58 protein-coding genes, 1 tRNA gene, 1 pseudogene and 1 CRISPR repeat array (2 of these 61 cut by a window edge) are annotated in these 57,671 nt (G+C 41.7%); of the genes and pseudogenes, 22 read left to right on the top strand and 38 right to left on the bottom strand.

Annotated features, from left to right (window positions below; genetic code table 11):
• The 5 genes from V7K41_RS20470 to V7K41_RS20450 all read right to left on the bottom strand — a co-directional run.
• On the bottom strand, positions 1 to 234 hold the 5' portion of the coding sequence (locus V7K41_RS20470) for a WecB/TagA/CpsF family glycosyltransferase (RefSeq protein ID WP_334851193.1). It extends 561 nt beyond the left edge of the window; only the first 234 of its 795 coding nucleotides appear in the window; its start codon is at positions 232 to 234; the stop codon falls past the left edge of the window.
• Between the two features lie 618 nt (positions 235 to 852).
• Complete coding sequence (locus V7K41_RS20465) at positions 853 to 1,107, bottom strand: hypothetical protein (protein WP_334851085.1); 255 nt, start codon at positions 1,105 to 1,107, stop codon at positions 853 to 855.
• 37 nt (positions 1,108 to 1,144) lie between these two features.
• A tRNA-Leu gene (locus V7K41_RS20460) sits at positions 1,145 to 1,228 on the bottom strand.
• A gap of 106 nt (positions 1,229 to 1,334) precedes the next feature.
• The gene (locus V7K41_RS20455; RefSeq protein WP_334851083.1) at positions 1,335 to 2,459 is read right to left on the bottom strand and encodes an alpha-hydroxy acid oxidase; all 1,125 of its coding nucleotides are present in this window, start codon (positions 2,457 to 2,459) and stop codon (positions 1,335 to 1,337) included.
• A gap of 491 nt (positions 2,460 to 2,950) precedes the next feature.
• Entirely contained in the window at positions 2,951 to 3,184 is a 234-nt protein-coding gene (locus V7K41_RS20450; RefSeq protein ID WP_334851081.1) for a hypothetical protein, read from the bottom strand.
• Positions 3,185 to 3,344: 160 nt separating this feature from the next.
• Here V7K41_RS20450 and V7K41_RS20445 point away from each other — a divergent pair, with 160 nt between their 5' ends.
• Entirely contained in the window at positions 3,345 to 5,543 is a 2,199-nt protein-coding gene (locus V7K41_RS20445; protein ID WP_334851079.1) for an NAD(P)/FAD-dependent oxidoreductase, read from the top strand.
• Positions 5,544 to 5,675: 132 nt separating this feature from the next.
• Here the strand turns inward: V7K41_RS20445 and V7K41_RS20440 are convergent, their stop codons facing one another.
• Positions 5,676 to 7,268 carry a hypothetical protein gene (locus V7K41_RS20440; protein ID WP_334851077.1) on the bottom strand — a complete coding sequence of 531 codons (1,593 nt, stop codon included), beginning with the start codon at positions 7,266 to 7,268 and terminating at the stop codon, positions 5,676 to 5,678.
• Positions 7,269 to 8,239: 971 nt separating this feature from the next.
• Between V7K41_RS20440 and V7K41_RS20435 the strand changes: the two genes are divergently transcribed.
• From V7K41_RS20435 to V7K41_RS20425, 3 genes are all read left to right on the top strand, one after another.
• Positions 8,240 to 9,694, top strand: a complete 1,455-nt coding sequence (locus V7K41_RS20435; RefSeq protein ID WP_334851075.1) for an aminotransferase class V-fold PLP-dependent enzyme — start codon at positions 8,240 to 8,242, stop codon at positions 9,692 to 9,694.
• A gap of 109 nt (positions 9,695 to 9,803) precedes the next feature.
• The gene (locus tag V7K41_RS20430) at positions 9,804 to 11,090 is read left to right on the top strand and encodes a sulfite oxidase (RefSeq protein WP_334851074.1); all 1,287 of its coding nucleotides are present in this window, start codon (positions 9,804 to 9,806) and stop codon (positions 11,088 to 11,090) included.
• 36 nt (positions 11,091 to 11,126) lie between these two features.
• On the top strand, positions 11,127 to 11,966 hold the full coding sequence (locus tag V7K41_RS20425; RefSeq protein WP_334851073.1) for a sulfite exporter TauE/SafE family protein: 840 nt from the start codon (positions 11,127 to 11,129) through the stop codon (positions 11,964 to 11,966).
• A gap of 22 nt (positions 11,967 to 11,988) precedes the next feature.
• On the opposite strand, the gene V7K41_RS20420 is transcribed toward V7K41_RS20425, so the two are convergent.
• The 7 genes from V7K41_RS20420 to V7K41_RS20390 form a co-directional block, all read right to left on the bottom strand.
• Positions 11,989 to 13,488 carry an Ig-like domain-containing protein gene (locus V7K41_RS20420; protein ID WP_334851072.1) on the bottom strand — a complete coding sequence of 500 codons (1,500 nt, stop codon included), beginning with the start codon at positions 13,486 to 13,488 and terminating at the stop codon, positions 11,989 to 11,991.
• A gap of 45 nt (positions 13,489 to 13,533) precedes the next feature.
• Positions 13,534 to 14,328 carry a TIGR03943 family putative permease subunit gene (locus V7K41_RS20415; RefSeq protein ID WP_442943236.1) on the bottom strand — a complete coding sequence of 265 codons (795 nt, stop codon included), beginning with the start codon at positions 14,326 to 14,328 and terminating at the stop codon, positions 13,534 to 13,536.
• Between the two features lie 64 nt (positions 14,329 to 14,392).
• Complete coding sequence (locus V7K41_RS20410; protein ID WP_334851070.1) at positions 14,393 to 15,445, bottom strand: permease; 1,053 nt, start codon at positions 15,443 to 15,445, stop codon at positions 14,393 to 14,395.
• 485 nt (positions 15,446 to 15,930) lie between these two features.
• Positions 15,931 to 16,053, bottom strand: a complete 123-nt coding sequence (locus tag V7K41_RS20405) for a hypothetical protein (RefSeq protein WP_334851069.1) — start codon at positions 16,051 to 16,053, stop codon at positions 15,931 to 15,933.
• Positions 16,054 to 16,127: 74 nt separating this feature from the next.
• Positions 16,128 to 17,135 carry a WD40 repeat domain-containing protein gene (locus V7K41_RS20400; protein WP_334851190.1) on the bottom strand — a complete coding sequence of 336 codons (1,008 nt, stop codon included), beginning with the start codon at positions 17,133 to 17,135 and terminating at the stop codon, positions 16,128 to 16,130.
• Between the two features lie 132 nt (positions 17,136 to 17,267).
• A complete protein-coding gene (locus tag V7K41_RS20395; protein ID WP_104907419.1) occupies positions 17,268 to 17,561 on the bottom strand; it encodes a hypothetical protein in 294 nt (97 codons plus the stop codon).
• Positions 17,562 to 17,928: 367 nt separating this feature from the next.
• Positions 17,929 to 18,099, bottom strand: coding sequence for a hypothetical protein (locus V7K41_RS20390; RefSeq protein ID WP_099099534.1), 171 nt, complete (start codon positions 18,097 to 18,099; stop codon positions 17,929 to 17,931).
• A gap of 582 nt (positions 18,100 to 18,681) precedes the next feature.
• Between V7K41_RS20390 and ald the strand changes: the two genes are divergently transcribed.
• A complete protein-coding gene (ald, locus tag V7K41_RS20385) occupies positions 18,682 to 19,773 on the top strand; it encodes an alanine dehydrogenase (RefSeq protein ID WP_334851067.1) in 1,092 nt (363 codons plus the stop codon).
• A gap of 299 nt (positions 19,774 to 20,072) precedes the next feature.
• A CRISPR array of direct repeats spans positions 20,073 to 22,053; the repeat unit is 37 nt; unit sequence ATTGCAATTCAATAAAATCCCTATTAGGGATTGAAAC.
• A 76-nt stretch (positions 22,054 to 22,129) separates the two neighbouring features.
• Here ald and V7K41_RS20380 read toward each other — a convergent pair.
• On the bottom strand, positions 22,130 to 22,684 hold the full coding sequence (locus V7K41_RS20380; protein WP_334851065.1) for a Uma2 family endonuclease: 555 nt from the start codon (positions 22,682 to 22,684) through the stop codon (positions 22,130 to 22,132).
• Positions 22,685 to 22,758: 74 nt separating this feature from the next.
• Positions 22,759 to 23,814 carry a tRNA dihydrouridine synthase DusB gene (gene dusB / locus V7K41_RS20375; RefSeq protein WP_334851064.1) on the bottom strand — a complete coding sequence of 352 codons (1,056 nt, stop codon included), beginning with the start codon at positions 23,812 to 23,814 and terminating at the stop codon, positions 22,759 to 22,761.
• Positions 23,815 to 23,907: 93 nt separating this feature from the next.
• Between dusB and V7K41_RS20370 the strand changes: the two genes are divergently transcribed.
• Entirely contained in the window at positions 23,908 to 24,036 is a 129-nt protein-coding gene (locus V7K41_RS20370) for a hypothetical protein (protein ID WP_334851062.1), read from the top strand.
• Between the two features lie 243 nt (positions 24,037 to 24,279).
• On the opposite strand, the gene V7K41_RS20365 is transcribed toward V7K41_RS20370, so the two are convergent.
• The 8 genes from V7K41_RS20365 to V7K41_RS20330 form a co-directional block, all read right to left on the bottom strand.
• Positions 24,280 to 24,840 (bottom strand): PepSY domain-containing protein, encoded by a 561-nt coding sequence (locus tag V7K41_RS20365; protein WP_334851060.1) that lies wholly within the window; start codon positions 24,838 to 24,840, stop codon positions 24,280 to 24,282.
• A complete protein-coding gene (locus V7K41_RS20360) occupies positions 24,837 to 25,529 on the bottom strand; it encodes an O-methyltransferase (protein ID WP_334851058.1) in 693 nt (230 codons plus the stop codon). The genes V7K41_RS20365 and V7K41_RS20360 overlap by 4 nt, the downstream gene beginning before the upstream one ends.
• Positions 25,530 to 25,559: 30 nt before the next feature.
• A complete protein-coding gene (locus V7K41_RS20355; protein ID WP_334851056.1) occupies positions 25,560 to 26,297 on the bottom strand; it encodes a hypothetical protein in 738 nt (245 codons plus the stop codon).
• A gap of 79 nt (positions 26,298 to 26,376) precedes the next feature.
• Positions 26,377 to 26,508 carry a hypothetical protein gene (locus V7K41_RS20350; RefSeq protein ID WP_334851054.1) on the bottom strand — a complete coding sequence of 44 codons (132 nt, stop codon included), beginning with the start codon at positions 26,506 to 26,508 and terminating at the stop codon, positions 26,377 to 26,379.
• Between the two features lie 80 nt (positions 26,509 to 26,588).
• Complete coding sequence (locus V7K41_RS20345; protein ID WP_334851052.1) at positions 26,589 to 26,714, bottom strand: hypothetical protein; 126 nt, start codon at positions 26,712 to 26,714, stop codon at positions 26,589 to 26,591.
• 133 nt (positions 26,715 to 26,847) lie between these two features.
• Positions 26,848 to 29,559 (bottom strand): TonB-dependent siderophore receptor, encoded by a 2,712-nt coding sequence (locus tag V7K41_RS20340; protein ID WP_334851051.1) that lies wholly within the window; start codon positions 29,557 to 29,559, stop codon positions 26,848 to 26,850.
• A gap of 310 nt (positions 29,560 to 29,869) precedes the next feature.
• The gene (locus tag V7K41_RS20335) at positions 29,870 to 30,130 is read right to left on the bottom strand and encodes a hypothetical protein (protein ID WP_334851049.1); all 261 of its coding nucleotides are present in this window, start codon (positions 30,128 to 30,130) and stop codon (positions 29,870 to 29,872) included.
• A 329-nt stretch (positions 30,131 to 30,459) separates the two neighbouring features.
• Positions 30,460 to 31,317 carry an acyl-CoA desaturase gene (locus tag V7K41_RS20330; protein ID WP_334851047.1) on the bottom strand — a complete coding sequence of 286 codons (858 nt, stop codon included), beginning with the start codon at positions 31,315 to 31,317 and terminating at the stop codon, positions 30,460 to 30,462.
• A 173-nt stretch (positions 31,318 to 31,490) separates the two neighbouring features.
• On the opposite strand from V7K41_RS20330, the gene V7K41_RS20325 reads away from it, so the two are divergent.
• Positions 31,491 to 32,720 carry a TetR family transcriptional regulator gene (locus tag V7K41_RS20325; RefSeq protein WP_334851045.1) on the top strand — a complete coding sequence of 410 codons (1,230 nt, stop codon included), beginning with the start codon at positions 31,491 to 31,493 and terminating at the stop codon, positions 32,718 to 32,720.
• 716 nt (positions 32,721 to 33,436) lie between these two features.
• Here V7K41_RS20325 and V7K41_RS32960 read toward each other — a convergent pair.
• Positions 33,437 to 33,550: pseudogene (locus V7K41_RS32960) on the bottom strand (ISH3 family transposase); the annotation flags it as partial.
• Between the two features lie 336 nt (positions 33,551 to 33,886).
• Between V7K41_RS32960 and V7K41_RS20315 the strand changes: the two are divergent.
• Both V7K41_RS20315 and V7K41_RS20310 read left to right on the top strand, forming a co-directional pair.
• Entirely contained in the window at positions 33,887 to 34,288 is a 402-nt protein-coding gene (locus tag V7K41_RS20315; protein ID WP_334851042.1) for a hypothetical protein, read from the top strand.
• Positions 34,289 to 34,675: 387 nt separating this feature from the next.
• Complete coding sequence (locus V7K41_RS20310) at positions 34,676 to 34,891, top strand: type II toxin-antitoxin system RelE/ParE family toxin (protein WP_334851040.1); 216 nt, start codon at positions 34,676 to 34,678, stop codon at positions 34,889 to 34,891.
• 68 nt (positions 34,892 to 34,959) lie between these two features.
• On the opposite strand, the gene V7K41_RS20305 is transcribed toward V7K41_RS20310, so the two are convergent.
• Entirely contained in the window at positions 34,960 to 35,196 is a 237-nt protein-coding gene (locus V7K41_RS20305) for a hypothetical protein (RefSeq protein ID WP_334851039.1), read from the bottom strand.
• Positions 35,197 to 35,201: 5 nt separating this feature from the next.
• Entirely contained in the window at positions 35,202 to 35,381 is a 180-nt protein-coding gene (locus V7K41_RS20300; protein WP_334851037.1) for a hypothetical protein, read from the bottom strand.
• Positions 35,382 to 35,655: 274 nt separating this feature from the next.
• Between V7K41_RS20300 and V7K41_RS20295 the strand changes: the two genes are divergently transcribed.
• The 7 genes from V7K41_RS20295 (at position 35,656) to V7K41_RS20265 (ending at position 41,674) form a co-directional block, all read left to right on the top strand.
• Positions 35,656 to 35,829: a hypothetical protein gene (locus V7K41_RS20295; RefSeq protein ID WP_334851036.1), complete on the top strand. Its 174-nt coding sequence runs from the start codon at positions 35,656 to 35,658 to the stop codon at positions 35,827 to 35,829.
• A gap of 270 nt (positions 35,830 to 36,099) precedes the next feature.
• Positions 36,100 to 37,272: a phosphotransferase family protein gene (locus tag V7K41_RS20290; RefSeq protein WP_334851035.1), complete on the top strand. Its 1,173-nt coding sequence runs from the start codon at positions 36,100 to 36,102 to the stop codon at positions 37,270 to 37,272.
• A gap of 15 nt (positions 37,273 to 37,287) precedes the next feature.
• Positions 37,288 to 38,409, top strand: a complete 1,122-nt coding sequence (locus V7K41_RS20285; protein WP_334851032.1) for a T3SS effector HopA1 family protein — start codon at positions 37,288 to 37,290, stop codon at positions 38,407 to 38,409.
• A gap of 215 nt (positions 38,410 to 38,624) precedes the next feature.
• A complete protein-coding gene (locus tag V7K41_RS20280; RefSeq protein ID WP_334851031.1) occupies positions 38,625 to 38,837 on the top strand; it encodes a hypothetical protein in 213 nt (70 codons plus the stop codon).
• A 161-nt stretch (positions 38,838 to 38,998) separates the two neighbouring features.
• Complete coding sequence (locus V7K41_RS20275; protein WP_334851030.1) at positions 38,999 to 40,144, top strand: hypothetical protein; 1,146 nt, start codon at positions 38,999 to 39,001, stop codon at positions 40,142 to 40,144.
• 57 nt (positions 40,145 to 40,201) lie between these two features.
• Complete coding sequence (locus V7K41_RS20270; protein WP_334851028.1) at positions 40,202 to 41,296, top strand: T3SS effector HopA1 family protein; 1,095 nt, start codon at positions 40,202 to 40,204, stop codon at positions 41,294 to 41,296.
• Positions 41,297 to 41,536: 240 nt separating this feature from the next.
• On the top strand, positions 41,537 to 41,674 hold the full coding sequence (locus tag V7K41_RS20265; protein ID WP_334851026.1) for a hypothetical protein: 138 nt from the start codon (positions 41,537 to 41,539) through the stop codon (positions 41,672 to 41,674).
• 142 nt (positions 41,675 to 41,816) lie between these two features.
• On the opposite strand, the gene V7K41_RS20260 is transcribed toward V7K41_RS20265, so the two are convergent.
• The 3 genes from V7K41_RS20260 to V7K41_RS20250 all read right to left on the bottom strand — a co-directional run bounded on the left by V7K41_RS20260 (position 41,817) and on the right by V7K41_RS20250 (position 44,653).
• Positions 41,817 to 42,218 (bottom strand): type II toxin-antitoxin system VapC family toxin, encoded by a 402-nt coding sequence (locus V7K41_RS20260; RefSeq protein ID WP_334851023.1) that lies wholly within the window; start codon positions 42,216 to 42,218, stop codon positions 41,817 to 41,819.
• Between the two features lie 10 nt (positions 42,219 to 42,228).
• Positions 42,229 to 42,522 (bottom strand): hypothetical protein, encoded by a 294-nt coding sequence (locus V7K41_RS20255; protein ID WP_334851022.1) that lies wholly within the window; start codon positions 42,520 to 42,522, stop codon positions 42,229 to 42,231.
• Between the two features lie 175 nt (positions 42,523 to 42,697).
• A complete protein-coding gene (locus V7K41_RS20250) occupies positions 42,698 to 44,653 on the bottom strand; it encodes a DUF1565 domain-containing protein (RefSeq protein ID WP_334851020.1) in 1,956 nt (651 codons plus the stop codon).
• A 735-nt stretch (positions 44,654 to 45,388) separates the two neighbouring features.
• Here V7K41_RS20250 and V7K41_RS20245 point away from each other — a divergent pair.
• From V7K41_RS20245 to V7K41_RS20230, 4 genes are all read left to right on the top strand, one after another.
• Positions 45,389 to 46,504, top strand: a complete 1,116-nt coding sequence (locus V7K41_RS20245; RefSeq protein WP_334851018.1) for a thiamine phosphate synthase — start codon at positions 45,389 to 45,391, stop codon at positions 46,502 to 46,504.
• Between the two features lie 77 nt (positions 46,505 to 46,581).
• Positions 46,582 to 46,794 (top strand): sulfur carrier protein ThiS, encoded by a 213-nt coding sequence (gene thiS / locus V7K41_RS20240; protein WP_094349580.1) that lies wholly within the window; start codon positions 46,582 to 46,584, stop codon positions 46,792 to 46,794.
• A 396-nt stretch (positions 46,795 to 47,190) separates the two neighbouring features.
• The gene (locus tag V7K41_RS20235; RefSeq protein WP_334851017.1) at positions 47,191 to 48,174 is read left to right on the top strand and encodes a DUF1517 domain-containing protein; all 984 of its coding nucleotides are present in this window, start codon (positions 47,191 to 47,193) and stop codon (positions 48,172 to 48,174) included.
• A gap of 326 nt (positions 48,175 to 48,500) precedes the next feature.
• The gene (locus V7K41_RS20230) at positions 48,501 to 48,881 is read left to right on the top strand and encodes a calcium-binding protein (RefSeq protein WP_334851188.1); all 381 of its coding nucleotides are present in this window, start codon (positions 48,501 to 48,503) and stop codon (positions 48,879 to 48,881) included.
• Between the two features lie 3 nt (positions 48,882 to 48,884).
• On the opposite strand, the gene V7K41_RS20225 is transcribed toward V7K41_RS20230, so the two are convergent.
• From V7K41_RS20225 to folB, 3 genes are all read right to left on the bottom strand, one after another.
• Positions 48,885 to 49,445 carry a sugar O-acetyltransferase gene (locus tag V7K41_RS20225; RefSeq protein WP_334851015.1) on the bottom strand — a complete coding sequence of 187 codons (561 nt, stop codon included), beginning with the start codon at positions 49,443 to 49,445 and terminating at the stop codon, positions 48,885 to 48,887.
• Positions 49,446 to 49,514: 69 nt separating this feature from the next.
• On the bottom strand, positions 49,515 to 50,798 hold the full coding sequence (locus V7K41_RS20220) for a GGDEF domain-containing response regulator (RefSeq protein ID WP_334851013.1): 1,284 nt from the start codon (positions 50,796 to 50,798) through the stop codon (positions 49,515 to 49,517).
• Positions 50,799 to 51,940: 1,142 nt separating this feature from the next.
• Entirely contained in the window at positions 51,941 to 52,309 is a 369-nt protein-coding gene (gene folB / locus V7K41_RS20215) for a dihydroneopterin aldolase (RefSeq protein ID WP_292863749.1), read from the bottom strand.
• A 167-nt stretch (positions 52,310 to 52,476) separates the two neighbouring features.
• Between folB and menD the strand changes: the two genes are divergently transcribed.
• Positions 52,477 to 54,231, top strand: a complete 1,755-nt coding sequence (gene menD / locus V7K41_RS20210; protein ID WP_334851010.1) for a 2-succinyl-5-enolpyruvyl-6-hydroxy-3-cyclohexene-1-carboxylic-acid synthase — start codon at positions 52,477 to 52,479, stop codon at positions 54,229 to 54,231.
• A 68-nt stretch (positions 54,232 to 54,299) separates the two neighbouring features.
• Here the strand turns inward: menD and V7K41_RS20205 are convergent, their stop codons facing one another.
• The 4 genes from V7K41_RS20205 to V7K41_RS20190 form a co-directional block, all read right to left on the bottom strand.
• Positions 54,300 to 54,548 carry a CopG family antitoxin gene (locus V7K41_RS20205; RefSeq protein ID WP_334851008.1) on the bottom strand — a complete coding sequence of 83 codons (249 nt, stop codon included), beginning with the start codon at positions 54,546 to 54,548 and terminating at the stop codon, positions 54,300 to 54,302.
• The gene (locus V7K41_RS20200; RefSeq protein WP_334851007.1) at positions 54,529 to 54,657 is read right to left on the bottom strand and encodes a hypothetical protein; all 129 of its coding nucleotides are present in this window, start codon (positions 54,655 to 54,657) and stop codon (positions 54,529 to 54,531) included. The genes V7K41_RS20205 and V7K41_RS20200 overlap by 20 nt, the downstream gene beginning before the upstream one ends.
• Positions 54,645 to 54,770, bottom strand: coding sequence for a hypothetical protein (locus tag V7K41_RS20195; protein WP_334851005.1), 126 nt, complete (start codon positions 54,768 to 54,770; stop codon positions 54,645 to 54,647). The genes V7K41_RS20200 and V7K41_RS20195 overlap by 13 nt, the downstream gene beginning before the upstream one ends.
• A gap of 92 nt (positions 54,771 to 54,862) precedes the next feature.
• Positions 54,863 to 55,687 (bottom strand): DUF2887 domain-containing protein, encoded by an 825-nt coding sequence (locus V7K41_RS20190; RefSeq protein ID WP_334851004.1) that lies wholly within the window; start codon positions 55,685 to 55,687, stop codon positions 54,863 to 54,865.
• A gap of 135 nt (positions 55,688 to 55,822) precedes the next feature.
• Here V7K41_RS20190 and menB point away from each other — a divergent pair, with 135 nt between their 5' ends.
• Positions 55,823 to 56,656, top strand: coding sequence for a 1,4-dihydroxy-2-naphthoyl-CoA synthase (gene menB / locus V7K41_RS20185; RefSeq protein ID WP_334851003.1), 834 nt, complete (start codon positions 55,823 to 55,825; stop codon positions 56,654 to 56,656).
• 130 nt (positions 56,657 to 56,786) lie between these two features.
• On the opposite strand, the gene V7K41_RS20180 is transcribed toward menB, so the two are convergent.
• Positions 56,787 to 57,101, bottom strand: a complete 315-nt coding sequence (locus V7K41_RS20180) for a hypothetical protein (protein ID WP_334851001.1) — start codon at positions 57,099 to 57,101, stop codon at positions 56,787 to 56,789.
• Between the two features lie 426 nt (positions 57,102 to 57,527).
• A protein-coding gene (locus V7K41_RS20175; RefSeq protein WP_334850999.1) for a DUF721 domain-containing protein crosses the window boundary here: on the bottom strand, positions 57,528 to 57,671 show its 3' portion. The gene runs 411 nt beyond the window's last position; the window shows 144 of its 555 coding nt (coding positions 412-555); its start codon lies beyond the right edge, outside the window — the gene reads right to left on this strand; its stop codon occupies positions 57,528 to 57,530.

Below are 57,671 nucleotides of genomic sequence, written 5' to 3'. Positions count from 1 at the left end.
CATCCATACCAGAGGCATACCATCAGGAGTAACTATATCTGCATTTCGCAATACGGTGGCAAACTCTGGATTCCAATGGGCTTCAATGAGCATGTGTACATTGGCTACATATACAGTTTTGCTCTCACGCCTACTCGCCCACTTTAGTATTGTTTGTATCTGCTCGTCAAACCGTAAAGCAGTAATAGGAAAATCAAGCACTTTTTTAGTAGGTAGAAGCACTCTCGCCACCATCAATAACTCCTGTATCCAAGAAAACAATTCATAGATTACCTAGACCAATCCAAATTATTTAATATTTCGGATTGGATGACTCCTAACTTTTTGTCGGCTTGTGTCATTGTTGGAAGTTAACACATGGAGGTGCAATTGCCTTTTTAATATACTTTTGGCTTAATCGGTAATACTAGAATTATTTGCTGCTGTGTCTTAGCTTACTGTTTTATGTTAAGGATTTTAGGCACTGCTTGACAAAATTCATACTTCCTTCATAATTAATTTTTGGTTAGTTCATCCAAGCATTATAATTGCGAGAAATTCCCAGATAAATGCTGTATATCAAGTAGTATATAGTACTTAACTCCTTAAGTAGGAAAGTAAAATGCTAGCCACTAAGTCTGCCAATTTTATATGTAAATATGCGCTTAAGAGGTTGAATGAAAATTAGTATATTTTAAAGAACAGCTAATAACTTTTGATTAAGTAGAACGGCGTAAATATTTATAGTTGGGATGAGGCAAGAAGCAGGAGGCAGAAGGCAGGAGAGAAGAGGTTTTAGTCTCATTTATCTTTATTAATATGGTTGTGTTTTTTCCCACCTACTTACTTATGATTTACAAATTTATTACAGATTTAATTTAGTCTCTGTATTGATGAAAAATCTCTATATTTTATTTTTTTCTGAAATAAAAGCCCAAAAAATAAGGGAAAGATAAATTTATCTTTCCCTACTCTCTGGTTTTTATTATTGTCTGACTTATTACTTTCTTTAAGTCTTTGGCGTAACATTTGCCTTTGTTTTTTCAGTTGACGCTTCCTAGCAGAACCGCCTTTACCTTTATCATTTCTGCCTTCTTTACGGGGAGATTCCCATCTTTTCAGGCGCATAAGTAGTTTTTAACCTCTTTAGCAACTTGTTTGGTAGTGGGCAGGAGGAGAATCGAACTCCTATGACCGTAAGGCCGCCACATTTTGAGTGTGGTGCGTCTACCAATTCCGCCACCCGCCCTTATATCTCACCTTAACTAGTATACTCTAAATTAAGAGATTTTGTAACAAGTCTGAAAATTATTTCTCAAAGTTTTGCTGGAATAACAGTTTTAAGAATCTCCAGCTTAAAGGCGTGGCAGGTTCAATAAACTAGGGTCAATATCCTGTATTTTGGCACAGCCGCTAAGGGCCATTCCTACATTTAACTCTTCTTGCAGCAGTGAGATAATATGAGATACGCCGATTTGTCCTGCTACCGCTAGTCCCCACAATATGGGTCGTCCGATCAGTACTGCTTTTGCTCCTAATGCCAGAGCTTTGAGAATGTCTGTGCCTCTACGAATGCCTCCATCCAACACCACTTCTACTTTACCATCCACTGCGGCTACTATTTCAGTGAGGGCATCTAAAGAAGCGATCGCACCATCGAGTTGTCTGCCACCATGATTGGAAACAACAATTGCTTTGGCTCCATGTTCTACAGCCCGCACAGCATCATCTGGGCGTAAAACTCCTTTGATGACTAAAGGTAGCCCAGATAAAGACTGCAACCATTCCAAATCGTCCCAAGTGACTGCTGGGTTTAGCTGTTGGGCAAAATAGGTAAATAACCCAGATTCACCTTTTTCATGGGAAATATCTAGCCCTGAGATGCTCGCAAGATTAGCCAGATGTAAGTCTTGGGGTAAGGCAAACTCATTACGTCTATCTCTCTCGCGCTGTCCGAGAACGGGTGCATCTACAGTTAGACAAAGTGCTTTGTAGCCTGCTTTATAAGCTTTTTCTACCAAAGCACGAGTTAATCCTCGGTCTTTATGGATGTAAAGCTGGAACCATCGTAGAGAATCTGGAAACTGATTACATGCAGTCGCCACTTCTTCAATGCTCTTTGTTGCCATTGTACTTAACACCATACCCACACCAGCTGATGCAGCAGCTAGGGCTGTGGCAACTTCTCCGTCTGGATGGGCTAGACATTGAAAAGCCATCGGTGCAATTAATAAAGGTAGTTGTAGGGGTTGTCCTAAAATAGAGGTACTGAGATTGCGATCGCTCACATCGACTAATATCCGAGGTCGCAGCTTGACTCGTTCAAAGGCAGCACGATTATCTCGCAATGTGATTTCGTCCCAAGCGCCACTGCTATAGTAATCAAGTGTCGTTTGAGACAGATATTCTTTTGCTAGCTCTTCGTACTCAAAAAGGTTGATGGGTTGAAAGCGATCGTCACTGGATAAGTAGGTAGACATAATTAAATCTAAGATAAAACTTTTGTTCGTAGTCAGCGATTTATCGCTCTGCATAAGATTTTAAATGGCTGCTTTGATTTAATCCGATTCTGTGATTGACAAATGCCCTGACTCTATTTACTTTTTGTCATATAGTTGTATTTATTTATACTCACTTAATTAGCGATCGCTCAACTGATTTATCTGCCCAGGCGTTCCTCAAGTAGTATCAACATTGCTCCCATAAAAAGACCTCTGGCGCAAAGCAGAGGTCTTTCTGTTTCAGAACATTGTAAAATTCATAAGCAACGTAAAACGCTGATATGGTTAATTTAGTGGCTTCTGTGCCATCAACGCAAAAATAACAACCCAATTGCAAATTTTCTACTGAGCCTTATTATTACTTCTATACTGAAAATGCTTAGGCGCAGCCCGCCGCAGGCATCGCCAACATTTAGATACAGACCTAGAAATCTAATCCTGCGATCAAAACTTCATCTTAATGCAAGGTTTTAGGAGAACTTTTCCCAGGATTGGGCAACTAATTGACTTAACCAGCGACGTTGTTCCCGATCCAACAGTGAATCGTCTGCTAACAACTGAGCGGTTAACTCTTCCAAAGATTGACCCTGAGCGCGGACAATTTTAATTACTCCAGCGATCGCACTGGCAACTAATTCTTCATCAATCGGCTGTTGTCGCAGGGCAAAAATTTCTTGGGGACTATCTGGAATGGGATAATTCATGGCGTGGGTTTACACTTTTACAAAATGAACAATAAATTTGACAAAATCTTAAAATTTCTTCACTGAATCTTTACGAAACTAATAGGGCGGAGTGTACCTTACTTTATGTCTTAAGAAAATCTGTCTTAGTAAGTAAATTGATGGGAAATGTCAGGAAAAAATGAAAGAAATACTTTATTTAGAAGTTCCAACTCCAGATATAGAAACTGTGCGTAGTTGGTTACAAACAGATTTTGAACCTGGAAATGGAGAAAAAGTGCTTACCTCCGAAGGCTTTCGTCTTAGAATAGCTAGTGCTACTACACCTGCTGGAGTGGCTCCTTCCGAAAACTTGCCTACAGAACTTTCGGTATTTGTCTGGTCGGTGCAACGAACGACCTATCTAAAAGTGTTTCGTTGGGCAGAACAACCCTTTCCCAGTGAAGGACAAATTCTGCAACGCTTGACCAAGGAAATCAGAAGCCGTTTTCCGCATCATTACCCAGAACCGCCAGCAATTGATTTATCCCAGCAATCAATATTTGCCGCACTAGGCTCTACTTACCCCCTTACCGTCAAGTATTTTCAGAAAATGCCCAACGGTGAATATGACCTAACTCGTGCTTATTGGTGGGAAAAACGGTGGCGCGAAGGGGTACGGAATCCGCAGCAGCCGCGTCAAGTCGTGTTTTCGCAGGGGAGCAGGGGAGCAGCACTTCGACTACGCTCAGTGACCGGGGAGCAGGGGAGCAGGGGAGAAGTTGCAGGAAGTCTTTCCCCTCTGCCCCTTTGCCCCTCTGCCCCTCTGCCTCTTGTGTCCCATGCCCAGTACGACATCATCTACATTGGTGGCGCATTAGGCGTAATCCATGCAGCACTAATGGCAAAACTCGGATATAAAGTCTTGCTGGTGGAACGAATGCCTTTTGGGCGGATGAACCGAGAATGGAATATTTCCCGCGACGAAATTCAAAGCTTGGTTAACTTGGGTTTAGTTACCCCCGCTGAGTTAGAAACCATCATTGCCAGGGAATACAAAGATGGATTCAATAAGTTTTTTGATGCTAATAATCCAGCCAAACTGCGATCGCCCGTCCTCCACACACCCACAGTCCTAAATTTAGGCTTGGATTCCGAAAAATGGCTCCAAATGTGTGGGCAAAAACTGCAAGCGGCAGGCGGTGAAATTTGGGATGAAACAGAGTTTATCCGTGCAGATATTGATATATCACAAGTAGTTTTGCAAGTCAAGCACTTGCCCAGTCAGATTGAGAAGCAAGTAAGTGGACGACTGCTAATAGATGCAATGGGAACCGCGTCACCCATAGCTTGGCAATTAAATGGTGGTCGTGCCTTTGATAGTGTCTGTCCGACAGTAGGAGCGGCAATTGAGAGCGGATTTGAGCCGGGAGTATGGGATTCCCAATATGGAGATGTTCTTTACAGTCATGGGGATATTTCGCGGGGAAGGCAGTTGATTTGGGAATTGTTTCCCGCAGCAGATGATGAACTGACGATTTATTTATTTCATTACCACGAAGTCAATGCTGAAAATCCTGGTTCCTTGCTGGAGATGTACGAGGACTTTTTCACAATTTTGCCAGAGTATCGCAGGTGTGATATGGACAAATTGGTGTGGAAGAAGCCGACATTTGGCTATATACCAGGGCATTTTAGTATGGGAAGTCGCGATCGCACAGTTGCCTTCGATCGATTGATTGCGATCGGTGATGCAGCATCACTCCAATCTCCCCTCGTTTTCACCGGTTTTGGTTCCCTAGTTCGCAACTTAGAGCGCTTAACAACGCTGTTGGATACTGCCCTCAAACATGACTTGTTAAGTTTCCGCCACTTGAACCAAATTCGCGCCTACCAAAGCAACGTTTCCGTGACTTGGCTCTTTTCCAAAGGCATGATGGTACCCACAGGGAAGTTTTTACCGCCGCAGCGGATTAACTCCATGCTCAACACCTTCTTTGGGCTGTTAGCAGACGAACCGCCAGAGGTGGCAGATAACTTCATCAAAGATCGGTGTGATTGGTTAACCTTTAACCGTTTAGCCCTGAAAGCAGCTAGGAAAAATCCTGCCTTGCTTTTATGGATTTGGGAACTTGCTGGGCCTAGAGATTTAGGGCGATGGCTTGGTAGTTATTTCAACTTCGGTCGTCATGCCCTAATTAGTGCTTTACTGAGTCCGTGGTTCTCGCACTTCTTGAACCGGGTAGGTTTTTGGCTAGAACCCCGGAATCCCGGCTTGTGGCTGTGGTTATTGGCGATTAATTATGCGATCGCCACAGGCAAACCGCGATCGCGCTCTCAGGTAGCAAAAACCAACCCAGAAGCCATAATTCCCAAGTCAGAAGCAAGGATTCTGAATTAGTTATTAGTTATTAGTCATTAGTCATTGGTCATTGGTCATTAGTCATTAGTCATTAGTCATTGGTTAATAGTTACAAGCAACAAAGGACAAAGGACAAAGGACAAAAGACAAATGACAAATGACAACGAACTCCTAACTCTTGGGGCGAAAATTCGGCAGTTCCACAGATGCCAATGACTTACGCCCCTTGGGTGGACGCTGGGGATAAACTACTGGTGAAGGTGAATTGTCATCATTGGTGTTATCACCTAATGACTCTGAGGACAAGTCAGTTGCTGACAATTCCAACTGTGTCAATTGTGAAACTTCTGACCAGTAATCTTCAGTTTCTCCAACAGGCGGCGTTTCGGTGTGAGGTGGAGTGGAGGAAACCAGTAAATTATTAGCTGGTGAAAGCACAGAATCCGTCGTCCAAGAAGTGGAGGTAGTTACAGGAGGATTAATTTCTGCTTCCAACTGCTCCTCCTGTGGATTTTCTGGTTCCTCATCGTCTTCTAAGATGGTTGCTAAAGTCTCCCAAATAGGGGCATTACTAACATCTGTTTTCGCAGCAGGTGGTGGTGATGCAGACGCAGGCTGGGAGGTGAAAAACATTTGGATTAAACTATCTAATTGCTGATCTAAATTTGATGAACCCGAAGGTGAAACTGCTTCAGATGTATCTGAAGAATCATCAACTTCTGGAGATGGCGCGGGTTGTGTTGGTGTTGGCGTGTCTTTCTTAACTTTCCAGTTCCAAGGAGATGATGACGTCGCAGGGGCTTCATTTCTTTGGAATGGGATTGGTGCTGAGGGTTCACCCCAAGAATTATCTAGATCGTTACTTAAGGATTCTTCTTCTGCTGACCAAGGTTGAATTGGCTGGGCGTTAGGAAACAAAGACCGAGCTTTTCTAGAGAATCTTCCTTGGCTACTAGTGATGTCTTTAGGATGTTTTGCAGCATCTTCTAAGGAGTCATAGCTAGGAACCGATGTATCTAGACATTTTTCCAAAGCTGCTTTGAATTGCAGCGTCTGGCGTTGTTGTCGCATCAGTCTAGTACGTAACTCCCGACAAACAGTTTCTGACTGCAATAGCTGCTGAGATTGTTCGTTGTTGTTAGTATGTAGCAACGTACATTCTCGCTCTAACTGGGCAAGGCGTTGCTGGCTAATTTGTAGCTGTGCTTTATAAGTATCAGTGAAAATTTCCTGGCGTTGAACAGTTTGTACAGCAGTTTCTAATTGTTGAAATAAAGACTTTATCTGTTCTTGAGCCGCAGCCAATTCCTGAGTGTGTTGGTTGAGCATCGACTCGCTAACGCTAGAACGCGTTTTCTGCCATTGCAAAACCTTTTCTGACTCAGCTAGGTTGTCTTTTAGCTGCTCCACTTGTTCATACAATTTATTGTTAGCCGCACGTAATTCTTCGTTCAATGCCAGCAGGTTCTGAAATTCCGAGTCAATAAGTGCTTGTTTGCCGCTTTCAGGCTCTGCAACCCAGTCCTGCTGGGTGGTATCTTGTGAAAATTGTGTATCTTCAGCTGGCATGAGGAGTGGCAGTTTTCTAACTGTCATATTGTCATTAGGCACAACTGAGTAAAAGGGACAACTCGCCTGCTCTGATTGTGGCGAATTAGCAGAATTTAGGGATTCCATCACAGCCCCCTTGTTTGAGGTGTCAGCTTCATTTATCACTACTTGACTCACCTGCTTAAAAATATTCAGCAGTGCTGGCATTAGCATTGCTTATCAACTGTGTCTAATCAGGGTTTGCTCTTGAAGCTAAGTTTAACTCTCTCCAAGCACCAGCAATTAATTATCAATTGGTGTTCCCCATTTTGTATCTAGACTGATGCCGTTATAACACTATGATGCTCTGCCCCGTCAAGAAGAGGCAAGCAGAAGGGGAACTCGATCCGCCTTTGAGGATAGGCAAAAGAGTGGAAAAACCCAATACGTTAAAAACTAAACTCTATTAGCTATTGGCTGATGAAGTTTTTCTAGATCAAAAAACTGCTTTAACATATACTTTCTTTATTATAACCGCATCTGTCTTAAGACATAAATACAAATATCTCCTCCAATACATTTTTCTACTGACTTATTTATTACTTAAGATAGATGCCCGTATAAGTATCTACTATTCGATGATAATTCTGTGCTCCTGGGCGATCGCTATTTAATGTCAGCAAACAACTAAGAGCTTCCGCCATAAATACAATGTTAAGAAATCCTGACTAATACGAATAAATACTTATAAAGCAATATTAAATAAGTAACAATATCCCTAATAAAATAATAAAACTTTTTTAAAGAGTAATCTCAACTTAGTGCGGGCTTTTTTCTCGGTAAATACACTATTAGTAAGCAATGTCAGGTTTTGTGAGTTATAAGCTTTTCTATTAACTTGTCTTCAATATATCAAGTTTATTTAATGATTAGAATAAAATTGTTTAAAGTATAGTTGACTACTTAATAACAATATTTACATAGTATAATATTTTGCATATAAAATTTTTAAATTAAGTATTAAAACGGATACAATTTTTATTATTTTATTAAAGAATAATTGAAAGTAACCGAGTTTTCTACTAGTAACAAAGTAATTATAAAGACCATAATTACTGGTGGTTGATATGATTGCGGCGCGAAACAAAGCGTTGTGGCAGTTAGGTTTCTCAAATAAATCAAAATTTAAAATAGGGGTGCTAAAGATGACCGACGTACTTGCAATGGGTGCAAATATCAAGCAAGAAGCTACCAAATTACCGCTGTTTGCAGAAAATTGTGACAGCTTTTGGGACAAAGAAATTAGACCGTTATTTACAGATGAGTCTCTATCTTTCAAGGTGAAAACTCTTAACGGAAACTATGTCAAGTACGTCAACTTGGATAATGGAGCTACAACCACACCCTTTGCAACTCTCAAGCAGCACGTGGATGAAATGCTTGACACCTATGGCAGTGTACATCGAGGTTCTGGGCAAAAGTCCATCATTACTACACGAGAATATGACGCTAGTCGGAACATTATTCGGGACTTTGTGGGATCATCTTCAGACAACTATGTAATTTTTGCCAAGAATACAACAGAAGCAATTAATGGAGCCGCCACACTTTGGGCAAAAAAACCTGGAAAAATCTTAGTTTCTGATATCGAGCATTCATCAAACTTGCTACCTTGGGTTACTAGAGACGAAGTTGTGCAGTACAGAACCCAGCCGGACGGAAGTGTAAGTGTTGCAGAAATTGAAGATATTTTCAAGGCACACCAAAATCTTCCTGAAGCCGAGCAAATTAAGTTAGTAACTATTACAGGTGCTTCGACAATTACAGGTTACAGACCCCCGATTTACGAAATTGCAGCTTTAGCACATCGGTATGGTGCTAAGATTTTCGCCGACGTGTGTCAGTTAATTCAGCATGAACGAGTCGATATGCGTGCAGATGATGACCCATGTCATTTAGATTTTGTGGCTTTCTCTGGACACAAGATGTATGCCCCTTATGGAACCGGCGTTTTGCTAGGGCCAAAGGAATTTTTTGATAGCTCCTACCCTTATCAAATCGGGGGTGGAAACCTGCCTTATATCACCAGAAACCTAGAGATTAAGCGTTTTTATACAGAACGGGCCCACGACCCTGGAACACCAAACGCAATGGGTGCGATCGCCATTGCCAAGGCGATTGAAATTATCGAAGCAGTAGGGCGCGATCGCATTGCTCAGTATGAACACTCTCTAGTTGAATTTACATATACACGGCTTAGGCTGATTCCTGGAGTTAAATTACATATCCCAGGAGATAATTTAGCCCATGTTATTCCCTTTGATATTGATGGCTTTGATGGACGCTTAGTAGCAGAAATTCTGGCACAAGAATACGGCATTGGAGTTCGGGCTGGGGCTTTCTGCACTTATGAATACATTCGCAAACTCAAGAATATTTCAGACGAGCAAGACTGTGAAATTGCTCAGGAAGTAGATAGAGGAATTACACGTAACATTCCTAGTATTATCCGAGCCAGCTTTGCTGTATATAATACATTAGAAGATTGCGATCGCTTTATAGATGCGATCGCTCAAATAGCTAAAAACGGATTGGCTCACTATTTGCCCAACTACACACAAAATCAGATAACTGGTGTTTGGACAGCGATAGACAGCTAGTTTTTTCAGAACATAGGGAAGAGGCAGGGAGCAGAGGAAAGAAATTTTCTGGCTGCTCCGACTCCCTCATCTATGTGCCTTAAATTACGAATTAAAAGGGGGTAATAGCTTGAGCGATGAAAACCTCTTTGACGAAGAGGATTATTTACAGGCACGGGTTGAACAGTGCATCTGGCAAAAAAGTACAGATACAGGTATTTCGCGCCAGCGCTTTCTGAAAATACTAACTACTATGGTTGGCGCCACAGCCATCGGGGGATTAGCTAAACCTGCGCCTGCTCACAGTCAGATAGCTGTTAAAACTAAAGGCAGCAAAATACTTAAGCCATTGCCACCAGGGTATATTTCTCATAGCAAAGGCACATTAGAGATGAACTGGGAAGCGATGTATGGGCGTGGCTATTTAGTACCAAATGACTGGTTCTATGTTCATAATCGCCATACACCTCCCCCTTTTGACCCGTCTACATGGCGTTTGCAAATTCATGGAACTGGCGTTTCTGCACCTTGCGAGTTTACTTACGATGAAATCATCGCCATGCCATCCATCTCAGTCACTTGTGCCATTGAGTGTGCTGCTAATGGTCGGCGCTTTTTTGAAGAGGCTTACAACACACCACTCCCTGAAACCCGGTGGAGGCTTGGGGCTATTGGTGTGGCTGAGTGGACTGGTGTACCACTTGGTATGTTATTAGAGCGGGCTGGATTGAAATCCACAGCGAAAGACGTACTCGTTGAGGGTGCAGATGTGGATTCGCTAGACTCTAAGGAGACAAATAAATCCAAGTTCAGCAGTGTAGTTCCAATTAGTAAAGCATTAGCAGATAACTCGCTCGTCGTCTATGCCATGAACGGAGAACCATTACCTCCAGATCATGGTCAGCCGTGTCGTGTGTTATTCCCTGGTTGGGGAGGAAACGCCAACGTTAAATGGATTGAGCGGATTGAGGTTTCTGAAACACCGATATATACGCAGTGGGTAACGGAACAGATGGTGCTGGTTGGTGCAGACTACCCAGCGATCGCACCATATAAAGGTAAGCTGATTACCTATCAAAATGTTAAGAGCGCTTTCGAGTTGGCTTGGCCCGCTAAACTTTCGGCTCGAACCCATTTACTACGTGGACGTTCTTGGTCTGGGAAAGGAAAAATTATCCGTGTAGAAGTCAGTCTAGATGGCGGTAAAACTTGGCAATTTGCACGACTGAGAGAACCAAATTTTCCATTTGCGTGGGTACGCTGGGACATTGAATGGAACCCACTTCCTGGGGAATATTTTCTCCAGGCTCGTGCTACTGACAATTTAGGTAATACACAACCGAGTACAGTTCCCTGGAACGATTCTGGATTGCTTTACGGAGGTGTTGTTAGCCATCCGGTGACAGTACAAGGTTAATTACACCCAGTCAGTTCTCTAGAAAAAGAATTATTTATGATCGATTTTAGTTGGTTGATTTTAGTGAGTGGGGGTTTTATATCTGGAGTCATAGCTGGACTTTTAGGAATAGGTGGCGGTATTATCACAATTCCTCTTTTAGTCACACTAGGTTATACTCCCGTTCAGGCGATCGCTACTAGTAGCCTTGCTATTGTGATTACTTCAATTTCTGGAAGTTTGCAAAATTGGTGGATGGGCTACTTTGACTTTAAACGAGTAATTTATTTAGGAATTCCAGCTTTTTTAACTACTGGAATAGGTGTCTATTTCGCCAATAAAATTCCATCTTATATAATACTCTTTACATTTGGCATCATACTACTTGCTAATATCTATCTGATTGAGCTTCGCAAGCAACTGTCCTTCCAAGAAAAAGAAGATATAGCCCCAGTATTCAACCCATTAATTTCTAAAATTGGCACTGGGGGAGCAGCAGGAATTTTAGCAGGTTTATTCGGCTTAGGTGGCGGTACGATTATGGTGCCACTACAAATGTTGCTACTAGGAGAAGAAATTAAAGTAGCAATTCAAACTAGTTTGGGTGTGATTGTCATCACTGCTTTAGCTGCTTGCACAGGACACACATTAGAAGGAAATATTCTGTTTGTTCAAGGTATAGTTTTGGGATGCGGCGGTCTTTTAGGTGTTCAAATGAGTACTCGTACATTGCCAAAACTACCAGATTATACTGTGAGTTTAGGACTTCGTATTTTCTTAGGAATACTATCAATTTATATTTTTTGGGAAGCTTGGACAAATTATCAATTCATAGTTTCAAATCCAATAAGTGAGAAATTGTCAGCTTGGTATCAACAAGATTCCCAACTTCTCTAATAAGTCGGGAATCTAAGCTTTTTCAAGGTAGCCATCGGGGATGAAACCCGGCTAAGGGGAGTTGTTCTGGTCTAATTTCAACAGTCGCAGCATCAGCAATGGGCAACAGAGGCATTAACCACAGGCTACTCGTAGCGATCGTATCTCCGTCATCAGTTTTCAAAGTGTTTGCGGGTAATGATGCTGAAGGATTTGTCTGCGGTACTACTTGGTCAAATAACAAGCCCAAACCGTCAGCAGATAAACTCATTTGCACATTCCGTTGAGCGGGAGGCAGTACTAACAGTGGTTTCTGTTGCCCAGTTTTCAAATCAATTGCCACCACATAGGGCTGTTCTATGTATTGCTCCTTGGATACTAATTGTGTTAGCAAGCAGTAGAGTGTGGGTGAGGCGATGTCAAATTGGCAACTGAGAATTGAACCTGTTGTTTTTAATAGCTGTTTCTGTACACCTTGATTTGTCACCAAAAATAAATCCCGCGTGTAATCTGTATTAAACTTTACCATCGCTGCTTGAGAGCCATCCTTAGAGAAAGCCTGTACCAAACCAAACTGCGGCAGAAAATCTAGGGGTTTACTGGCATCACCTTGCAGTGGTAAAATTGCTGCTCCCTGTCCTTGAGCAACTGCTACGGCTTTACTATCTGGTGTCACCATAAAGTCTCCCCCCGGTTGGCTTTTTAGGCGTTTCGGGGTGGGTTTTTCTGCTGAACCATCACTGGTTGCTGGCATAAACCATAGTCCAAAATCACCAGGATTAGTTTTATTTCCCCGCTGGATGACAATAGTTTGCCCATCAGGTGATAAGTCAAATTTCAGGTTTTGATAATCTTTACTATCTAAAGTCAGGTCAACTTTGCCTTCTGGTTCTGCTTTTTGTCCAGATTTAGCAGAAACGCCTGTTGTCACTGTATACAGTTGGGCTGAAAGTAAGTCTTGATTGTTTGCGGCGCGAGCAGAAAATAAAATTTTCTCCCCATCAGGAAATGACTCAAAGTCGATTACTATCAGGTCTTTGGGAGTCAGTATCCTTTTTTGCTCTTGAGTCAAGTTATAAAGAACTAACCGTCCCTGTTCTTCTTGCTCGGTTCCGATGTAAAGGATAACGCGATCGCGTGTCCGAAAGCTACCTGTAAAGGGCTGTATGACCCGATTTTTGCCTTCTTGCTCCGCAAACTTATCTTTAGCTTTCTGTAACTGCACTTTATAATTTGTGCCATAAGGTGCTGGTGTCACCAGTGTATAAACCATCCGCCGCCCTGCCCAACTGAATTTACCTGCTAGGGGTGGCTCGATTTTCAAGTTATCCTCGACGCTTTTTGCTTCCATTGGGCGGCTGAAGGTGAGGGTAAAGGAATTATCTTCTGCCCCAATTTGTTGATTTTGCCAGGTAAATTCCCGGACACGAGCAGTTACCACATCACCTTGCAAGATGATTAACCCAATTAGCACACTTAGCAGTAGCATCAGCGCGATCGCTATGCGATCCAGTGGTTGGATTAATGCTTTAGATTTTGTCATTTGTCATTTGTCATTTGTCATTTGTTATTAGTCATCAATAAATGACTAATAACTATAAGGATTTTGGGGTTGAGGAATTTTTTTGAGAGAGGTAGCGGCAATAGTAAGTTGGCGTTTACCTGCCAAATTTTCTGTCACCATTTGTCCTTCTACTTCCAGCCAGGTATCAGCTGAGTAAGGCTCTTGATTATTTTGTAGTTTGACGGGCAATCCCACAGGGTAAGCATCTGCTGCACAGCAAGTTAAGACAAATCGTGCTAGAAACAAATATTCTTTTCCTATATCCGGTGGGTGGATGACAAATCCCTGCACCTTGACTTTTTGTCCTGTATATGTATCTGGTTCTGGATAGACATTGACGGTGCGTACCCAATCTACAAGCGATCGCTCCTCTGGACGAACAGTAGCTCGAAAGGCTTGAGGTTTGACACGTGTGCTTCCCAATAAATCAGCCGTCACCCCCCTTTGGAGGGCTTTGTCACTAGCAAAAACTTGCGGTGTAATCATAAAACCTAGAATTGCTGTAGTCAACAACAAAGTACTGCCCCAACCAGGGGGAAATAAACTAATATGCTGGGTGTTTGGCGTCACATCATGGCGACGTCGTTGCCAAAGTTCCTGCATCTTGAACAAACCAATAATAATGAAGCTGATACCAGTCACAATTACTAACCAAAAGTAATTTGGATGAATCAACAAGTTCAACTTATTAGTTAGCCAATATCTCAACATCAAAATGCCCCAAGCAGTAATTGCTAAAGCATCCAGCCAAGGGAGTAACAGATTTGGGATTTTAAATTTGGGATTTTTGTTAGCCATGAGTGATGAGTCATTAGTCATTGGTCATTAGTCATTGGTCATTAAACAAAGGACAAAGGACAGATGACTAATGACAAATAGTTTTTTAAAAGACGTGCAAGTTCAGGAAAAGAGTGAAGAAAAATGTCAATTGCGCTGCTAAAGCAAATAAGTAAAAGATGGTCTTGGGTTTAAAAATAGATAACATCAAACCAACACTTTTGATGTCAATCATTGGCCCAAAGACCAGAAATGCCAACAATGAACCGCTGCTAAAGGTTGAGGCAAAAGATAGGGCGAAGAAAGAATCGACTGTAGAACAAATTGACACCACTACAGCTAATATCAGCATGACCACAATTGAGGTAATGGGCCCAGCACCCAAACTAAGAATTAATTCACGGGGAGCTAGGACTTGAATAGCAGCAGCGATCGCACTTCCTAAAATCATCACTCCGCCTAATTCCCGCAATTCTTGGATGCTATTATCCACAACTAGGCGCAGTTTCGCTGCCAGGGGTTTATCAGCAGTAGAGACTGAGGTAGGCAGTACTAAATTAGGATCTATCCGTAGAGGTATACCTGCTTTTCCTCCTAAGATATAAGTCCCGGATTGCAACAGATTCGGTACTGTTTCTTCCTGTTGTTCTTGGTAGCGCTTACCACGGCGTTTGGTTTCAGGCTGCGCGGGTAGATTAAACTTCATATAACGAGCGATCGCAGGTTGGACTATGGGATTTAAGTCCTTTTGAAAACTAAAAACAAACCCGATAATTGTGGCAATTGTTAGGGAAAATACGACTCGTAAAACCACTATTTCTGGCTGATCTCGAAATGCTGTCCAAGTGGCCCAAATTACAACTGGGTTAATTGTTGGTGCTGCTAACAAAAAACCAATTGCGACTGGTGTGGGTACTCCTTGAATCAGGAATCGCCGCGCTACCGGTACATTCCCGCACTCACACACCGGAAACAAAAAGCCGATCGCGCTGCCAACTAAAGCACCCAACAGCGGATTTTTGGGCATTTTTTCTACTAGTTTGCGCTCATCAACAAAAAACAGCAGCAAACTGGAGAATAAAACCCCAAGAAGCAAAAAAGGCATCGCCTCGACTAGCAGACTTAAAAATAGCGTAAAACCATTGTTCAGTTGATTCATGAGCTCGCAGTCAAAAGCGGTTTTTAGTTTTAGGGTTCTGCCTAGTCATTCTATCGAAATGGGGATCAAAAGCAGTTCGGGAAAATTAAACATTATTTAAGTAGCAAGTTATCCTACTTCAAAATAGCGGTTAAGCGCTACAAACTTTGGCTTAAAACGAGTTCGTGACTTTTAACTGAGTGCATTTACTGACGATGACCATTTTTAAGATTGTCTAAGTTCAGAAATTGTTCCGAGCTAGAGGGCAAGTAACTGCACAGATGATTTGAAATTACCTATGTTTATACTTACAGTAATTTGCTGGATAAGATATTAGTTCGGCTGTATTTTCATCAAGTATTCACAGTTATTCAAAATTTGGGGTAGGCGTAGCCCGTCGTAGACATCGCTATTGGTTGCTACCATGATTAATTTTGACTAGTTATAGCAAAATTTGATCTGAGCTTTGGTTGATTTTCTACTACAAAAACTCTAAAAAGGCAAGATCAAAGTTTAGCAGATACAGGAAATGATTGGGGGAATCTTTCGGCGTTAGCGATCGCCTGACTTTCTACATTAAGTGAAAAGTTGAGCGATGGCGAGTCACTCAGCCTTGAAAGGAGCGTCAAAATGATATCCCCAATTTCTTTTCAGAAGTCGGGGATATAATCTACTCTTTGACGATTATTTTGTCCAATCGCTGTTAATTACGTTTTGTTGGAATGCCCCAAATCTTGATTTGTCGATCGAATCCACCACTGGCAAGAATTTTACCATTTGGACTAAAAGCGATCGCACTTACCCAATCTGTATGTCCATTCAGTGTATTTATTAACTCGCCTGTAGTTAAATCCCACAATTTAATTCCATCTCTACCAGCACTAGCAAGGGTTTGTCCATCGGGATTAAGGGCGATCGCATTTACCCAATTATTATGTCCTGTAAGGGTGCGGACTAATTCTCCAGTATTAATATTCCACAGTTTTATAGTGCGATCGTGGCTAGCACTGACTAATGTTTGTCCATCTGGTGTAAAGATAACACCGCTAACAGCACTAGAATGAGCTACCAATTCACTGATTAATTTACCAGTACTCAAATTCCACAGCTTGATTACACCCTTATTATCACCACTAGCTAAGGTCTGTCCATCAGGACTAATAGCTAGGGTATAAATCAAATTATCAAAGCGTACTATAGTCCCTAGAGGACGCTGCTGTAGCAAATCCCAGAGACGAATCCCATCTAAAGCTCCACTGACAAGAACTTTACTATCAGGAGACACCGCTAAAGATAATACGTTACTGGTATGTCCGACGAAAGAGCGGCTAAATTTTAAATTTTTCAGACTCCAGAGGTTAATCGTATTGTCATCACTACAGCTAGCGAGGGTTTGTCCATCTGGCGAAATCACTAAAGATTCTACGGCTGCTTTGTGTGCTTTGTTAATAGTCGCCAACTTTTTGCCGTTTGCTAAATTCCACAGCCGAATGACACCCTCGTTTTCTGCACCTCCACTCACAAGAATTCTGCTATCTGGAGTGAAAGCGAGGGATTTAATAGTTCCGTTATGTCCTATGAGTGTGTAGAGCAGTTGAGCATTAGCAAAGTTGGTATTAGCTGGGAAGCTTGGCGTTACTTCAATGGCAGCATGAGCTTGATGAATATAAAACCCTTCCCAGGTAATCACTGGAAGGGCCACAGCTGCCATAAATGCCAGGATAATATCCGGGCGCAGAAATTTACCGCCACCTCTTCCCTCACTACTCACTCTTTTTCCTCACTTTTTATATACAAACAAACCACCTAGAATTATGAATTACCAACTCATAACTCAGCACTCTCAAAGAGGTGGTTTTTTCTTAGAAACGCTTAACATTGGTAAAGGCGCACTAGAAGAACGAGAGGGCAAATAATGTTGCACTACAGGCTCCTCTGGTAAAGAACGACGCTGCTGAAAACGCCACAACTTAAAGCCTAGCGCTATCCCTGCCGTTCCCAAACCAAAAGCAAACAACGACCAGCTATCATTCAATCCGCCAATCAGGGCATCCATAACACCCATTGTCATCAATACACTGATTAGTGGCTCTTTTCGGTAGGTTGACTTCAAAAAACGAGGTAATACAGCATTCATCACAGCTTGGTTGGTTCCAGTTCACCTTTTGTGTATATTTACCAAGAATACCTCACCCATAATTTGCCTTTCTCATTCAAGGCAGACACTAAATTTATAATTTTTTTAGTAGGGGGAGGAAATTTACTCATTAATCGCCTTGCATATACTAGTTGCAAGTCTATGATATTTCAATCGCTAATAGGTATTTCGATTCTTCTCTTGCTTACATTCTAGGGCAGTTATTTATGAATTAAGTATAATTAATCTATCTAGGGCGAAGTACTGCGCTATCAATTATTGAAGTCAAAACCAACTGGTTGTTCCAGCTGGTTGAAACTTTTTTAATTACTAGCTTACAACTTCAAGATTGTGCTTCTTGATCGCACTACTTCAGACCAAGCCATGATAGCACCCCTTGATTGGTGACGTATTCAATCACCAGCATCAAACCAAAGCCAATCATTGCAGCTCGACCATTCAAGCGTTCGGCATATTCGTTAAAGCCAAACTTAGGCTCTTCTAGTTTAGGTGTAATTGTTGGTTGTGTTTGTGTCATGTTTTTAAGAAACCTTTTTTGGCAAACGGGACTTGATATCAGACTTCTGGTAGAAGTCAGGGAATGTAGGTATAATCGCTACTTACTTTTCATGGTATCTGGAAAACTTCTCTCTAAATCTCTCTCCTAAAAAGAGAGAGACTTTGAATTTTTACAGATGACGTGAAAAGTCAAGATAGCTTAAAAGCTAATTGCAGTGCTTGAATGCCAAGATGACTTGATAAATTCAGCAAGAGCTTCCCACTAATCCACCACATCAGCTTTGGTGGATGAATAAGTTCGTAGTAAGGACTTTAGTCCTTAGCTTAAAGGCTAAAGCCTCGCTACGAACTCCGCAAAGTTGGCTTAATAAACTACTAGTAGGGAGCTATACAATCGCTTTTTTAATAAATTGTTACTATTCTTTATATATTGTATAAATACTGGGGCAATAGTCAAGGGTAAGAGTTTGGGCTACTCAGATTGAATTGAGAAAGTTAGAACAGAAGTTAGATATCTCTAATCCAGCTATTTCTAATACGGAACTAGCAAGCTTGAAATTGGAAGGCTACAGTTAAACAAAAAAATTATCTGAGGCGATATATGGAAATCGGCGTTCCCAAGGAAAATAAGGATCAAGAGTTTCGGGTAGGGTTAAGTCCTTCTAGCGTGCGGGTGCTGCGAGAAAATGGTCATAGCATCTTCGTCGAGACGCAAGCAGGTAATGGTGCTGGATTCTCCGATGATGACTACAGAAGTGCTGGAGCCGAAATTGTCCCTACATTAGAAACGGCTTGGAATCGGGAATTGGTTGTTAAAGTCAAAGAGCCTTTGACATCTGAGTATAAATTTTTGCAAAAAGGGCAGATATTATTTACTTATTTACATTTAGCAGCCGATCGCAAATTGACAGAGCACTTAATTGATTGTGGCACAACTGCGATCGCTTACGAAACTGTAGAACAACCTGGGGCAAACAGACTACCCTTGCTCACCCCCATGAGCGTGATTGCCGGTCGGCTAGCAGTACAATTTGGGGCCAGATTCTTAGAACGTCAACAAGGTGGTAGAGGTGTGCTTTTGGGTGGTGTCCCTGGAGTCCAACCAGGCAAAGTAGTAATTTTAGGGGGCGGCGTTGTCGGCACAGAAGCAGCTAAAATTGCTGTGGGCATGGGTGCTAGCGTCAAGATTTTAGATGTGAGTGTCGAGCGCTTATCTTATTTAGAAACACTCTTTGGATCTAGAGTGGAATTGCTTTATAGCAACTCTGCTTATATTGAAGCCGCAGTCATTGAAGCCGACTTGCTCATCGGTGCAGTTTTAGTACTGGGACGTAGAGCGCCAATACTAGTATCTCGCGAATTGGTCAAACAAATGCGTCCTGGTTCGGTAATAGTTGATGTAGCCGTTGACCAAGGCGGTTGCATAGAAACCTTACACCCCACATCTCACACAAATCCGGTATACATTGAAGAGGGTGTCGTGCATTATGGCGTTCCTAATATGCCAGGAGCAGTACCTTGGACAGCGACTCAGGCACTTAATAATAGTACATTACCTTATGTTGTCCAGTTGGCGAATTTGGGAATTTTGGCACTGGAAGTTAACCCAGCATTAGCTAAGGGTGTGAATGTGCAGAATCATCGCTTAGTGCATCCTGCTGTACAACAGGTATTTCCTGATTTGGTAAATTAAGGTATTGAGTGTCAGGCGATCGCTTATTTTGATAAAGGTAGCGATCGCCAATCAGACTAATTTTCTTGCCTTATGCGCGGATGGGTAGGTGTACAAAATGAGAAGGGGCAAAAAAGGCTGTACGCTCCATCTCTACAAGACTTTGAGGGCAATGGTACTTTTAAACCATCCGCGCACCCTATGGGGACTGGTTTACAGCCTTTTGCATCTTGTAATATCACTATTCCCTGTGTTATGATTCGTTCATTCGCGCAACTGAACCTTGAAAACCAAATACAGCAGCGCTTTCAGAAGCCAGCATTGCAATTCAATAAAATCCCTATTAGGGATTGAAACAGATAAATATGTCCCTCACGCTCTTTTGCATAAGATTGCAATTCAATAAAATCCCTATTAGGGATTGAAACTGATGGCATCTGCTGCACGAGCCGGAATAAATGGTAATTGCAATTCAATAAAATCCCTATTAGGGATTGAAACATAATAAATACATGAAAGACAAAAACACTACGCTATTGCAATTCAATAAAATCCCTATTAGGGATTGAAACAATGAAATGGAGTATGCCCGCCCCATCCTAGAAATATTGCAATTCAATAAAATCCCTATTAGGGATTGAAACGCCTGTTTTTCATACCCTTTGGTGTCTATCTCTTGGATTGCAATTCAATAAAATCCCTATTAGGGATTGAAACCTGGATTCAAAGCTACCATCACCTCAGACGATCCAAGATTGCAATTCAATAAAATCCCTATTAGGGATTGAAACCCGACTAGTGCGGGAGAGGGGAGAGGAAGACCGCAATTGCAATTCAATAAAATCCCTATTAGGGATTGAAACTTATGGTAGATATTTTCAAAGAGCCATGAATTATATTGCAATTCAATAAAATCCCTATTAGGGATTGAAACGCCCAGCGCGGAGTACTCCGGTTTCGTCGTCTTATTGCAATTCAATAAAATCCCTATTAGGGATTGAAACCCGGCAATTCGCTGTACTCCGGTTAAGGCGGTCGCATTGCAATTCAATAAAATCCCTATTAGGGATTGAAACCAGAAATTGATAATTTTGTACTAATCGAAGATTATTGCAATTCAATAAAATCCCTATTAGGGATTGAAACTGAGTCATTATAGCTTCAGCCAATTAGAACCATCATTGCAATTCAATAAAATCCCTATTAGGGATTGAAACAATATTAGTTAGTTCTAAGTGACTAACAGTTAAAGATTGCAATTCAATAAAATCCCTATTAGGGATTGAAACACGCCATCGCTCAATATTGCTAGGAAAGAGAACGATTGCAATTCAATAAAATCCCTATTAGGGATTGAAACAATACCTCCCCTAGATAACGGAATGTAGTGGTCAATAGATTGCAATTCAATAAAATCCCTATTAGGGATTGAAACATAGATCCAGCTTCATAACTTAGCACTTCTAAACCAGCAGATTGCAATTCAATAAAATCCCTATTAGGGATTGAAACGCGAAAGATCCGATTATCTCGGAAGACAGATCGGTATTGCAATTCAATAAAATCCCTATTAGGGATTGAAACAAACTTCAGAGAATTTAGATAATTTAGATAGACCTTGCAATTCAATAAAATCCCTATTAGGGATTGAAACTACACCGTCTGTTACAGCTAACAATAAGCCTAAAAGTATTGCAATTCAATAAAATCCCTATTAGGGATTGAAACATTTTCAACAAGAACAATAAGAAAATCAAAATACCATTGCAATTCAATAAAATCCCTATTAGGGATTGAAACGATAACAGTAATTCTAAAAGCCCCAAACGCATCATTGCAATTCAATAAAATCCCTATTAGGGATTGAAACAACTAATTATTTTTTATCATCTGTTTTAGGTAGTAAATTGCAATTCAATAAAATCCCTATTAGGGATTGAAACACTGTAAAACTTCGACTTAATTGGGATGAAAAATAATTGCAATTCAATAAAATCCCTATTAGGGATTGAAACATATCCATCTCTAAGTTGCCATTAGGTGTATATTATATTGCAATTCAATAAAATCCCTATTAGGGATTGAAACGCTTCATTTCTAGCAATGCGATTTTGGAATCCAAGATTGCAATTCAATAAAATCCCTATTAGGGATTGAAACACCACAATCAGCTAGTGTAGAGTGCAGTTTGAAATTGCAATTCAATAAAATCCCTATTAGGGATTGAAACATTACCTCGCCAGTGGATAAAGCGGTTTGAGTTTATTGCAATTCAATAAAATCCCTATTAGGGATTGAAACATGACGAAATTGATAATGTACAGAAACTTCAGCTAGATTGCAATTAACTAAAATTTCTATTAGATGGATCGTCTTTTCAACTCAACAATTCGTCTACAGCTACACTAAAACCCAGTAATACTTTTTGAGTGCTAACCACATCACCAGCTTTAAACGTGCAAACCTGATTATCAGTCATGACAAAAACTAACCGACTTTCAGGAAATACTAGCCAAATTTCTTCGCAACCAGAATTCAAATACTCCTGCGCTTTGAGAAATAATTCTTCAGCTAAATCGGTGGGTGAAACTATTTCAGCAATTAGTGGGAAACTCTGTGGTAAAGTGGGAACATTGCCAAATTGAGCTACCAATTCAGGCGTCAGATAAGCCACATCAGGACGCCGACCCTGCTTAGATGTGCGACAAGGAACTTCAGTATAAACTTTCCCACCAAGTTGATTGGAGTTGATGGAACTTCTCCAGTAAAAGCTTAGATTAACTTCAATTTCACTATGTTTTAATGTCATCCCTGTTTTTTCTATCAGTTGCTCATCCACCCACTCCATCCCGTCTGGAGGATTTGCCATAAAGTCTTCTAAAGAGTGGATTTCAAGAAGAGATACAACCTCATTGTGTTTGGAAACTAACATTGCAAGCCTCCACATTGATTAGTTAAATAGACAATGTATACAGTAATAAAGGAAATTTTTGTAATATTCATTTTTCAAAGCATTACCAAACTACCTTGTGCTTCTTCCTCTAGTTCATAACCATTAGCCAATTTTTCAATTGCTCGATCAATCATGGCCAAACCCTGATCTACTTTTTCAACCAAACTTAGCTGTCCTCGGAGTTCGGCAGCACCAACAAAACCTTTAGCATACCAAGTCATGTGCTTACGGGCTTGACGGACACCGCGATCGCCTTTATATTCCCACAAGGCTTGTAAATGATCTCTTGCACATTCCAAACGCCCAATGGGGGTTGGTGGTGGTAATATCTCCCCAGTTTTCAGGAAGCGATCGATTTCTCCCACCAAAAACGGATAACCCAAAGTCCCACGGGAACACATGACGCCATCAGCGCCAGTTTGTTCTAAACATTTCACGGCTGCTTCAACAGAAAAAATATCTCCGTTCGCAATCACTGGGATAGAAAGCACTTCTTTCACACGAGTAATCCATTCCCAGCGGGCATTGCCATTGTATCCTTGGGCACGGGTGCGTCCGTGTACTGTAATCATTTTTGCTCCAGCATCTTCCATCCGTTTGGCAAAGTCGAGAATAGTAATTTCGTTATCATTCCAGCCAATACGGGTTTTTACTGTCACAGGGACATCAACAGCTTTTACCACTTCCCGCACAATTGCCTCTGCTACTTCTGGTTGCCGCAACAACGAAGAACCGCCACCATTTTTAGTGATTTTATTTACCGGACAACCCATATTAATATCAACAGTATCAGCACCTTCTGCAACTGCCTTGATTGCTGCTTCTGCCAGAAAATCTGGACGGCAATCAAATAATTGAACACTAATTGGGCGTTCGTTAGGGTCTACCTCCATGATTTTGGGTAACTGCTTGACATAATGCAACCCCGTAGCATTCACCATTTCGGTATACATCATCGAATCTGGGGCATAGCGGCGCACGAGACGGCGAAACACCATATCTGTCACCCCAGATAGAGGTGACTGGAGAACCCGGCTTTTTACCTCAAATGAGCCAATTTTTAAGGGTTGGGAAAGCCTAGCTTGAAGAGTGGGAGACAGAGAAATCATAGAAAAAATTAAAAATTGTGGGAACCGAAGATAGCTAGGATATTTAGAGATACTGTTTATTTTCGTTGATGTATCTTGACTTAGAGGCGATTTTTGCAGCTTACCAGAGCCTCCACAACGACAACTCAAAAGATACAAGCAGCCCATGTTCGAGATCCTAGCACTACTACAATGGCTGCGATCGCAAATAAACGCTACGACGATGCGCCATTTGAACCATAAGTAGCTGGACAAAAATATTTACAGTTATTGCGAACTAAGTAAAGCAATTACAAGGATTTGGGATTGCTTCGTTTCACTTCGTTACACTCGCAATGACATTGTGTAATTAATTTTCTCCGACTACTTATCATCATGGCAATGCTAGCAATGAACGCGAGTGCGTCTCGTAGAGAAACAATCCACTTGCAGTTTGGAGATTGCTTCACTTCGTTTGCAATGACAACTAATCAGTTGGACATGATATTAAAGGGTTTCCTTTAGGCTTGAATTAATCTCTGAATTTTTCCTGACTAGAAACGGGTAGATGAACAAATAAACACCACTGACTGCCAGTGTTGACATAAAAAACAAAAAGGACATTTCAATCAGATCGTGAATCCAGGGAGCAAACCATCCCAGCAATCCTCGATACTCTAAAAAATCGGTGGAGTTGAAGCCATACTTTACTAATTTGCCGTTATGAGCATCGATATACCACTCAAACAAACGTTTTTGATTTTCAAATCGATAAATGCCTAAAGTTGGTAGATAAGCAATTTCATCAATGTCTTCTAGCGTGTTAATCCCCTCTGGGTGCAGAGAGATGAATGCTTGCGAAGCCTGTTCTAAAGAAAGTAAAGATTTGGTATTTTTTACAACAGTTTGAGTGGGTGGTTTCCCGTCAACTGTAGGTAAGCCAGAACTGAAGGCCAATGGAAGGGCAATTATTTCAATTAGATAAATTGCAATGACCATAGCAAAGTAAAGCCCAACCCATCGGTGAATTGTTCTTGACCATCTTGATAGAAACTGCTTAATTTTCATGATGCCTCCTTAACCTTTATCGAAAATTCTGTTCCTCCCTTCAAATTTAAAGTTGATGACCGATAACCATTAGCAGGGTTCTGCAAAAACTCAACATAAGTTTTGAGGGAGTCCTTAAAGGTATTGACATTATCAGAGATAACGATTCCACCTGGTCGGATCAACGGATCTAGTATTTTTAATACATCCAAGGCTAAGTGCGTCCAGCCATCAATCAATACAAAATCAACTGTTTGATTAAAAGTTTTTAGTGTTTCTAAAGCATCCCCTTCTCGAATATCAACATAGGTTTGTAGTCCGGCTTCGGCAACATTTTTTCTAGCTTGCACGACTTTCTCATGCACAATTTCGGTGCCAATAACAATGCCGCCATCATTGTCCCTCACGGCAGTCGCTAGATATATGGTGGAAATTCCAAATGAAGTGCCAAACTCAACAATAGTTTTGGCATTAATTGCACGGGCTATCAAATACAGGAATTCCCCCTGGTTTGGTTCAATGGGAATGTATTTATCGTTGTAAAATTCAGTTTTTGTCTGATCCCACTGGATACCTTTGCCTAAAAATAACCCAGGAAGCTTGGGCAAATAGTGGAGAATTAATGCACCAAGTTGCTTACTTGCCTCTGTGTGCAGTCGCGCTAAAACAGTTTCAACTCTTGCGTCGTTGAGTACGCTCAGTTTAGACATTTTGCTCATGTTTATCAATAATTTCTCAGATTATTTCAAGGTAAATACTCCGTACTTCTTGAATACTTTACCTGCTTCAAGCTTGTCTATGCCTTCAACGATCGCAATTAAATCACCACTAGCAGTTAAAATGCGAAAGTTTCCTTTTACAGTCTCAAATTTGTATTGTTGTGGTTGCCCTGCCAAGGAAATTCTATCCTGAGACTTGGTAAAATTTTGAATTCGAGCATAATCAGCATCTCTTTTACCCACATAAAACGGTTCAGCTTTGGGGTTAGCAACAGTGATGAAGCTACCCAAGAGAAATTCATTGTTTGAACCTTTGGTTGCAATTAAAGTATCGACCTCACCAACGCCCAAAGTTTTCGGACGTATGGGAAATGGCCCCTTCTTATCTGATACAATTTCAAAGTTGACGCCAGTCAGGTCAGGAGATTGACCAAAGCCAGTCACTGTATCATTGCCACTAGTGCCTGTAAAGTATCCTTCAATCACTTCTCCTTTGGAATTTTTGCCAGACTTTCCTACTTTTTCATAGTGATCTAAGGCAGATTTGAATTTTCCTTCTTGAATCAATTTGACAACATCGGGATTTGCCAGCAGATAAATTTCTGAGTTGAAACCAGCTTTTTCCTGATTGTCTATCTGAGTTGCTGAGATTTCACTTGCAGTAGATTGATTCGCTATCGGTGGTTGAGGTGTTGGTTGACAAGCAACAGCGATCGCACTACTGGTAATTAACAAAGCACTGAATAAAAATGGTTTCATTGTAATTATCTGGTTAATGATTAACAACTAATAGAATGTTTGAGCAGTATTCAATGATGGTGAAGGATTTACATACACATCAGCCTGATAACAGGGGTAAAACTTTGGTTTCAAGAATCAAACCGGCATTGCGAAAGTAGGGCAGTTTGGCAATCCAGGGAATCCATCGCAGGGCATTAAGTCGATGGGGATAACGATAATTTTCCTGCACTAATTAAACCACCTGGGCGATCGCTAATCCCATTCCATCGAGATCGCGTTCATTTTTGACAAACCACTGCATCGGCGCACCTAGTTCTGCCAACCATTTAGCGACTTTGCCTTTACTCGCGCCTCTTGATGTTCATCCACCCGCGCGCGGGTAGTCATTAACATAGTACGCGGAACACCTGTGAGTTTTGTCTTAATTTGAGTCATTTTATGAATTAACCTGACAAAATAGTAGTTATAGTCGATGGTGGACTATCTTGAAACTTCCTCTAACTACCCCCCTTAATCCCCCCGATACATTGGTAGGAAGAAATCTGGCTTTGGCAAGGGTTCGGTGGAGTTAAAACTGCACCGAAACCGAGCCAATCACCGTGAATGGTTCGCCAAAATTGTTGGCTCCGCTTCGCAGATTCCCTACACTTTCGATGTAATTGACATCAGTAAGATTTTTGAAGTTAAGGCCAAATCGCCAATTATTACGCCGATAAAAAACTGCTGCATTGGTAATGAAATAACCATCTGCCTGATAGCTATTAGCTAAATCTCCCTGTCTTTCACCAACATAATTAAATCCAACTCCCAACCCTAAACCCTGCAAATTACCGCGCTGAATTTCATAAGTTGTCCACAAACTGGCACTATTTTCGGGAACACCATATAACCTATTGCCAACCAATTCGGGATTGGTATCAGCAGTGACTTCACCATCAATGTAGGCGTAGGAGGCAATTAGTTTCCATCCCGGCAATATTTCTCCTGCGACATCAAATTCAACCCCACGACTGCGCTGTTCTCCAGATGCGATCGATGCAAGCGGGAAGTTGGGATCGGTAACTGCCACATTTTGTTTGGTAATGTCAAAATATGCCAACGTGGCAAACAGTTTACCGTCTAGAAATTCTGTTTTGACACCAAACTCATAGCCCTTGCCTCGTTGCGGTTCCAGGGGTTCACCCGTTGCTGTATTTGTCGTATTGGGGGTGAAGGATTCTGAGTAACTGGCGTACAAGGATACAGCTTTGCTCGGTTGGTAAAGAATACCCACGCGCGGGGTAAAAGCATCATCATTTTGAGTCGTCTCACCCGGTTGTGTCACCTGCCCCGGCACGTTGACTGTTTTTGATTCTATGGTGTCGTAGCGAATACCTGCTAACAACTTCAAATTCTGAAACAGCGAAATCTGGTCTTGCAGATAGAATCCCCAGCGATTGGATGTTCCATCAGTGCCGCCATAGGGCGGTAATGTATCCTCACTGGGTTTAGCCACCCCGTAAACCGGATTGAAAAGATTCAACGGTTGGGGAGTAAAATCAAACACCGTAAAAAAGTTTGTCGCACTATGAATATAGTCTGCACCGAATAAAAGAGTGTGATTGATAGAACCCGTAGCAAACTCACCCACGACGTTAGCTTGCAGGGTATAGTTCTCATCGTGTCCTTCTTGGGAGGCGAAGAAACGATCAACTGTACCTGTTGCCTCGTCAAAAGAAAGGGGAAGGGCAATAACGTTAAAATCGTAGTCATAGGAGGAATAGCGAAAGGCATTGCGTAATTTCCAATTCCGACTGAAGCGATGTTCCAAGTTATAACCAACATTTAGATATTGATTTGTCACCGCGTCACTAGGTTCGGTGGCAATGCGATCGCGTGGAACATCAGCAATCCTGTTGCCAATAGCTGGGATACCAAAATCAGCAGGGCGATTATTGTGGAGATATTCCAGCGAAATTCCTAAATCGGTGCGATCGTCTATTTTCCAAGCAAGTGTAGGCGCAATAAAGATTCGCTGCTCTTCTTGGTCAAAGTTGCGAAAGCTGTCTAATCTCTGGTACAACCCATTCAGGCGGTAGAGCAGTTTTCCATCGTCGGTTAACGGACCAGAAAAGTCAAAGCGGGGTCGAACCAAACCCTGGCTTCCCACTTGTACTTCTGTTTCATAAAACGGCTGGGACAAGGGCTGCTTAGACACTGCGTTAATCAATCCTCCGGGTTCAATCGCACCATACAAGATGGATGCTGGGCCCTTGAGTACTTCAATCCGCTCCAAGTTCGCTACTTCTAAAGGCGCTTGAACAACGCCATACCGTCTAAATCCATCGCGCAAAATCGGGGCATCAGTAAACCCTCGAATGCTGAAATCTGCACCACTCCTGTTGCTTGCACTTCCCTGGTAAGTGACACCACTGACATTGCGGAGCGCTTCTTCTGTGCGTGTGACTTGCTGATCTCGAATTATCTCTTGAGGAACTACCTGAATTGAGAATGGAATGTCCCGGATCGGGGTATCAGTTCCAGTCGCAGTGGAGGCATTTGGTACACGATACCCGTCTTGCTCCCCCGTCACCACCAATTCAATCGGTTCATCAGTTTGTGAGTCAAGTGGTTGCTCTGGCTTGGTTTGAGTTCCCGGCTGTTGTTGTGCTGGCGGTTGCTGTGGCGTCTGTGCTGAAGATGTAACTGGTGTCAACCCGAAGATCAGACCTTCATCGCTATCAAACAACTCAACAGTAGGTAAACCAGTCTCACCCGTTACCGTTACTCGGATAGTATTGGCATCCAGATTGATTACCGTTATCTCACTAAGACCAGCAATTGGTTTATCCGAACGGAATGTGAATGCTTCGCCCGACGGTAGGCGCAGTTGAGCATTGGGAATGTCAGTGATAAAACTATTGTCAGCACTGCGATTCAGTAGTTGTAATTGTTGCCCAATGGAAGTCTGTAAAATAATTTCCACACCCTTGGAAGTAGGATTTGCCTTGACTCCTGTCACTTGCACTACTTCAGGAGTTGGCACTGTTTCCGGTGTTGGCGACTGCACTAGCACTTTAGCGCTGGTGTGAGTCAGTTCTACTTCCCCTAGTCGTGGAATTTCTCTAATCGTCCTGGAATTGAGTAGTACTTTAGCGTTGCCGTTTCGGGTTGCCGCAGGCATCGCAGATTCATTTTGTATCTGTTGAGAGGATACTTGTTGAGCAGTTGCACTTCTGGCAACGCAAAACCAAATAGAGCTTGTGACCAAAAGAATCTTTAATATTTGCTTCAATACCATTTGCCACCCCTACACCTACTCTCTACTTGGTATTACTCTCAATAAAACAACAAATAGCTGCTGCTTGCTGAGATTAATAATCAACTACTTCAGAATAAACATTACAGGAAATGACTAAATAATTGCAAATGCTTGTCAGAATTTATTTACAAATAGAGATGACAGACAGCAGGATTTTGCTTTTATAACTGTGATTTCAGTTACATTTTTGTTTAAGTTAATTGAAATCTATCTTAAAAGTTAGGACTGACGCACACTCTACGATTCTCTGCGTTGGCGGAGCCTTTCGCACAGAAGACGGTTCGATAAATTAAGCTTTTGGCAATTTTTGTGTAAAACTATTAATAAGATTTATTTTCAATTCGCTAAATCTATAAAAGCTAATTCCGATAACAACACGGGCAACAAGCAAACTCCTGCCGCCCTCAAACCCCCTTAGAGGTACAACACCATCAGCACATTCGCCACCACTGGTATCTGTCTGTCGCCCTAACAACTGCATTGCCTTAGTCACTCCCGCCGTGCCGTAGCTGCTGCAACTTCGTGTAATCCGGTGGGGCATTCGTTGCAACGAACTAGTAAGTTTTCAGCTTCCTGAACTCGCTCTGGATCTTTTTCAAGAAAAAAGCAATAAAAATACTGTCAGTTTTCACGCATAATGTATTGCTGAGATTTGCCCGTTGGGATTTTAGGGATTTCCAAGAAATAAATTATCCCAAAAAACGAACCACAGAGACGCAGAGAACACAGAGAGAGGAGAGATTAAGAGGATTTTTGCGTCAGTTTTGGAATATTTTTTTATTTGGAAGTCCCTTACCGTGAAATACTACTGATAAAAATTAGTAAGCCGACGGCAGATCAGCAGTCGGCATGGCAAATTTATAATGATTCAGTTGCAATTTAGCCGTGAGTTGCACTTTGAGGAGGACGCGAGACAACTTTTTTGGCCAAACCCAAAGTCTGCAAAACTAGGATGCTCCACCAAGTAACATCAATTTCCCACCAAGACAACCCAGATTTCGCCATGTGGGGATAAGTATGATGGTTGTTGTGCCATCCTTCTCCGTATGTGACAAGGGATACCCACCAAAGATTACGAGCGCCATCATTAGCATCAAAGGTGCGATAACCCCACAGGTGTGATGCTGAGTTCACAAACCAGGTTGAGTGCCAAAGCAAGACACATCTGAGAAACACTCCGTAGAATACAAAAGACCATCCTCCTAAAGCATAAAGCAGCAGTCCGAAGGGTATTTGCAATAGCAAGAAGTAGCGATCTAGCCAGCAATAAAAGGGTTGTCTGGCTAAATCAGGGGCATATTTTTTATAGGTTTCATAATCAAAAAATTCTGGACGTGGGTAGAAAATCCACAATATATGGCTCCACCAAAATCCTCTTTGAGCAGAATAGGGGTCTAAATTGATATCTTCTGTGTGGGCGTGATGCTGGCGGTGTCCACCTACCCAAAAAATTGGCCCACCTTGCAAAGCCAGCGCTCCAATGAGGGCGATCGCATACTCTAACCACTTAGGAACCTGGAAACTTTTATGGCTCAGTAGTCGGTGATATCCCAGGCAAATACCAATACTCCCGAATAACCAGTGGAGAAACACTAGCAAACCTAATGCTGGCCAGGAGAAAAACCAAGGAGCCAGAAGTGCTAAAGCATGAAATGCAGCAAAAAATACTACATTTGTCCAACTGAGTTGAGGTGAGTTGCCTCTCTCAGGGGCGATCGCCCCAAAATTTGCGGTCATAAAAATTCCTGTTGATGGATGATGAAGCAATTTGCCTTTTCTCGGATGCCATCCCACAAGGGATTTACCCGCACTGTATATTAGTTCGTTACAGTAGAGTAAAGCAAGTATCACTTACATTTGTTATGCTAGCAGAACTCTGATATCCCTGCAAGTGCCACTTGCATTTTTCTATGTCGTCTCACCTCATTTCCACTCGCCAACGCCTGATTCAAGCTGCACTTGAGTTGTTTTCTGCTCAGGGAGTTAGCGCTACCACAACCCGCCAAATTGCTGAAAAAGCTGAAGTCAACGAAGTGACTCTATTTCGGAATTTTGGCAATAAGCATGGACTGCTTTTAGCTGTGCTGGAAGAGTCCGCAGCCTTCAAGGATTTAGGTGAGTCGCTGGTGCGGCGGGCAACGCCTCCTGGTAATGTCTACCAAGCTCTAAAAGATTATGCAAGTGATAGCTTGCACGCATTAGAACGAGTGCCAGAGTTTGTTCGGTCTGTGGTAGGTGAAGCCGACCAATTTCCGGCAGAAAATCGCCGCGCACTAGGCAGGGGAGTAACAGAGGCAAACCGCTATGTAGCTCAGTATTTAGCTACTGTAATCCAGCAAGGACACCTAAATACCTATTTACCAGCAGAAAAATTAGCCAGTTTGCTGAATGGGATGATTTTGGGATATGCCGTAATTGAGTTTACCAGCGAATTTCACGAACTTTGGGAGGATCGGGATGATTTTCTGGAGAATTTGGTGGAGTTATTTTTACACGGAGCCATGTCTTCCTCAGCGGAATCAACAACCAACTCCTTACAAGGAAGCTTAATTACCACAGAAGTAGCTGACTTACCTGCTAGTTTAGTTCACGAAATTCTGCAACAAGCCAGGAAATGGGGAGTACGAGATTATGCTTTGGCTTATGTGTTATTTGGGGCTGGATTATCTGCCACAGAAATAATTAGCTTGGAGCGATCGCACCAAATCTACGATACTCAAGGGCACTTCCTACAAATCACAATCCCCGGATTTGTGCGTCAAGTACCTGTGAATCAGTGGATTTTGGGCAAACGCTACGGTTCTTTTACCAATAATCCCTTAATCAAATGGCTGAAAAATCGTAAAGATACTCAAACAGCGATGTTTCTAAATGAAACAGGCACACCCATGTCAGAATCAGAGCTTGAGGCACGTTGGCAAGTATGGAGTGAAAGGCTATTAACTCCCCAAGGACAAACACCAGCGATCGCCCAAGCACAACAAACTTGGCGCGTAGAAATGTTAATGCGAGGGATTACCTTAGAAAACCTGAGTATTTTAACAGGTTGCGATCGCACCCAATTACAACCCTATGTCCGCCGAGCCAAAGAAAAATCCGCCCTAGAGCAAGCCACCCGTCTGGATCATAAACCGGGATAAAGGAGTAGGGATGAGGGAGTTAACAATTCAAAATTCAAAATTCAAAATTCAAAATTCAAAATTTAAGACAGTTTCAGACGAAGAGGAGTGCGGTCTTGGGGTCTCCCCAAGAGGAGCAACTCCGGGGGATTTAAGCCCCGACTGAAACAAAGCGGAGTCGGAGCCACTCCGCCTCCGAGCTACGTGTAGACGTAGGGGTCTTAAACCCTTTATTTGCGATAAGGAGAATAACGGGATTTAAACAAAACTGAAGAATAAAAGCTAACCGAGTCTACGGTGAGGGATGATCGTACCATCTTTATAGCAATATTGTGATAAAGTCAGTGTGGATTACAATGGGCGAAAACTGTGCCCAAAACAAGAGTTATTTTTTATCAAGATCAAGATGGTGCGGCTCCAGTTCTGGAATGGCTTAACCCTCTTTAATCACTATCGGTAGAGAAAAATCTAAAACCCTTATTTTTCATGACTTTTATCAATTTCAGTAGACCGAAAACTTTTGCGATCACTAAAAAATAGTAGTCTGTGATACCGTTTTTGGAGAAAAGTGGAAAAGCTGAAAGACTTGGATAAATTATAAGTTTAGCTTATTGATAAGCTCCAAAAACCAACCAACATCAGCCAGACGGTAAATAAAGTTCGCAGACTACTCCATAGTTGCGGTCTACTGCTTGGCGTAAAAATTCAAGCATCTGTTTGAGAGTAAATAGGTGAGAAATATTTTTTTGTTCACACTTACCTTGAGTCGGAATTGGAAGATTCTCCGTTAAACAGTTAACCACTTCATTCAAGGTTTTACTATCAGTTAGAACTGGGGTAGTTGCAGTCATAGCTAAACCAGATATTTCTCTAGCTCAATTTTCCCGCAACTCCTTGACAAAATTCCTAAAATAGCAGCAAAACATGCTTATGGTGCGAAGTTTGCTCTGATCTCTTGGCTGAATTATTAGCTTTACTTATGTTTTCACTCCAAAGTGAGAGCGGAAGTGCTGGTATCTAAAAGCACGAGCTTTTCGCAATAATCCACTGGAGCAGGTATTCCTGACAAAGCGATCACAAAAGTTTTCGGTCTACTGACATTGTTCAAGTCGCGTTATAGATTGATCTTTCCGTCTGTAATCGCGGAAAATGCGCTGATTGAACTCTATTTGCCTCGTTAAGACTTTATGGCTATTAACAGAACTGTTTTAGGCTTTGGTGCAGGAATCCTGGCATTTTCCGTACTGTCAGCCATGTTCCTACCACGTGTCCTTCGGCAACACGGTTATGCCTTGCCCGGACGAAACGGCATTCCTTGTACAATTCCATACGGTCAGCGTAGCTACGTCGGGCCTCTGGAGTGCGATCGGGATTATATGTATGAAAAAACTCTAAATTGCAGGTCACAAACAGATTTAATCAATAAAGGATGGTGGCCACTTGAACGGGTTGGGTCTATTCCTACACTGCTGGGTGCGTCGCGTCTGCTGTTGGTAGAAAGCCGTCTAAAACAAGACACACCAACAGCGGTATTTATGCTCGTTGAGCCAGGATGTTATGTGCCTTATTCACTCTTAGGTGGGCCATAGGAAGGAAACTAAACAATCAACACCGTGCTTCAGCGAAGTTTTATGGTGTTGACTGTCGCCTATCTCCTATTTCTTTCCAACAACTGTCTGAGGTTTCAAGCTTGAGAAAGTATCGTTAATGTGCCAAGCGTAGAAACTAGCGCCAGGACTCGTTGCAACAATATCCGAGAGCGGTCGGTCGAGTGTGTCGTTAGTGTGATACGACAGGTATACCGTGCCGTCGTTATGTTTTGTTGACACAATCATACTGTATTTAGACGTAGGTTGGGTTGAGGAACGAAACCCAACACCCAAAGACCTTAGAAAAGTTGGGTTTCACTTTGTTCAACCCAACCTACATTTATTTTTCTTTCCCCAAAGTGATAGAAGAGGGTTAAGACTCTCCTGATGCAAGATCGCAAAGGCTATGCCAACTGTGTTGCTCGAATTCAACAACTGGCAAGTACTGGTTACGAGTTGCGACGACCTGCGGCAGATTACCTGCGTGACGGAATTTATGAATTACGGGCAAAGCATATCCGGGTGCAGTATCGCATTTTGTACTTCTTTTCTGGGCAGAATGTAGCAATTTTGGCTCATGCCATCACAAAAGATGAGGATTAAGTCCCTCCGCCAGGGGCGAACTGAAATAATTAGCTTGGAGCGATCGTCAGCATGATGCAGTTAAACGATTAAGGTAAAACAACAGAGGTTTCTTTACCATTGTTGTTTGCATTATTCAAGATTGTAGCTGTACTCTCAGATGGGGATTGGGTGTTGCTCGAACGGCGTGATAATTTCTTACGTGACTTGCCTCCCGCCTGGATATATTGCAAACTGTCTTTGCCATAATGGGTTGCCACACTCATTAACATCTTTTCAGAATAGCCGCGCAATTCTTTTTCAATTAGAGAGAGGCGACCTGCCATTTCATCTATGCTAGAGAGTAAAGTGTTGTAGGTAGATACTGGGTTTGCAAGTTTTGGATGTGGGTATCGTAGTTTGTCAAACTTAATCCGTTGCCAAATTCTAGTGTAGGGCTAATCGATCGCATTCCTGCAATTCGACGGAGAGCCTTTTCTAGAGTCGGTGAACTGCGTTTTAGTCGTGCCATAAAATGCGCTCCTGAAGTAAGTTATAGGATTACTGGATGTACTCTAGCCAATGCAACCCTAAACTTCTCTGAGAAATAATTCGGAAAAATTAAAGCAAATTAAGATTGACCTAATTATTTTTAGTGGATTGTACTGAAATTTTTATTTAGCTTGTCAAAAAATTTACCCCAAATAAGCGGCAGATACCTCGAAGTCGTGTTGAGTTACTTCAAAGTCATGTTGAGGTACTTCAAAGTTGTGTTGAGGTACTTTGAAATTGTGTCGGAGTATTAGATGATGGGTTTCCTTAGCTCAACGCAACTTACGGCAAAGGCGATCGCGCTGAAAAGTATCTTGAAGAAGAAGTCAGAATTCAGGAGTCAGAATCAATCAGTGGGAGATTCAGACCCGCCACTGATAGCGCAGCCTCTTCGAGTCCGCGAGCGTCTTGTAGACCACCAAATTTAGGATTTGGTGGGGGTTTTAAACCCGTTTATTCATCCGCCACTCGTACAAAATTCATATCTGTTTTCTGACTTTTGACTCCTGAATTCTGTTTCGATAAATATAATTCAACCTATAGTTGTTGCAGCTAATGGCATTTTAGCTCTTAATAGCGCTAGATATATCAGTAAAAATGATACCCTGTAAGACAGCCCATAAATCCAGTTGTGTAAGAGGAGAAGTTGGGCAACTCCTCAAAGCCAGCAGGATTAATACATAGAATGACAATATTTTATGACATTTGTATTAAGCTATAGAAATATTTTCAACTATTTAGTTGAGCATGGATTGTGTACTCAGTTGGAGGAAACTCTGTATCAAGTTGAGCCGATAAGAGCAAAAAACTTTAACTTATTACTGACTTTGCCAGATACTAGAAAATTACTGATTAAGCAGGAACGACACAATCAAGAAGGCAAAACAGCGGGCGAGTTTTTGAGTGAATGGCGAATTCAAGAGTTTTTACAAACATTTCCAGAACTTAGCTACCTTCGACCTTGGATGCCGGAGGTGCTTCATTTTGAGGCGGAACATTCCATCATTGTTTTCAGCTACTTGGATGACTATCTGGATTTAGCAAATTTCTACGGAAAAGAAAAGATTTTTCCAACTCAAATCGTCGAGGCTCTAGCCACCGTCCTCGCCACCATCCATCGAGCCACTTTCAATCGCCAAGAGTATCAGGAATTCTTCTCGGCAAAACCTAATAATCTTAGCCCTGCTCACGTGCCTAACTGGATTCGTAGTATAGAGCGGATAAAACCAGAAATATTTGGTTTAGTTCCTGTAGATGGGCTGAAATTTTTTAAGCTTTATCAGCGATACGAAAGCTTAGGGCAAGCAATCAGAGAACTTGCCAATGTTTTCCAACCCTGTTGCCTGACTCACAATGACCTCAAACTCAACAACGTTCTCCTACATACCAATTGGGAGCAAGAAAGTCCCAACATCGTGCGGCTGATTGATTGGGAGCGCTCTTGTTGGGGAGATCCTGCCTTTGATTTGGGAACGCTGATTGCCAGCTACCTGCAAATCTGGCTGAGTAGCTTAGTCATTAGTAAGTCTCTGACAATCGAAGAATCTCTGCGTCTGGCGATGACACCCCTGGAACAGCTTCAACCTTCCATTGCTGCTCTGACTAGGGCTTATTTCGACAACTTCCCGGAGATTTTAGAGCATCGCCCCAATTTCTTACTGCAAGTCATGCAATTTACGGGGTTGGCATTAATTCAACAGATTCAGGCAATGATTCAGTACCAAAAATCCTTTGGCAATAAAGGGATTTGTATGCTTCAGGTTGCCAAGAGTTTGTTATGTCGTCCAGAACAATCCTTGGCGACTGTTTTCGGAACCGCAGCGACAGAACTCACTCAGTTCACACCTTCTGCTGCCGCTATTGATGTTTAGTCTCGACGAAACTATATGCAACTAGGAAATTTTTCTCAAACTCAACAGCCAAATTCTGCTTCACAACAGCTGCTGGATACTTTGCAAGATATCGTCAGCAATGTGCAACTCCACTCCAACTTCTGTATTAGCCATCCAAATTACAAACCTTTGGAATTACCAGATGAGGTCGTCGCCCGCTTCCAGCAAATGCCTGCGGATATTCAGAATAAGTATTTTGGCCTCCAACTGCGATCGTTTCTCTACGGTATCTATTACAATGGCTCTATGCGAGCAACTCTCGCACCAGACGCCGATTCAGCGGGTTTGGCACTGCACCAGGATTTAGAGAATAACACCCGCCTCGGAGTAGACATAGCATTTTACGAACAATTGCACTCGTCAAATCGGGGCAACGGCTATTTCGACCCAGGTTGGTCTGTGGTGAGGCAAGAAAGTGATGGCACTCTTGCTGTTACCAAGGGTGGTTTAACTTTATACATTGAACCAGACAAGCATCTCCAACTCGCCGAACAATCTGCCGCTATAGGTGAGTTGGTGGCTATCCGAATGCCTCGTAATTTCGTGCAAAGCGGATTCTACATGGCAGTGAGCAATGCGGGACCACGGAGTAATAGTCATCCAAACCGCGAGCCAGAAATCGTGCGAATTTATTTCAATTTCAGCCCAGAAGGTGCAGTAGCGGTCATGGACAGTCTGACACGCGAGTTGAACGATATCTCAATTTCCTTTACTTTTAAAGTGCTATACAACCCAAGTGAATACAGGCGCTATGATTCAGGAGTCCTCTATTTCGAGAAGAGTAACTACCAAGTTGTCCGGCAGGGACTTGAGAGTGTCTATGCACAAACAAAAGAGCATTTTAACCCAGATGTCCCCCTATTCACCAAGTTCTTGGCACCAGGGCTTGGTTTAGCAGAGGAACCAGACCGCAAATTTGCAGAACAAGAAAGCTTTGGGATGAACCGCTGCCAAATTATTGCCAATGGTTTGCTGGAGGCTTGGCACTCGCTTGATGACTCCCCAGAGGGGCGGATTACCTCTATCCTCAAGCAATTCTCACGAGTGGGAGTGGAATTGCAGCGTTCCTACCTGAATGCTAATTCTGTAGACATATATATGCCGTTGAATTTTTGACATATCATATATATATTAGTTGAATACGATCTACCTCATTCAATAAACTTCTGTGGTTACAGAAGTTTTCGGTCTACCTACTTTTCCTACTTATAAATTCGGAATTCGCTAACGCAAAATCTTTCGGTTTACTGAATTTATTCCTTAAGAGAGAAAGACTTTCTAAAGAGGATTTGATATTAGTAATTAAGAATAAATTTGAAACCATTCAACTAATGAAAAACATAGCTAATCAAATCACAAATGACATCACAGTCTCCGGAATTGACTTGTTTGTCGATTCAGAAAGCTTCTTAAATGAACTGACCGATAGTGAAATAGCTCAAATAACTGGAGGAGCAGATGTAGGCGCAAAGGTGAAGGCTGGAACTGTAAATGTAGATATAGATGATAACCAGAGCCGGCTGACCCTACTTTTGTGTAACTAACCTTAATTGCTCGTCCAAAGCCTGATACTTGGCACGTCAAACTAATTTTACTTAGTTAAGTTAAATATAGAGTGAGTATTAGCCCACTCTATATTTACTTTTGAATTAAATTAACTCAGTCAGAAAATACACTCGTCTGATTAATAATAAAGAAGCTTTTTGTGACTATCAAACTTAACTATAAAAACCTATTTGATTACTTAATTGACGCCGCTATATGCCAAAAAGACGACTTAGACTATCTAAAAGTTGACGTTAATAGCAGAACTTTTCGTTGGGTCATCGAGTTAAGCCAAAATCGGGGCAAGCTATTTGTTAAGCAGCTACCTCATTTTAGTACACTTGATAACGACATTAGAATTTATAAAGAGTGGAAGCTTTATAATTTTTTCCAGTCTCACAAAGATTTAGATTATGCTTCCTCATTAACTCCAGAAGTCCTGCATTTTGATGACAGCAGTTCGATATTAATATACAAATGCCCAAATAATTATATTACCTTACAAAGTTTTTATGAAAATCAGGAAGTTTTCCCAATTGCGCTTGCAGAATTGCTGGGAACAAGTTTAGCAAAGCTACATTCACAGACGATGAGTTCTCAGGAGTGCTACACTTTTCTAACTGAGTTGGAAGAATGTAAACTTAAGTACCAACTTCCTTATCCTGATTATCTTTCTGACTATCTTGTCAGCCGTATTGAACCTGAGAGTTTAAAGAAAACTCAAGCACTTTCTTGGAGATTTCTTGGTATTTTTCAACAATCTGAAGCTGTGAGGGAAGTTGTTACAGAACTGGTTTTGAATCATCGTCGCTGCTGTTTAACACACAATAATATTCAATTTCATAAGATTTTTATACCCCGGTATTGGGAGAAGTTAGTATCGGAAATTCAGAATACTGATAAAAGCCTAATTAAAATTGTTGATTGGGAAGCATGTAGTTGGGGCGATCCAGCTTGCGATTTAGGAAAAGCAATTCTTGGCTATTTTCTCTTCTGGCTCAATAGTATGATTGTACATCCGGCTATTGAGATTAAAAAATCTATACAGCTAGCTACAATCCCTCTAGAAGTCGTTCGGACTTCAATTGTAGCCATGACAAAAGCTTATATCAATACTTACCCAAAGGTTTTAGAAGATTATCCAGAATTTCTTCAGCGGGTTATTCAGTTTGCTGGACTTGGTTTGATTTATCAACTCCTCACAGAATTTCAACTTCAGCCAGAGATGGCTTTAAGTCACCAAAAGCTATATTTTTTTATTGCTGCACAATTACTCTGTAAGCCAGAAAAATTTCTGTCAATTTAACAAATTAAAATTTTTGATTAAATCAAGTGTCAACAATAAAATGTAGGAGTATCTATCATGCAATTCCCACCTACTTTACAGGAGACTTTACATGATATTGCTGACAACATTCAAATAGAATCCTCAGAATTCCGCATCAGTCATTCTCACTATCCTCCTATAGAAACTCCTGCTGCTACTGTGGCACAACTACAAAAAATGCCTCAGTCCATTCAATATAAGTATTTAAATTCTCAGTTATTAAAATTTATATATAGCATTTACTTTGAGGGTTCGCGTACAACAGAAGTCAGCCCAGGAATTAAGACGAACGCACAAATTCTACAAGAAATAGATTCCAGAGAAATAGACTGGGAATTTTATGAACAACTGGATAGAAATAATCATGGGAGAGGTTTTTTTCATCCAGGATACCGGATCATAAGACAGGAAACTGATGGTAGCCTAGCCGCAGAATTCGATGGTGGGATTCTACACATCCAGCGAGAGCGTCATCTTCCATTATCCCTGCAATCTGCTACTGTAAACGATCCAGTAGCAGTATTGTTACCTTCTAGCTTTATTAATGGAAATAGGTATAGAGCAAATGGCGATCGCATAGGTGGTTTACCGCCTCTAAAGTTTCACAGTGACGGAATAGTTGTTTACTTCAACTTCAGTCCTGAAGCTGCTGTTTGGACTATGAAATATTTAACGACAAAATTGAATGAAGTTAAAGTTCCCTTCGCCTTCGAGGTATTACATAACCCTTTGAACTACAGGTTGTATAACTCAGGATTTCTCAAATTTCCTTATAATCCAGATGAATCTTACCGATACAAAGAAATTCTTTTACCAGTCTTACAGACGATTTATGCAGAAAATAAATCTCATTTTCGGGAGCAGGTTCCCATATTTACCAAGGTACTCGCACCTGGTATTGGGTTAGCCGAACATCCTGCTTCTGAACTGAAGTTTGTAGCTCAACAACAGTTTGGAGAAAACCGCTGCGAAATTGTTGCCAATGCAATGCTTAAAGCTCATCAAAACGGTGATGAATCAAAACAAGCTCGGATGAAATATATCATCCAACATTTTGAGCAGTTGGGGCTTGACATAGAGCGTCCCTACCTCAATCCTAACTCGGAAGATATTTACACACCATTGGACTGAGCCAAGCGTGTGAGTTCATTCGTCACAAGAGGCAGGGGAGCAGGGAGCAGGGAGCAAGGGGGAAAGAGGTTTTCCTGATTTTTGCACAAATGCGGGAATTATAACTAATTAGGCGGACATGATATAGCCGTAGTCACATAGGTTAGGACATAATGACAAGCGTGAATGCTAGGAATAGTAATAGTTCTACCTCCTGCCTCCTGCCTCCTGCTATATTAGCCGATCCCCAATCACCGAAAGTTGGTAAAACGGAAAAAACTCAGCCTGCTGTATCCAGAGGCAAGTAGCCAAATCAGCGCAGATATAAGGGTGTGCGATCGCTCCTTTAATGAAACCGCGATTGCCTCCCCCACATTAGAAAAGCGATCGCTCTCTTAAGGCAATTGATTTCATTTTGACCCGCGATCACCGATGACAATCAACAAAAGGAATGAAAAGGATTTGACCTTCATATTCGCCAGGTTGACTGCAACGAACGAATAAATACAAGTTGTCAAGAAGTAAGAATACAAATGCGGTATTAAGGTGAAGGGGTAATAAGCCGTAGATTGGGAATTTCTAGGAAGTCTTTGATGTTGTGAGTTACTAGCGGTAAGTCGTAGTGTAGAACCGTTGCGGCAATCCAAGCATCTTGTGGGGATATTGGTCGTCCCGCGCTTTGTCGATTGGCACGAACCTGTGCCCATTCTCGACAAAGGGATTGATCGACTGGAATGATCAGGTAATTCGACAGGTATTGTTCTAGCTGTGTGAGGCGACGATCGCCCCACTGACGCAAAATTGCCCACTGAAACAGTTCAGCAACGGTCATGAATGACAGTGCCAATTCCTGACCACTCAAAAGTGGCAAGTAAGGGTCGGCATAATCACTACCTTTGAGGATGAAGGAAGCGATATCAGTATCAATGAGGAGAAGACTCATGGCAGTTTGGTTAGATCGCCTCTTGGCGCTGCTGTCGCAGGAAGGTGAGAAAATCCTTGATGGAGTCTTCTTCAGGCCAAAAGTCAGCAGCGAGATATTTGAGGTTATGAACGGTAATAGGGGTCTGGGTGGCGAGTAGCTGCTTGAGCGTGGTGTCTTGCCAAAACTGATTACTGAGATTTTTAAGATCGGTTTGAGAGTGTGAGGATGAATTGCTTTGGGTAAGGATTTGCAGCAGTTGTTGACGTTCTGTAGATGAGAGCAGTTGGATGGCAGCGATCGCAGCTTCGAGTTGTGGAGTCATAGTGTGGTCTTGTGGTTATCTGGTTCTATGCTATTTGAATTCAGGGGCGATCAAAGCGTGAAAGTATCCTCCACCTCTTTTGCTCTAACAAATTTAGAGACGATTTTCCTAACAGTGCAGCGATCGAAGCGTGAAAGTATCCTCCACCTCTTTTGCCCCATGCACAATTCCCTACTCAATTCAACGGCTCCATAATGGCTCTTAAACCTTTATTAGAGAGTGTTTTGAGCATTTCTTTAGCGTTATATTCACTGCTAAATACTCCTGCTTGCATAACTCTTTGACCATCCCAAACTGTGAGAAACGCACCAGGAGCAAGCGATCGCACTAAATCTCGATCCTTATCAGTTGCAAGTGGCACTACTATGCGATAACGCACACCAAATTGTCTTGCAGAGTTACCACTATCGGGAATACTTGCAGAACTTGTTTGCAGATTGCGAGTATTAACAATGGGGATATTGCGATTGGGAAGTGGTAAAAGTTCTGAAGCACCTGGGGCAGCAGTTTCTAGTGTTGGTAATGGCTGCTGTGTTTGCTCCCTCGTACTTGCAACTGGTGGCTGTGCAACTGAATTGGATGGGGACTCAGGGGCAGAAAACTGAATGGTATTAGGATCGATCCGCACATAATTTAACTGTGGTGTATCAGGTGGCTGTGCTGGACTGGAAGTTGTAACTCTTGAAGTGTTAGTTGATACTTGTCTACCTGACAAGCTGCTAGGAGTAGGAAATCCGGCGACGCTAGAAGTAGGTAGTTGTTGATTGGATATAGGCAGAGAAAGCGGTACATTATTGGCTGGCATTAATGGCAGCAGTTGACTGTTTAATTGCCCAGACACAGGATTATTTGCTGAAATGCTGTTGCTGGTTTGCCCATTAGTAGTTTCAGGGATTTCGGGAGCCGAGAAGGTGATTTCACCGTTTGCTGGTATTTGTCGTAATACGTTGTTGGGAGCGGGTTGAGAATTTTCGGTTGCTAGTGCTATTGTCCCGTTAATATCTACCTTGCCAGTGATGCGATCGCTTACAAGGTTGTTACCAGCAGCAGAAATCACCTGTTTAGCAGCGCTGGCGTTAATATCATAGCGAGCATTATTTTGAAATGTATTACCCCCAGGTTCCGATGCACTACCCAAATCGGGCATTGCTTGAGCGATCGCAACTAAACCATCTTCTTTATTATCTTGAATAGAATTATTCCGCAAAATCGGGTGGGCTTTTGCTTGTACGACAATTCCCGATCTATTGTTCTGAATTTGATTACCTATAAGTATAGGAGCGGCGTTTTGGGCAATATTAATGCCAAAACCTGTTTGGTGAAAGACATTTTCCTTCACTTGGGGACTAGAGTTACCAGCAATTGTGATGCCATTGGCTCCATTGCGATCGAAGTAATTCTTGCTAATGGTGGGTGCAGCATTACCACAGACAGAAATCCCATCTTGGGTACTACCAATAAATGTATTTTCCGCGACTACCGGATTGCTAGATTCAATCCATAAACCGTAACCACGGCGATTAGAGTTCGTCACCGTTACCCCAGTCAGCAAGACTTGGTTTGCTCCCACAATTGTGACATTTTGACCGGCAAAGCTCCGACTCAGGTAATCACCGCCTCCTTGAATGATAATGTCTTTACCTTGATTGCTGGGGTTGCCTTGAATTGAAATACCCGGTTTCATTATTAAGGGAAATTCTTCTCCTGTTTCGGCGCTATAAGTACCCGTGGAGAGCATAATTAGAGTATTGGCGTTAGCTAATCGCAAGGCTTGGGTAATCGTTTTTATCGGAGCGGATTCGCTGCCATTGCCTGCCTTATCATCTCCAACACCAGGATTGACAAATAGCACATTAGTCTGAGAAGGTGTTTTCTGATTCAGAGGCGCTGAATCTGGTGTCGATGGAATTTGAGCGATGCCTTCTCTACGAGAGGCTTCGCCAACGGCGAGCTTTGCTAACGCACTATCCAGGTTTATACCCAGGAACGCTATACTTGCTGCCCCCATACCTACAGTAAAAGATAATACTGAAAACCTAAAAAATAAAAGCCTTGCTGATTTCAGAAACTTCAGCTTTGCAAACAGAACATCCACTCTACGGTACTTAGTAAACACAAGAGGGAGAATCATATTTAACACGACTCCTTAGAAATAACAATAAATTCTTATACTCTCTAAAGAGTATTATGTCGATAATATTACTCATATATTGATCGATTGGCGATATTTAATACATAGTAATAAATGATATTAGACATCTCCAGAAATTAGTTGTGCGTTGCCCAAAATCCTTCGTAGGCATAATTCATGAATTGTACCTACGTCAATTTCACTCCCATATCTAAATAGATATAAAAGTGAAATTAAATATGCGTTATCCAAAACCCTTGTAGAGATGTAACACTGCTAGAGACTGTTTTCAAACTCGAAGATCCCCCCTTACCCCCCTTAAGAAGGGGGGAAAAGAAACTCTAAAAGCCCCCCTTCTTAAGGTCGAATCAGTACCTCTACCCGCAAATCTCAGGGGGGAAAAGAAACTCTAAAAGCCCCCCTTTTTAAGGGGGGTTGGGGGGATCTCCAAAGACTCAGATGCTTCAAGAAAGGTTTGAAAACACGCCCTAGTCTCTACATTGTTTTTACTAATATATCTATTGTGGATTTTCTGATGTATTCCCTTTTGGCAGTCCTTTGCAAGCTTGTTATTTACCATAAAAATACTTGACTAAGCTCAGTGCAAAACTGTAGCCTCAAACTACCCTTATCACTGTCTATAGGAACATGGGATAATTTACCGTAACCCTCACTACTACGTTGTTTTACGTAGATTCCGCAAGAATTAGTAAAAAAAAGCAAATTAATTAACTTATGGTTACTAGGACTTATGATAATTCACACTTCGATGAAAGCACTAATGGGGTTGTTGTGATGGTCGAGCCATACAGCCAAAAAGAGCAAATACAGCAAGTTGTTTACCGCATTTTAGATGCCAATTTAGACCGCGCTCGTGAGGGCTTGCGAATTATTGAGGAATGGTGTCGGTTTGGGTTGAATAATGCCCAATTGGCTCTTGAATGTAAACGCCTACGACAAGAGGTAGCCAAGTGGCATACCCCAGAATTGCGGGCGGCGCGAGATACACCAGGAGATCCTGGGACTGAGTTAACTCATCCTCAAGAAGAAGAACGAGCTAGTATAAAATCGTTGTTGCAAGCTAACTTTTGCCGGATAGAAGAAGCATTGCGGGTGTTGGAAGAATACAGCAAGCTAACCCTGCCAAATATGGCTAAAGCTTGTAAGCAGATGCGCTATCAGGTTTATACCCTCGAAAGTAGTTTAATGGGTCATCAGCGCCATCAATTGTTATGGCGATCGCGTTTGTATCTTGTGACTTCCCCTAGTGAAAATTTGTTGAACACTGTCGAAGCTGCACTCAAAGGGGGATTAACGCTATTACAATACCGCGACAAAACCGCCGATGATTCTTTGCGTCTGGAACAAGCGAGAAAATTACGACAGTTATGCCACATCTATGGCGCTTTGTTCATCGTTAACGATCGCGTGGATGTAGCTTTAGCTGTCGATGCCGATGGGGTGCATCTGGGACAACAAGATATGCCCATTGCTGTTGCTCGGCAATTACTGGGTTCGCAACGTCTGATAGGGCTTTCTACCACAAATAAAGAAGAAATGCAAGCAGCAATTGCTGAAGGTGTAGATTACATTGGCGTGGGGCCAGTTTATGAAACTCCCACGAAACTAGGTAAGGTAGCAACAGGGCTAGAATACGTCAGCTATGCAGCCAAAAATTGCTCAATTCCCTGGTTTGCGATTGGAGGAATAGATGCAAATAATATCAATGATGCGATCGATGCGGGAGCCGAACGTGTAGCAGTGGTGCGATCGCTCATGCAAGCCGAACAGCCTACCCTAGTAACGCAATATTTGCTCTCTCAACTCAATCGCATTAAACCAGAACTTTAAAAGAGTCATTTGTCATTTGTCCAAAGTAAGTAACCAATACCTAATACCCCATTCCCAATTCCCAATTCTCCACATTTATGTCTAACGAGATTACGATTCAGGTAAATGGGGAAACCCATAGCTGTTCGTTTCAAACTTCTTTACCCGACTTACTCCAACAGTTGGGTTTTAACCCCCGCTTGGTGGCTGTAGAGTATAATGGCGAAATTTTACACCGCCAGTTTTGGCCGCAAACAAAAGTGCAACCAGGCGATCGCTTAGAAGTGGTAACTATTGTCGGTGGTGGTTAGTTGATTTGAGCCAGCAAGCCTAAATCCTTGAGGCTACGTCGTGTAATCTCAATGCGGGCGGGTGCAAGTATTTTATTTCTTTTACTGTCTTGTCTTCCCAGTCGCATAGCTTCAAAGATTTTCTTTGTGTTGGCAGCAGCAGTGCGATATCCTTTTCAGTTGACTTGAGGATAAACATGTCTTCAGGTACGGTTCCCCAGTCGAGAAATCCCCCCTGCGATCGCTACTTACCCAAGATAAGACGCGGTAAATTGAATATGTAGCCTCTAAAAGTGAATGCTACGTGAATGCTACAAAGTTGCTTGTTATGGGCTGAGGTTAGCGACATCCTGCAACACTGCTCCCAAAATCGGGAGAAATCATAAATAATAATTCCGTTTTTCAAGCGATAGTCTTATGCGTAAAAAACTACAACAAACCATCAAACCGCTGTTAAAAACCTTCCTAGCCCTAAGCTTGGTGTTAGCTTTGGCTCTTGGTCACGCTGACGGCGCATTAGCAGCCCGCAGTGGGGGTCGTATCGGTGGTGGCTCCTTTAGAGCACCTTCCAGTCGCACCTATACACCGCGCACCTATGCACCTCCTGGCGGGGGCGGATACTATCCAGGTGGTGGTTTTGGTGGTGGTTTTGGCTTTCCCTTCCTAATTCCCTTCTGGGGTGTTGGTGGAGGATTTGGTGGTATATTTTCCATCTTGATTTTCTTGGCGATCGGTAATTTCTTATTGCAAACTTTCCGCCGCGTCTCTAGCGGTGAAACTGGAGAAACAGATTACAGCAGTAACTCTCCTGTTTCCGTAACTCGTTTGCAAGTAGGTTTGTTAGCTCAAGCTCGTGAATTGCAAAATGAACTCAACCAGATTGCTGAAACTGCTGATACTAACACCCCAGAAGGCAGAGCAGAAATTCTCCAAGAAGCCAGCCTAGCTTTACTCCGTCATCCCGAATACTTTGTATATGCAGGTGGTGGCACTCAACAAGCCAGTTTGAATTCAGCTGAAGGTCAGTTTAATCGCCTGTCACTGGCAGAACGCAGCAAGTTTAGCGAAGAAACTCTTTCTAATGTCAACAACCAGCTAAGAGCAGCCCTTGCCAAAGATGCTTTACCTCCGGCTGGTGAACTCGACAACCCCACCCGCCTATTTACTGAAGGTCCTGGTGAATACATTATCGTCACCTTGTTGGCGGCAACATTAGGTAAGTTTCAAATTCCCACAGCTATTAACACTGCTGATGATTTGCGTCAAGCTTTGCGGCAAATTGGTAGTATCCCTAGCGACAAGCTTCTGGCAATTGAAGTTCTTTGGACTCCCCAAGCTGAAAATGATACGCTAACATCTGATGATGTACTGGCAAATTACCCTGATTTGAGACTTGTTTAATTTCGGAAAAATTTCGCGCTTAAGTGCTATGAAATAACTTTGCATTTTGGCGCAACAAACAATTTCCTCTTTGAGGGCAATAATTAGAAAACCGTTTGTCAATCACAAGCGGTTTTTTGTATAACCTAAATATATAAAGACTTACGCACTGAGTAACCAAAATCTAGCTCCTGCATAAAAAAAGTAACCCTAAAAGCACCTTTCTTAAGGGAGTTGGAGGATATATTATGCGTCAGTTCTATATACTTAACTATATTTTAGAAAAACTATTCCTAGCCAATATTTTGGTATATTATCAAAATACATTATACGTAGAGCGTTATCTTATGCCTAGTGTTGAAGCCGACGAAAACCGAGAGCATCGCATTAAAACAGAGATTCTTGTAGATGCTGAAGATAAAGAAGACCGGGCTATGGGTTGGTACTATTACCTCGAAGAAACTCTGAATTTTCCCTTTATGGCTAAATGGACTAAGAAGGGACGCAAATCAGCTTCTGTCGAGGAGAAACAAGTCGAAGTGCTGGGAATGGCCCCAGATGATGAGTGCTTAAAAGATATGCTTGTAGAAGTGGCTTATATTAATGGTAAGGATGATGATGTATATTCTGCAAAATTATCTGAAATAACAGCCATTGATGCTGACACTGAAACTCAAGAAGCGATCGCAGACTGGCTCTATTGGATTGCCAGAGGATATAAATTTTAAACTCTACGACAAATACCGAATGACGCGGCAGGGATTGCCAGCAGCGACAACATTCTCAGGTATATCTTTGACAACTACACTGCCAGCACCAATGGTTGTGTTATCCCCAATAGTTACACCTGGACAAATAATTGCACTGCCACCAATCCAGACATTGTTACCAATGTTAATTGGGGCAGCTAATTCTCTACCAGAAAGACGAATTTCTGGCTCTGTTGGGTGATAAGCAGTATAAATTTGCACATAAGGAGCGCACAAGACATTTTCACCAATGTGAACTGTATTACAGTCTAAAATTACACAGCCATAGTTCATATATAATCTGTCGCCAGCGAAAATATTACTACCATAGCCACAGTGAAATGGTGGCACAATTAATACTTTGTCACCGATCTTTCCAAATAATTCTTGCAAAATTTGCTGTCGCTGCTCTTGCTCTTCTTCGGTTGTAGAATTGTACCTTCGCAACAGACGACTAGCTCGCTTACTTTCTGCGGCCAATTCTGGATCTTCCGCCAGGTATAATTCGCCTGTGAGCATTTTCTGTTTTTCGGTTTTTTCCATGACAGAATTATGGGGCTTCTCGGTTTTATACCATAACCTTAGTAGCGCCTAGAGTATCATATTCCATTCTTAACTAAATATGGCATAAGTAGCTTTTCCCTGCCGTTTAGCTCGGTACATAGCAATATCAGCATCTCGTAGCACAGTTGCAGGCTCCTCATAACTGCTAAAATTCCAAGTAATACCAATACTAGCTGTAGTAGATAATTGATATCCATTGAGATTAACTGGCAATCGTAAGGAGTCTTGAATACGTTTGGCAACATTGGTAGCGTCGGTAATGTCTTTAATATCCTCCAAAAGAACAGTAAACTCATCACCACCAAATCGTGCTAAAGTATCGCCACCACGTAAGCACGACTCTAAACGTCTAGCGATCGCTACTAAAAAATCATCCCCTATTCCATGCCCAAAGCGATCGTTAATCTCTTTGAAGCCATCTAAATCCAAAAATAAAACTGCAAAATAATAATCGCTTCTGCGTTTGCTACGTTCAATGGTTTGTCTGAGCCGATCTAAAAATAAAATACGATTCGGTAATTCTGTTAGCCCATCATAAAACGCATTACGCATCAGTTGCGCCTCTGTCTGCTTACGTTTAGTGATGTCTTGAAAAACTAAAACCACGCCAGTAATATTGCCATCTCGATCGCAAAGAGGTGCAACATTATCTCCAATCGCTATTTCTTTGCCATCTTTGGTAATCAATGTACAGTTTTCTGGTAAATTGAAAACTTCACCTGCTTCGATTACATAAGTAGCCAAATTTTCAATTTTTTCTCCTACATCTTTATTAACTAAGTTAACGACTTCTATTAAATCTTTTCCGAAGGCTTCACTTTGCTTCCAACCAGTGATTAGTTCTGCTATGGGATTCATCATTTCAATACAACCATTTGCATAGGTCACAATCACTGCACAACCCATACTATTAATAATTGCCATCAACCTCTGTTTTTCTTCATATAATATTTTTTTGCTCTGATGTTTGTACAGGGTCATTTCAATCACAAAATGTAAATCACTTTCAAGAAATGGTTTGACTATGTAACTAAAAGGCTCACTTAGCTGATTTTTATGTAATGTTTTATATTCCGAATACTCCGTTAGATATACTACAGGCACATGAAAGTGATTCTGAATAATATCAGCTAAGTGGAGACCGTCTATTTCTCCAGCTAGACAGATATCAATTAATACTAAATGTGGATGAGTTTCTGCTACCTTTTTTATTGCTTCCTCACCAGATTCAGTTATTTCTAATACTAAATAACCTAATTTTTGTAAACTTTTTCTAATATTTGAGGCTATATTTTTTTCATCCTCAACAACTAGGATTTTGCGGGCGAACATGTTACAATAACCTGTTTGCTAAGGTTCAGATTCTTGTTGCCAGTGTCAACTCAAGTTAAAAATGCTTATTTTATCATAAACAATCTCTAACTACCCTGTATTCTTACTTGATATTAATACTGACTAATGAGTAAATAGCATCATGTTATTAATCTCCGGCAATTGCTATGCTTATCAAAGCTAATTTTGATTAATTTAGGTAGCTAATATGATGCTACTAACATCAGATTCAAATTAGAATGTAATTATCAAGCACTCAGAAACTGATTTTAAAATGTATACAATGATTTTTTATTGGGAAAGTATAAATACTAAGTATAATATCTATATAAAAATTAATCAAGAAGAAAATTTCCTAAAATCCCAGTATATTACTTTAATATAAGTTAAAAAATCTAAAGTATGTTATATGTAATATAATATACAATCACTATATTATTAATAATAAATCTTTAGCTGTAATTAAAGAGTTTAATGCTGCTTGACCTACAAATAGCTTTTATATTAGATTAGGTCTAGATTCCGATCTACAAATGTCTGAAAGATTGAATGATGATTGAACTCGTATTACTTATAAAAATTCAGATAAAAATCGTAAATTGGTTTTAAAAAATATCAGTAGTCTTGTAATAGTTTGGCAAGCCTAAATGTGTACAATAGAAAAATTAGTTATGTTGCTCAAATCTCAATAATTGATACATTTTTAATGCACTATTTTAACCTTGCCACAACACTACGCATATTTTACAAATCCAATACTAGCCCTATAGCTTCTGGTTAATACTTAATCACAATTCCTGTCCTCTGAAAATATGCAAGTTAAATGCTAGCAATTCTGTATAAAGATGCGCCAAATTATATAAGGAACGAACCACATAGATGCAAAGCAGCTTTCCGCAGGGTAGGGCGCATTCGCGCAGCGTCTCGTTCAGAGAAGGACACAAAGGAAGAAAGAAAATTTGGCGCAGCCTCACAAAGAAATGGTATCATCAGCAGATAGCAGTATTTTTTAGCTTTTTGATAATCAGCAGGTGCTGGGGCTAATGGCAGGAAAAATTCTCATTGTGAGACACTCCCAAGTTCCACGTAAACCCCCTGTTCTTTGCTAGCTGATAGATATTGAAAAAAACACATTTTGTGAATTAAATATTGGACTTGATTTTAGTCAGTTCAATGCTAATTTTGCCACCAAAGTCTGGAATAGGTGCGGCAGGTTTGCTGAGAGTGACTTGGACTTTTGTTACACGATCGCACTCTTGAAGGATAGAATCTGCAATCGTCGCTACCAATTTCTCCACCAAAGCAAACTTAGACGTTTTGATCAGATGTTGTATCAAGCTAATGACGCTGCGATAATCTAAAGTGTCTTCGATCGCGTCAGTCTTGGCCGCTGTGGAGATATCCAACCATAACCTCACATCCACCTCAAACCATTGTCCTAGCACCTGTTCTTCTGGTAGATACCCAGTGTAGCCATAGCCGCGAATTCCCGTTAAATGAATGCAGTCCATAAAAGTTTGAGAGCAAATTGTGCATTTTGTAGAAAGTGGAGCAAGTTTGCTTGGAGATTTTCTTTTCCAGAAACTCGCGTGGCGGTGATGGAACCCAACACTGCATTGATGGATTTTAAATTGAATTTCCCTAGACAAAATCTAAAATTTAAGATTGTTTTATAGCTATGTTTGATTTAATGCCGATCGCTTATAGGAATGTTAATCAACTTTGGGCTTATATTTTAACAGAGACTCTAAAGCGGTTGGGATTGACTTGTGCCATCATTTGTCCCGGATCGCGCTCTACACCCTTAGCGATCGCCTTTGCTCAACAAGCACCTGAAATTGAAGCGATTTCCATTCTCGATGAACGTTCCGCCGCCTTTTTTGCCTTGGGACAAGCTAAAGCAACCGGACGACCTGTAGTATTAGTTTGCACCTCTGGTACAGCAGGAGCAAATTTTTATTCAGCAGTAATCGAAGCCTTATATAGTCGCGTCCCACTGTTGATATTAACCACCGATAGACCTCCAGAATTGCGAGATTGTCACTCTGGGCAAACTATAGATCAATTGAGATTATATGGAAACTACCCAAATTGGCAAACAGAGTTAGCCTTACCTTCCGCCGATCTGGGAATGCTAGCTTATCTGCGACAAACGGTAATTCATAGCTGGGAAAGAGCGCAAACTCCTACAAAGGGGCCAGTACATTTGAATATTCCCTTTCGCGATCCCTTAGCACCTGTTCCTGATGGAACTGATTTGAGGTATTTGCGATCGCAGTTTCACCCAGAAAACTTTTTCGCAGCAATAACAAACCCATTCCCCATTCCCCATTCCCCATGCCCAATGCCCAAAGAATGGAAGGAATGCGATCGCGGCATTATTATCGCTGGTGTTGCCCAACCGCAGCAACCACAGGAATATTGTAGAGCGATCGCCCAAATTTCCCAAACTCTCAAATGGCCCGTGCTAGCTGAGGGACTCTCCCCAGTCAGAAATTATGCCGAACTCAACCCCTATTTAATTTCCACTTATGACCTAATTTTGCGAAATCAGCAACTAGCAAAGCAGTTAGCGCCCGAAATGGTGATTCAGGTAGGAGAAATGCCTACGAGTAAAGAACTACGTACCTGGATAGATGCAACGCAACCGCGACGCTGGGTAATTGACAAGAGTGATCAAAACCTCGACCCTTTGCACGGGAGGACGACGCATTTACGGATATCTGTAGAAGACATAAAAGCAGAGGAGATAAATTTATCTTTCTCCTCAGACTATTTGCAGCAATGGTGTGATGCGGAAGCTAAAGTCAGGTTAGTTGTTGACCAAACGATGGGGAAAATAGATGAAGTCATTGAGAGTAAAGCAGCTTGGTTAATTTCTCAAATTTTACCGCCAGGAACACCTCTGTTTATTGCCAATAGTATGCCTGTGCGGGATGTGGAATATTTCTGGAAACCGAATAATTTAGGAGTGCGATCGTACTTTAACCGGGGTGCAAATGGCATTGATGGCACATTATCCACAGCTTTAGGAATTGCCCATCGCCAGCAAAGTAGTGTGATGTTAACAGGAGATTTAGCTCTGTTGCATGACACCAATGGTTTTTTAATCCGCAATAAATTTGTGGGACATCTGACGATTGTATTAGTTAACAACAATGGCGGTGGTATTTTTGAAATGTTACCCATTGCCAAATTTGACCCACCATTTGAAGAGTTTTTTGGTACTCCCCAGGATATTAATTTTGCTCAGTTGTGCGCTACTTATAATGTGCAGCATGAATTGATTATTTCTTGGGAGCAGTTGCAACAAAGATTAAACCCGCTCCCAACTACAGGAATTCAGGTTTTAGAGTTGCGGACAAATCGCAAAGCAGATGCAAAGTGGCGACAGGAAAATTTAAGGAAGTTTGCTGAAGATATTGCAATTTAACTATTTCGTTAGGTATGGGCAAAAACTTAGAAACAGTACAGATAGTTCGGCAACATAATTTTAAGTACTTATTCACCTAAAGACCTTTCTATTGCCCTTCGGATATACTTTTGGTAGGGAATACCTTCTTTTTTAGAGACAGTTTTAACTGTTTCTAGCATTTCCTGTGGCACTCTGAGATTTATAGTTTTGTCTTTAGGCTGAAATTCAAAAGTAACGGGCTTAAAGTTATCAGTATGAAGATAATCTGACAAATCCTCATCTAGTAAACTTTCTAATTCTTCATCAGTTTTGATTTTAGGAAATACTTTCTTCATATTTTCTCGCCTCTTTCTCTCTCATGTAACGAGTGCTGATAGGTCTTGTCAATACTTGAGTCAGCGATCGCAATCTCAATTCCAACAACGCCAAAGCTAACGCTTCCAACGTTCCTCAGCAATTTCACTAAATAGTCGTTTTAACAGTCGCAGGACGAGCGATCGCACTCTTTCTTCCACCACTTCCTGATATACCCGCGTGTCTTCCAGCTTTACATTCATCAAAGCTGCAAATGCTTTTTCACTTCAGATTTGTAGCTATAAGAATTTTACCTGAGTGCGATCGCTCTCCTCCTCTGATCTGTGGGTGAAACTTACCCGCTTACTTCACCTTGTAACCACCCTTCTAAGTCAGCAAGAGAGGAGAAATCTAACAAAGCATCACCTAAAGCTTCCAACTGTTCCACCGATAACCCTTGAATCTGGAACAGAAGCGCATCAGGAATATTACCCACGCGCCGGTTTAATTGTCGTAAAACGATTTTTCTTTCTCCTTCTTCCTTCGCTTCCCGAATAGCCCGTGGTTCTTCCAAATTCAATCCCAACATCGCTGCAATCTCCTCTCGACTTAAGGTAGAAAACTTGTAGACGATAATCGTCGTCACCAAATCTATTATCGCTTGCTCCGATTGTTGCCGTGCTTGCTCCAGCAAAAACCGCGCTCCTTCAATTGCTTCCGTTTCCGAAGTAACATTTGTCAGCAACATCAAACCTAATCCCAAAGGTTGTTGTCGCAAATCCCCCAACTCATCCAGATAAACCCGCCTAACTTGACCACTTTCCAACAAAGCGCGGTGAATCGTTGAGTTAGAAGGTTCCAGGCTGCGAGAACCAAAAATTATGACTCCAAACCAGTCATTGTAACGAATAGAGTGGCGGTAGATAAACAAAAACAATTCGCTAAAGAAGCGGTGATATAAGTCTTCGTCCTTCTGAAACTGCACTTCTGCAAAAAAGACGGTTTTGGAAACTGCATTTGCGGGAGGTAAAAACACTCCATCAATCCGAAATGCCGTTTCTTTCACCTCAACTGATTCAAACTGATAGTTTTCCGCTTCTGGGGGTGGTTCATCTACTAATTCAAATAGCAAAAGAGGAAATTGCTTAAATAATTTGTAGAAGATGGTGTCACGTCGCATTTTTATTCCTCAACACCCAGAACCAGATTGTAAAGGCTTGAGATACCAATTTTAGCGTAGGCGTAGCCCACCGCAGGTATCGCTTGTCCCTACGTCCGCGATAAAATTCTCAAAGCAACAGCGCACTCCATACCAATGCAAATTAACTGGCAAACTGCCAAAACCTACGAAGATATTCTGTATCAAAAAACTGATGGCATTGCAAAAATCACCATCAACCGTCCCCATAAACGTAATGCTTTCCGTCCTGAAACCGTCTTTGAACTGTACGACGCTTTCTGTAATGTTCGTGAAGATACTACTATTGGTGTTGTCCTATTTACTGGATATGGTCCACACACTGATGGCAAATATGCCTTCTGTTCTGGTGGCGATCAAAGCGTGCGGGGACATGCGGGTTATGTGGATGATACTGGCATCCCTCGGTTGAATGTACTGGACTTACAACGGCTGATTCGTTCGATGCCGAAAGTGGTGATTGCTTTAGTAGCTGGATATGCGATCGGTGGTGGACACGTCCTACACTTAATTTGCGACCTTACCATCGCTGCCGATAACGCCATTTTCGGACAGACTGGCCCGAAAGTCGGCAGTTTCGACGGTGGTTTTGGAGCCAGCTATCTTGCCCGCATCGTGGGACAAAAAAAAGCTAGAGAAATTTGGTTTCTCTGCCGCCAATATGATGCCCAACAAGCTCTAGAAATGGGTTTAATTAATTGTGTCGTCCCAGTCGAACAACTAGAAGCGGAAGGTATTCAATGGGCGCAGGAGATTTTAGAAAAAAGTCCGATCGCAATTCGGTGTCTTAAAGCCGCCTTCAACGCTGATTGTGACGGACAAGCTGGTTTACAAGAACTCGCTGGCAACGCCACCCTACTTTATTACATGACAGAAGAGGGGTCTGAAGGTAAACAAGCCTTTCTCGAAAAGCGTCCACCAGATTTTCGCTCTTTTCCTTGGTTGCCTTAGTAGAATTGCAAAAATCGCACCTCACTAAAGGGTGCGATTTTTGTAGATATCAACTTTTACAGCACTAAAAATCTTAAAAACAAATCTTATTTAAAGCAGACTATAAACTCAGTCCAGTAATAATGGATGACTAAATAACCACTGCTTTAGTCTTTACCTGTTCAGATATAGAAGCAGTTATTTCCTCTATAGGGGCAAGAGCAGCATTGTCTAAATCTGAGGCTAGAGATTGACAAGATGTTAAAACTGGCGCTGCATCTGGTAAACCCCAAGCATCTTCCAAGGTTTCCCAAGAAGGTGCAAAAGGTGGAAGTGCCAAAGAGCAAGCCTTCCAAGTTGCTTGAACTGGTGCACCCAACAGCTGGCACGTTCCGCCACGGCGACCTTCTGGCTGGTAATGACGGCAATATTTACAGGCAGATGCTAAAAATTTAATAGGTTTCATTTGGATTCATCTTTAGTGCCGTTTCTGGCTGAATTTCATCTTTATATTTTGCTTCTATATATAAAGACGGAGAAAAGCCAAAAAGTCATTATTTTATATAGGTTTCAGCGATCCCAAGGAAAAAATAAACTTCAGGATATTTTTATAATCTTGTTATATATTTAAATAATCTTGATAGTGCTTCCCTATAGATTTGGGCTAAAACTTATTAGGGATCAAGACTAAAACTAAAGCTTTTGATTTATCTAGCCTTTTAATTTCCTCCTTAAGCCATCCTTAAGGCATATAATTCCAAATAAATAGTCTGCTTTACATACCACGTTCGGCATATCTTAGCAGTAAAATATGTTTTTTCTCAAGAATCAGAACTATTTTATGCGATCGCAGCAAGTTTGTCAGGATAAATTCTGCTCAACGAATAATCGCTCAACTATTTTGTTTTGAAAACTGTTTAGCAGCACAGACAGAACAGACTTGCCAGCGTTGGAGTTCACCGGGTGGGGTGGGAGATTGACACTGGGGACAAAGGGGTAGTCCATGCGATCGCGATCGTACGATCTTCGTCCAATG

Origin of the sequence: Nostoc sp., assembly GCF_036917415.1 — a bacterium.
In the GTDB taxonomy this organism is placed as follows: Bacteria; Cyanobacteriota; Cyanobacteriia; order Cyanobacteriales; family Nostocaceae; genus Nostoc.
The sequence above is the reverse complement of the archived record's forward strand: the minus strand, read 5'-3'. Positions and strand labels throughout refer to the sequence as shown.

Bases quoted from the DNA above. Each gene is read 5' to 3' on its own strand.
- folB (WP_292863749.1), bottom strand. From the start codon at position 52,309: ATGGACTGCATTCATTTAACGGGAATTCGCGGCTATGGCTACACTGGG.
- V7K41_RS20340 (WP_334851051.1), bottom strand. From the start codon at position 29,559: ATGGTATTGAAGCAAATATTAAAGATTCTTTTGGTCACAAGCTCTATT.
- V7K41_RS20325 (WP_334851045.1), top strand. From the start codon at position 31,491: ATGTCGTCTCACCTCATTTCCACTCGCCAACGCCTGATTCAAGCTGCA.
- V7K41_RS20355 (WP_334851056.1), bottom strand. From the start codon at position 26,297: ATGAAACCATTTTTATTCAGTGCTTTGTTAATTACCAGTAGTGCGATC.
- V7K41_RS20390 (WP_099099534.1), bottom strand. From the start codon at position 18,099: ATGACACAAACACAACCAACAATTACACCTAAACTAGAAGAGCCTAAG.
- V7K41_RS20410 (WP_334851070.1), bottom strand. From the start codon at position 15,445: ATGAATCAACTGAACAATGGTTTTACGCTATTTTTAAGTCTGCTAGTC.
- V7K41_RS20465 (WP_334851085.1), bottom strand. From the start codon at position 1,107: ATGCGCCTGAAAAGATGGGAATCTCCCCGTAAAGAAGGCAGAAATGAT.
- V7K41_RS20315 (WP_334851042.1), top strand. From the start codon at position 33,887: ATGGCTATTAACAGAACTGTTTTAGGCTTTGGTGCAGGAATCCTGGCA.
- menB (WP_334851003.1), top strand. From the start codon at position 55,823: ATGCAAATTAACTGGCAAACTGCCAAAACCTACGAAGATATTCTGTAT.
- V7K41_RS20420 (WP_334851072.1), bottom strand. From the start codon at position 13,488: ATGACAAAATCTAAAGCATTAATCCAACCACTGGATCGCATAGCGATC.
- V7K41_RS20205 (WP_334851008.1), bottom strand. From the start codon at position 54,548: ATGAAGAAAGTATTTCCTAAAATCAAAACTGATGAAGAATTAGAAAGT.
- V7K41_RS20250 (WP_334851020.1), bottom strand. From the start codon at position 44,653: ATGATTCTCCCTCTTGTGTTTACTAAGTACCGTAGAGTGGATGTTCTG.
- dusB (WP_334851064.1), bottom strand. From the start codon at position 23,814: ATGATTTCTCTGTCTCCCACTCTTCAAGCTAGGCTTTCCCAACCCTTA.
- V7K41_RS20225 (WP_334851015.1), bottom strand. From the start codon at position 49,445: ATGGAAAAAACCGAAAAACAGAAAATGCTCACAGGCGAATTATACCTG.
- V7K41_RS20295 (WP_334851036.1), top strand. From the start codon at position 35,656: ATGATGGGTTTCCTTAGCTCAACGCAACTTACGGCAAAGGCGATCGCG.
- V7K41_RS20445 (WP_334851079.1), top strand. From the start codon at position 3,345: ATGAAAGAAATACTTTATTTAGAAGTTCCAACTCCAGATATAGAAACT.
- V7K41_RS20415 (WP_442943236.1), bottom strand. From the start codon at position 14,328: ATGACTAATGACTCATCACTCATGGCTAACAAAAATCCCAAATTTAAA.
- V7K41_RS20305 (WP_334851039.1), bottom strand. From the start codon at position 35,196: ATGGCAGGTCGCCTCTCTCTAATTGAAAAAGAATTGCGCGGCTATTCT.
- ald (WP_334851067.1), top strand. From the start codon at position 18,682: ATGGAAATCGGCGTTCCCAAGGAAAATAAGGATCAAGAGTTTCGGGTA.
- V7K41_RS20190 (WP_334851004.1), bottom strand. From the start codon at position 55,687: ATGCGACGTGACACCATCTTCTACAAATTATTTAAGCAATTTCCTCTT.
- V7K41_RS20255 (WP_334851022.1), bottom strand. From the start codon at position 42,522: ATGACTCCACAACTCGAAGCTGCGATCGCTGCCATCCAACTGCTCTCA.
- V7K41_RS20280 (WP_334851031.1), top strand. From the start codon at position 38,625: ATGAAAAACATAGCTAATCAAATCACAAATGACATCACAGTCTCCGGA.
- V7K41_RS20395 (WP_104907419.1), bottom strand. From the start codon at position 17,561: ATGAATGCTGTATTACCTCGTTTTTTGAAGTCAACCTACCGAAAAGAG.
- thiS (WP_094349580.1), top strand. From the start codon at position 46,582: ATGTCTAACGAGATTACGATTCAGGTAAATGGGGAAACCCATAGCTGT.
- V7K41_RS20270 (WP_334851028.1), top strand. From the start codon at position 40,202: ATGCAATTCCCACCTACTTTACAGGAGACTTTACATGATATTGCTGAC.
- V7K41_RS20300 (WP_334851037.1), bottom strand. From the start codon at position 35,381: ATGGCACGACTAAAACGCAGTTCACCGACTCTAGAAAAGGCTCTCCGT.
- V7K41_RS20345 (WP_334851052.1), bottom strand. From the start codon at position 26,714: ATGACTCAAATTAAGACAAAACTCACAGGTGTTCCGCGTACTATGTTA.
- V7K41_RS20455 (WP_334851083.1), bottom strand. From the start codon at position 2,459: ATGTCTACCTACTTATCCAGTGACGATCGCTTTCAACCCATCAACCTT.
- V7K41_RS20235 (WP_334851017.1), top strand. From the start codon at position 47,191: ATGCGTAAAAAACTACAACAAACCATCAAACCGCTGTTAAAAACCTTC.
- V7K41_RS20290 (WP_334851035.1), top strand. From the start codon at position 36,100: ATGACATTTGTATTAAGCTATAGAAATATTTTCAACTATTTAGTTGAG.
- V7K41_RS20220 (WP_334851013.1), bottom strand. From the start codon at position 50,798: ATGTTCGCCCGCAAAATCCTAGTTGTTGAGGATGAAAAAAATATAGCC.
- V7K41_RS20360 (WP_334851058.1), bottom strand. From the start codon at position 25,529: ATGTCTAAACTGAGCGTACTCAACGACGCAAGAGTTGAAACTGTTTTA.
- V7K41_RS20400 (WP_334851190.1), bottom strand. From the start codon at position 17,135: ATGGCAGCTGTGGCCCTTCCAGTGATTACCTGGGAAGGGTTTTATATT.
- V7K41_RS20450 (WP_334851081.1), bottom strand. From the start codon at position 3,184: ATGAATTATCCCATTCCAGATAGTCCCCAAGAAATTTTTGCCCTGCGA.
- V7K41_RS20230 (WP_334851188.1), top strand. From the start codon at position 48,501: ATGCCTAGTGTTGAAGCCGACGAAAACCGAGAGCATCGCATTAAAACA.
- V7K41_RS20440 (WP_334851077.1), bottom strand. From the start codon at position 7,268: ATGCTAATGCCAGCACTGCTGAATATTTTTAAGCAGGTGAGTCAAGTA.
- V7K41_RS20310 (WP_334851040.1), top strand. From the start codon at position 34,676: ATGCAAGATCGCAAAGGCTATGCCAACTGTGTTGCTCGAATTCAACAA.
- V7K41_RS20380 (WP_334851065.1), bottom strand. From the start codon at position 22,684: ATGTTAGTTTCCAAACACAATGAGGTTGTATCTCTTCTTGAAATCCAC.
- V7K41_RS20365 (WP_334851060.1), bottom strand. From the start codon at position 24,840: ATGAAAATTAAGCAGTTTCTATCAAGATGGTCAAGAACAATTCACCGA.
- V7K41_RS20180 (WP_334851001.1), bottom strand. From the start codon at position 57,101: ATGAAACCTATTAAATTTTTAGCATCTGCCTGTAAATATTGCCGTCAT.
- V7K41_RS20195 (WP_334851005.1), bottom strand. From the start codon at position 54,770: ATGAATGTAAAGCTGGAAGACACGCGGGTATATCAGGAAGTGGTGGAA.
- V7K41_RS20330 (WP_334851047.1), bottom strand. From the start codon at position 31,317: ATGACCGCAAATTTTGGGGCGATCGCCCCTGAGAGAGGCAACTCACCT.
- V7K41_RS20285 (WP_334851032.1), top strand. From the start codon at position 37,288: ATGCAACTAGGAAATTTTTCTCAAACTCAACAGCCAAATTCTGCTTCA.
- V7K41_RS20245 (WP_334851018.1), top strand. From the start codon at position 45,389: ATGGTTACTAGGACTTATGATAATTCACACTTCGATGAAAGCACTAAT.
- menD (WP_334851010.1), top strand. From the start codon at position 52,477: ATGTTTGATTTAATGCCGATCGCTTATAGGAATGTTAATCAACTTTGG.
- V7K41_RS20260 (WP_334851023.1), bottom strand. From the start codon at position 42,218: ATGAGTCTTCTCCTCATTGATACTGATATCGCTTCCTTCATCCTCAAA.
- V7K41_RS20435 (WP_334851075.1), top strand. From the start codon at position 8,240: ATGACCGACGTACTTGCAATGGGTGCAAATATCAAGCAAGAAGCTACC.
- V7K41_RS20425 (WP_334851073.1), top strand. From the start codon at position 11,127: ATGATCGATTTTAGTTGGTTGATTTTAGTGAGTGGGGGTTTTATATCT.